The 57,671-nt window shown below is 54.3% G+C and carries 51 protein-coding genes and 1 riboswitch (1 of these 52 running past the window's edge); of the genes, 29 read left to right on the forward strand and 22 right to left on the reverse strand.

Features of this window, described 5'->3' with window-relative positions:
• A partial coding sequence (locus JIN85_RS03260) for a hypothetical protein (RefSeq protein ID WP_200267623.1) occupies nucleotides 1-342 on the forward strand: 342 nt, incomplete at its 5' end.
• A gap of 228 nt (nucleotides 343-570) precedes the next feature.
• Here the strand turns inward: JIN85_RS03260 and JIN85_RS03265 are convergent.
• The 3 genes from JIN85_RS03265 to JIN85_RS03275 all read right to left on the reverse strand — a co-directional run bounded on the left by JIN85_RS03265 (nucleotide 571) and on the right by JIN85_RS03275 (nucleotide 3,236).
• Entirely contained in the window at nucleotides 571-1,026 is a 456-nt protein-coding gene (locus JIN85_RS03265; protein WP_200267625.1) for a hypothetical protein, read from the reverse strand.
• A gap of 20 nt (nucleotides 1,027-1,046) precedes the next feature.
• On the reverse strand, nucleotides 1,047-2,321 hold the full coding sequence (locus JIN85_RS03270; protein ID WP_200267627.1) for an RHS repeat-associated core domain-containing protein: 1,275 nt from the start codon (nucleotides 2,319-2,321) through the stop codon (nucleotides 1,047-1,049).
• Between the two features lie 291 nt (nucleotides 2,322-2,612).
• Nucleotides 2,613-3,236, reverse strand: a complete 624-nt coding sequence (locus JIN85_RS03275; RefSeq protein ID WP_200267629.1) for a hypothetical protein — start codon at nucleotides 3,234-3,236, stop codon at nucleotides 2,613-2,615.
• A gap of 502 nt (nucleotides 3,237-3,738) precedes the next feature.
• Between JIN85_RS03275 and JIN85_RS03280 the strand changes: the two genes are divergently transcribed.
• From JIN85_RS03280 to JIN85_RS03295, 4 genes are read left to right on the forward strand one after another with little or no spacing between them, the layout of a single operon-like run.
• Complete coding sequence (locus JIN85_RS03280; RefSeq protein WP_200267631.1) at nucleotides 3,739-4,713, forward strand: ring-cleaving dioxygenase; 975 nt, start codon at nucleotides 3,739-3,741, stop codon at nucleotides 4,711-4,713.
• Entirely contained in the window at nucleotides 4,710-5,348 is a 639-nt protein-coding gene (locus JIN85_RS03285) for an alpha/beta hydrolase (protein WP_200267633.1), read from the forward strand. The genes JIN85_RS03280 and JIN85_RS03285 overlap by 4 nt, the downstream gene beginning before the upstream one ends.
• 13 nt (nucleotides 5,349-5,361) lie before the next feature.
• Complete coding sequence (locus JIN85_RS03290; protein ID WP_200267635.1) at nucleotides 5,362-5,754, forward strand: hypothetical protein; 393 nt, start codon at nucleotides 5,362-5,364, stop codon at nucleotides 5,752-5,754.
• A gap of 60 nt (nucleotides 5,755-5,814) precedes the next feature.
• The gene (locus JIN85_RS03295) at nucleotides 5,815-6,606 is read left to right on the forward strand and encodes a hypothetical protein (protein WP_200267637.1); all 792 of its coding nucleotides are present in this window, start codon (nucleotides 5,815-5,817) and stop codon (nucleotides 6,604-6,606) included.
• Here the strand turns inward: JIN85_RS03295 and JIN85_RS03300 are convergent.
• Nucleotides 6,550-7,191 (reverse strand): NUDIX hydrolase, encoded by a 642-nt coding sequence (locus tag JIN85_RS03300; protein ID WP_200267639.1) that lies wholly within the window; start codon nucleotides 7,189-7,191, stop codon nucleotides 6,550-6,552. The two genes, JIN85_RS03295 and JIN85_RS03300, sit on opposite strands and share 57 nt — an antisense overlap.
• A 90-nt stretch (nucleotides 7,192-7,281) precedes the next feature.
• On the opposite strand from JIN85_RS03300, the gene JIN85_RS03305 reads away from it, so the two are divergent.
• Together JIN85_RS03305 and JIN85_RS03310 are read left to right on the forward strand one after the other, a co-directional pair.
• On the forward strand, nucleotides 7,282-8,226 hold the full coding sequence (locus tag JIN85_RS03305) for a hypothetical protein (protein ID WP_200267640.1): 945 nt from the start codon (nucleotides 7,282-7,284) through the stop codon (nucleotides 8,224-8,226).
• A 62-nt stretch (nucleotides 8,227-8,288) separates the two neighbouring features.
• Nucleotides 8,289-9,764: a hypothetical protein gene (locus JIN85_RS03310; RefSeq protein ID WP_200267641.1), complete on the forward strand. Its 1,476-nt coding sequence runs from the start codon at nucleotides 8,289-8,291 to the stop codon at nucleotides 9,762-9,764.
• 21 nt (nucleotides 9,765-9,785) lie between these two features.
• Here JIN85_RS03310 and JIN85_RS03315 read toward each other — a convergent pair whose 3' ends face one another.
• From JIN85_RS03315 to JIN85_RS21220, 3 genes are all read right to left on the reverse strand, one after another.
• Entirely contained in the window at nucleotides 9,786-10,751 is a 966-nt protein-coding gene (locus JIN85_RS03315; RefSeq protein ID WP_200267642.1) for a 3-keto-disaccharide hydrolase, read from the reverse strand.
• Nucleotides 10,752-11,111: 360 nt separating this feature from the next.
• On the reverse strand, nucleotides 11,112-11,291 hold the full coding sequence (locus JIN85_RS21215) for a hypothetical protein (RefSeq protein WP_234047212.1): 180 nt from the start codon (nucleotides 11,289-11,291) through the stop codon (nucleotides 11,112-11,114).
• Nucleotides 11,292-11,344: 53 nt separating this feature from the next.
• Nucleotides 11,345-11,509: an RNA recognition motif domain-containing protein gene (locus JIN85_RS21220; protein WP_234047213.1), complete on the reverse strand. Its 165-nt coding sequence runs from the start codon at nucleotides 11,507-11,509 to the stop codon at nucleotides 11,345-11,347.
• A 252-nt stretch (nucleotides 11,510-11,761) separates the two neighbouring features.
• On the opposite strand from JIN85_RS21220, the gene JIN85_RS03325 reads away from it, so the two are divergent.
• Nucleotides 11,762-12,820 (forward strand): transporter substrate-binding domain-containing protein, encoded by a 1,059-nt coding sequence (locus tag JIN85_RS03325; protein WP_325108115.1) that lies wholly within the window; start codon nucleotides 11,762-11,764, stop codon nucleotides 12,818-12,820.
• Between the two features lie 137 nt (nucleotides 12,821-12,957).
• On the opposite strand, the gene JIN85_RS03330 is transcribed toward JIN85_RS03325, so the two are convergent.
• Nucleotides 12,958-13,461 (reverse strand): polysaccharide biosynthesis/export family protein, encoded by a 504-nt coding sequence (locus tag JIN85_RS03330; RefSeq protein ID WP_200267644.1) that lies wholly within the window; start codon nucleotides 13,459-13,461, stop codon nucleotides 12,958-12,960.
• Here JIN85_RS03330 and JIN85_RS03335 point away from each other — a divergent pair.
• Genes JIN85_RS03335 through JIN85_RS03350 form a run of 4 tightly spaced genes read left to right on the forward strand, consistent with a single transcriptional unit; the run spans nucleotide 13,460 to nucleotide 19,224 of the window.
• Nucleotides 13,460-14,956, forward strand: a complete 1,497-nt coding sequence (locus tag JIN85_RS03335; protein ID WP_200267645.1) for a CoA-acylating methylmalonate-semialdehyde dehydrogenase — start codon at nucleotides 13,460-13,462, stop codon at nucleotides 14,954-14,956. The two genes, JIN85_RS03330 and JIN85_RS03335, sit on opposite strands and share 2 nt — an antisense overlap.
• Nucleotides 14,957-14,983: 27 nt before the next feature.
• Nucleotides 14,984-16,426 (forward strand): dihydropyrimidinase, encoded by a 1,443-nt coding sequence (gene hydA / locus JIN85_RS03340; protein WP_200267646.1) that lies wholly within the window; start codon nucleotides 14,984-14,986, stop codon nucleotides 16,424-16,426.
• A 3-nt stretch (nucleotides 16,427-16,429) separates the two neighbouring features.
• Nucleotides 16,430-17,893 (forward strand): NCS1 family nucleobase:cation symporter-1, encoded by a 1,464-nt coding sequence (locus tag JIN85_RS03345; RefSeq protein ID WP_200267647.1) that lies wholly within the window; start codon nucleotides 16,430-16,432, stop codon nucleotides 17,891-17,893.
• Nucleotides 17,890-19,224, forward strand: coding sequence for an aspartate aminotransferase family protein (locus JIN85_RS03350; protein ID WP_200267649.1), 1,335 nt, complete (start codon nucleotides 17,890-17,892; stop codon nucleotides 19,222-19,224). Before JIN85_RS03345 ends, JIN85_RS03350 begins: the two co-directional genes overlap by 4 nt.
• A gap of 4 nt (nucleotides 19,225-19,228) precedes the next feature.
• On the opposite strand, the gene JIN85_RS03355 is transcribed toward JIN85_RS03350, so the two are convergent.
• The 6 genes from JIN85_RS03355 to JIN85_RS03380 form a co-directional block, all read right to left on the reverse strand.
• Nucleotides 19,229-20,341 (reverse strand): ABC transporter permease, encoded by a 1,113-nt coding sequence (locus JIN85_RS03355; RefSeq protein WP_200267651.1) that lies wholly within the window; start codon nucleotides 20,339-20,341, stop codon nucleotides 19,229-19,231.
• Nucleotides 20,338-21,465, reverse strand: coding sequence for an ABC transporter permease (locus JIN85_RS03360; RefSeq protein ID WP_200267653.1), 1,128 nt, complete (start codon nucleotides 21,463-21,465; stop codon nucleotides 20,338-20,340). The genes JIN85_RS03355 and JIN85_RS03360 overlap by 4 nt, the downstream gene beginning before the upstream one ends.
• Nucleotides 21,465-23,183, reverse strand: a complete 1,719-nt coding sequence (locus tag JIN85_RS03365; protein ID WP_200267655.1) for an ATP-binding cassette domain-containing protein — start codon at nucleotides 23,181-23,183, stop codon at nucleotides 21,465-21,467. Before JIN85_RS03365 ends, JIN85_RS03360 begins: the two co-directional genes overlap by 1 nt.
• Nucleotides 23,183-24,169 carry a secretion protein HlyD gene (gene hlyD, locus JIN85_RS03370; protein ID WP_200267657.1) on the reverse strand — a complete coding sequence of 329 codons (987 nt, stop codon included), beginning with the start codon at nucleotides 24,167-24,169 and terminating at the stop codon, nucleotides 23,183-23,185. Before hlyD ends, JIN85_RS03365 begins: the two co-directional genes overlap by 1 nt.
• Nucleotides 24,166-24,861: a CerR family C-terminal domain-containing protein gene (locus JIN85_RS03375; RefSeq protein ID WP_200267659.1), complete on the reverse strand. Its 696-nt coding sequence runs from the start codon at nucleotides 24,859-24,861 to the stop codon at nucleotides 24,166-24,168. The genes hlyD and JIN85_RS03375 overlap by 4 nt, the downstream gene beginning before the upstream one ends.
• A gap of 89 nt (nucleotides 24,862-24,950) precedes the next feature.
• A complete protein-coding gene (locus JIN85_RS03380; protein WP_200267661.1) occupies nucleotides 24,951-26,111 on the reverse strand; it encodes an FtsW/RodA/SpoVE family cell cycle protein in 1,161 nt (386 codons plus the stop codon).
• 182 nt (nucleotides 26,112-26,293) lie between these two features.
• On the opposite strand from JIN85_RS03380, the gene ruvB reads away from it, so the two are divergent.
• The 3 genes from ruvB to JIN85_RS03395 all read left to right on the forward strand — a co-directional run bounded on the left by ruvB (nucleotide 26,294) and on the right by JIN85_RS03395 (nucleotide 28,419).
• Nucleotides 26,294-27,325, forward strand: a complete 1,032-nt coding sequence (ruvB, locus tag JIN85_RS03385; protein WP_200267663.1) for a Holliday junction branch migration DNA helicase RuvB — start codon at nucleotides 26,294-26,296, stop codon at nucleotides 27,323-27,325.
• An 80-nt stretch (nucleotides 27,326-27,405) separates the two neighbouring features.
• On the forward strand, nucleotides 27,406-27,831 hold the full coding sequence (locus JIN85_RS03390) for a Fur family transcriptional regulator (RefSeq protein ID WP_200267665.1): 426 nt from the start codon (nucleotides 27,406-27,408) through the stop codon (nucleotides 27,829-27,831).
• 24 nt (nucleotides 27,832-27,855) lie between these two features.
• Nucleotides 27,856-28,419, forward strand: coding sequence for a hypothetical protein (locus tag JIN85_RS03395; protein WP_200267667.1), 564 nt, complete (start codon nucleotides 27,856-27,858; stop codon nucleotides 28,417-28,419).
• A 36-nt stretch (nucleotides 28,420-28,455) separates the two neighbouring features.
• On the opposite strand, the gene JIN85_RS03400 is transcribed toward JIN85_RS03395, so the two are convergent.
• Nucleotides 28,456-30,534 (reverse strand): hypothetical protein, encoded by a 2,079-nt coding sequence (locus tag JIN85_RS03400; RefSeq protein WP_200267669.1) that lies wholly within the window; start codon nucleotides 30,532-30,534, stop codon nucleotides 28,456-28,458.
• A gap of 299 nt (nucleotides 30,535-30,833) precedes the next feature.
• Here JIN85_RS03400 and JIN85_RS03405 point away from each other — a divergent pair, with 299 nt between their 5' ends.
• The gene (locus JIN85_RS03405) at nucleotides 30,834-31,514 is read left to right on the forward strand and encodes a L,D-transpeptidase (protein WP_200267671.1); all 681 of its coding nucleotides are present in this window, start codon (nucleotides 30,834-30,836) and stop codon (nucleotides 31,512-31,514) included.
• Nucleotides 31,515-31,592: 78 nt separating this feature from the next.
• Here the strand turns inward: JIN85_RS03405 and JIN85_RS03410 are convergent, their stop codons facing one another.
• Nucleotides 31,593-31,949, reverse strand: coding sequence for a hypothetical protein (locus JIN85_RS03410; protein ID WP_200267673.1), 357 nt, complete (start codon nucleotides 31,947-31,949; stop codon nucleotides 31,593-31,595).
• Between the two features lie 177 nt (nucleotides 31,950-32,126).
• On the opposite strand from JIN85_RS03410, the gene JIN85_RS03415 reads away from it, so the two are divergent.
• The 10 genes from JIN85_RS03415 to JIN85_RS03460 all read left to right on the forward strand — a co-directional run bounded on the left by JIN85_RS03415 (nucleotide 32,127) and on the right by JIN85_RS03460 (nucleotide 49,004).
• On the forward strand, nucleotides 32,127-32,660 hold the full coding sequence (locus tag JIN85_RS03415; protein ID WP_200267675.1) for a sigma-70 family RNA polymerase sigma factor: 534 nt from the start codon (nucleotides 32,127-32,129) through the stop codon (nucleotides 32,658-32,660).
• The gene (locus JIN85_RS03420; RefSeq protein WP_200267677.1) at nucleotides 32,657-34,198 is read left to right on the forward strand and encodes a FecR domain-containing protein; all 1,542 of its coding nucleotides are present in this window, start codon (nucleotides 32,657-32,659) and stop codon (nucleotides 34,196-34,198) included. Before JIN85_RS03415 ends, JIN85_RS03420 begins: the two co-directional genes overlap by 4 nt.
• 116 nt (nucleotides 34,199-34,314) lie before the next feature.
• Entirely contained in the window at nucleotides 34,315-35,082 is a 768-nt protein-coding gene (locus JIN85_RS03425; protein ID WP_200267679.1) for a LamG domain-containing protein, read from the forward strand.
• 42 nt (nucleotides 35,083-35,124) lie between these two features.
• Nucleotides 35,125-37,569, forward strand: coding sequence for a LamG-like jellyroll fold domain-containing protein (locus tag JIN85_RS03430; RefSeq protein ID WP_200267681.1), 2,445 nt, complete (start codon nucleotides 35,125-35,127; stop codon nucleotides 37,567-37,569).
• A 284-nt stretch (nucleotides 37,570-37,853) separates the two neighbouring features.
• Nucleotides 37,854-40,625: a bifunctional aconitate hydratase 2/2-methylisocitrate dehydratase gene (locus JIN85_RS03435; RefSeq protein ID WP_200267683.1), complete on the forward strand. Its 2,772-nt coding sequence runs from the start codon at nucleotides 37,854-37,856 to the stop codon at nucleotides 40,623-40,625.
• A gap of 110 nt (nucleotides 40,626-40,735) precedes the next feature.
• Complete coding sequence (locus JIN85_RS03440; RefSeq protein WP_200267684.1) at nucleotides 40,736-43,849, forward strand: DUF3427 domain-containing protein; 3,114 nt, start codon at nucleotides 40,736-40,738, stop codon at nucleotides 43,847-43,849.
• A gap of 298 nt (nucleotides 43,850-44,147) precedes the next feature.
• The gene (locus JIN85_RS03445) at nucleotides 44,148-44,738 is read left to right on the forward strand and encodes a hypothetical protein (RefSeq protein ID WP_200267686.1); all 591 of its coding nucleotides are present in this window, start codon (nucleotides 44,148-44,150) and stop codon (nucleotides 44,736-44,738) included.
• A 5-nt stretch (nucleotides 44,739-44,743) separates the two neighbouring features.
• Nucleotides 44,744-44,947, forward strand: a complete 204-nt coding sequence (locus JIN85_RS03450; RefSeq protein WP_200267688.1) for a hypothetical protein — start codon at nucleotides 44,744-44,746, stop codon at nucleotides 44,945-44,947.
• 184 nt (nucleotides 44,948-45,131) lie between these two features.
• Nucleotides 45,132-47,969 (forward strand): aconitate hydratase, encoded by a 2,838-nt coding sequence (acnA, locus tag JIN85_RS03455; protein WP_200267690.1) that lies wholly within the window; start codon nucleotides 45,132-45,134, stop codon nucleotides 47,967-47,969.
• A 6-nt stretch (nucleotides 47,970-47,975) separates the two neighbouring features.
• Nucleotides 47,976-49,004: an alpha/beta hydrolase gene (locus JIN85_RS03460; RefSeq protein WP_200267692.1), complete on the forward strand. Its 1,029-nt coding sequence runs from the start codon at nucleotides 47,976-47,978 to the stop codon at nucleotides 49,002-49,004.
• A gap of 90 nt (nucleotides 49,005-49,094) precedes the next feature.
• Here the strand turns inward: JIN85_RS03460 and JIN85_RS22270 are convergent, their stop codons facing one another.
• Complete coding sequence (locus JIN85_RS22270) at nucleotides 49,095-49,481, reverse strand: DUF4190 domain-containing protein (protein WP_200267694.1); 387 nt, start codon at nucleotides 49,479-49,481, stop codon at nucleotides 49,095-49,097.
• A 234-nt stretch (nucleotides 49,482-49,715) separates the two neighbouring features.
• Between JIN85_RS22270 and JIN85_RS03470 the strand changes: the two genes are divergently transcribed.
• Nucleotides 49,716-50,681 carry a PhoH family protein gene (locus JIN85_RS03470; protein ID WP_200267696.1) on the forward strand — a complete coding sequence of 322 codons (966 nt, stop codon included), beginning with the start codon at nucleotides 49,716-49,718 and terminating at the stop codon, nucleotides 50,679-50,681.
• Between the two features lie 11 nt (nucleotides 50,682-50,692).
• Here JIN85_RS03470 and JIN85_RS03475 read toward each other — a convergent pair whose 3' ends face one another.
• From JIN85_RS03475 to JIN85_RS03495, 5 genes are all read right to left on the reverse strand, one after another.
• Nucleotides 50,693-51,316 carry a hypothetical protein gene (locus tag JIN85_RS03475; protein ID WP_200267698.1) on the reverse strand — a complete coding sequence of 208 codons (624 nt, stop codon included), beginning with the start codon at nucleotides 51,314-51,316 and terminating at the stop codon, nucleotides 50,693-50,695.
• A gap of 91 nt (nucleotides 51,317-51,407) precedes the next feature.
• Nucleotides 51,408-51,752: an aspartate 1-decarboxylase gene (locus JIN85_RS03480; protein WP_200267700.1), complete on the reverse strand. Its 345-nt coding sequence runs from the start codon at nucleotides 51,750-51,752 to the stop codon at nucleotides 51,408-51,410.
• Nucleotides 51,753-51,816: 64 nt separating this feature from the next.
• Entirely contained in the window at nucleotides 51,817-52,755 is a 939-nt protein-coding gene (locus tag JIN85_RS03485) for a hypothetical protein (protein ID WP_200267702.1), read from the reverse strand.
• Nucleotide 52,756: 1 nt separating this feature from the next.
• Nucleotides 52,757-54,757, reverse strand: coding sequence for a TonB-dependent receptor (locus JIN85_RS03490; protein WP_200267705.1), 2,001 nt, complete (start codon nucleotides 54,755-54,757; stop codon nucleotides 52,757-52,759).
• Nucleotides 54,758-54,760: 3 nt separating this feature from the next.
• Complete coding sequence (locus JIN85_RS03495; RefSeq protein WP_200267707.1) at nucleotides 54,761-55,546, reverse strand: DUF4465 domain-containing protein; 786 nt, start codon at nucleotides 55,544-55,546, stop codon at nucleotides 54,761-54,763.
• 158 nt (nucleotides 55,547-55,704) lie between these two features.
• A riboswitch (cobalamin riboswitch) is annotated at nucleotides 55,705-55,851 on the reverse strand.
• 151 nt (nucleotides 55,852-56,002) lie between these two features.
• Here JIN85_RS03495 and JIN85_RS03500 point away from each other — a divergent pair.
• Both JIN85_RS03500 and zigA read left to right on the forward strand, forming a co-directional pair.
• The gene (locus tag JIN85_RS03500) at nucleotides 56,003-56,584 is read left to right on the forward strand and encodes a hypothetical protein (protein ID WP_200267709.1); all 582 of its coding nucleotides are present in this window, start codon (nucleotides 56,003-56,005) and stop codon (nucleotides 56,582-56,584) included.
• A gap of 28 nt (nucleotides 56,585-56,612) precedes the next feature.
• On the forward strand, nucleotides 56,613-57,671 hold the 5' portion of the coding sequence (gene zigA / locus JIN85_RS03505) for a zinc metallochaperone GTPase ZigA (RefSeq protein WP_200267711.1). It continues 129 nt past the right edge of the window; 1,059 of the gene's 1,188 nt are visible here — the first part of the coding sequence; its start codon is at nucleotides 56,613-56,615; its stop codon lies beyond the right edge, outside the window.

A 57,671-nucleotide genomic window follows, 5' to 3' on the forward strand; every position in this document is an offset into this window, starting at 1 on the left:
ATGGCGGAAACCAAATCCTGGGCCAGCAGCCACACCGCCAAAGAAGCCCAAGCCCTATTTCAATGCCTGTCTCACAACCTCACCCTGCTATTTGAGCAAGCCATCCAATGCGCAGAAGGAATCGGGGACGAAGTCGAAACCAAGAAAAAGCACCGCAGACAAAAAACACGCAAGAATCGCGAAGGCGAACCCTACCAGCGAGCGAATAACTTCATCAACCAAGTCTTCCAGCGGGCCACCCAGAGGACCGTTCGATTTTTGCGATGGCTCCGCAGCTGGCTCTATCAAGAAGCTCCCTGGAGCAAAGCCTTGGCCCGCCTAACCCACATCTGGACCTGCTAAAACACAAAGTTTTCTACACCGATCCATGAAAGGCCTGTCCCTCTGTCATGAAAGGCCTGTCCCTCTGTCATGGGTTCGGAGCGGAAAAAATTCGGCGGAGTTTTCCACACCGATCTCCCGTGCCATTCAGGCTTGTCCCTCTGTCATGAGGCGGCTGTCACAGCCGTTTTCAGTCCCTTCAATTTGTCTGGGATCTTGAATTGGCACCCTGACCCAGATTTCCTATTTTCACTTATCTTGAATTTGTGAAAAATCGCGGAGTTTCATCGCAGATAGACCATTTTTTTCAAATGATTCGTAATCACACCAGAATAATCTCAGACCTACTGGCTTAAAGTCACCTGAAACCGGGTGATTTGCATCCATAAAATCTTTCTTAGAGATAATAAACTTATAAGAATTCAATGATGGGCTATCTTCTCTGTTCCTTAGTAATATAATCAGAAACTTCCAGTGCATTTTCGTCCTATTATTTCTAATCGGCAGATAATTTTTTCTGCCTTCTGTATTCACGTGAATCAGATCAAAATATGATCGACTAGGGTCAGATAAGACTATGCCATCCCCAACAATGGTGCATTCACAATCTCCGTTTGGCGTTTTAGAAAATGATATTTTTGCGGCATCGGCTTCACACCCGAGACAATTAAGAATAAGCAATAGGCCTACAAAAAGTGCTTTCATAGCGGTATTGAAGAGAAAGGTTATTGATGGGAAGAAGGATTTTTACCTTCTAGGCTGAATCCAATTTGAGCAGGAGTGAAAGTTGGTGTGCATTTCTCGACATCCCAACCATCAGTGTAAAATCGAGTAAGATAGGGAGAAACATATTCCTCCCATGGTGGAGCACCACACGAGATTAAAGCTTTAAACTCGAATAATTCTGCTGAATCTACAATCTTTTCCGCATTAGCATGGGTGCCTCTGTGGTTTGCACTTAGCCGGACACCCCGACCTGGCAATCCGTGAATGACTAAGCCAAAACTGTCATATTCGTAGTCTTTGTTACCCTTTAATTTCATGGCTGCATTTTTGACATCATCTAACGTAAGTTTGTCCGACTCTTGTATGAATGCATATGATGACGTCTTCTCGTAGCCAGCCCATTTGAGAACATCCTGCTTACTTGCATGGACAATAATCATTTTAGGTTCTTTCAGAGTTTTTCCATTCTCATCAATACGCAATATGATTGTAATCCCGTTTTTTGTGATTTTTTTGAAGTCATCGTCAGACATGTCTGTGATCATCTTCTCGAACGCAGCGGCATCCGCATTTGATTGCTGGACTAGTTGCATTTCATAATCTTTTTCTACTACATCCGGCGGGTGCCCCGGGACATCACCCACTTGAATAGCTTGTATAACTAGCCCCAACTCATCCACCTCATTCACCCCATCATTCCGAACAAAGCCATACAGATTCACCCCACCGCGCTCCTCGATGGGGTCCCTGCTTGGCCACCTGCCGGTCACCGGATCGTAGTAGCGGTAACCGTAGTAGAGCAGGCCGGTTTCTTTGTCCTGATACTTGGTCGAGAAGCCGATTGGGAAATCCAGTCCTTCATGAACCGTGATGTTGCCAAATGGATCGTATTCCTGGCGGGTGACGACTTGCTCGAGGTTTTGACATTCCACCCAGCTCACGACGTTGCCATTGCCGTCATAGCAGGGCACATAAGATCCTGATGCCGTGGCCACAGCACGAAGGCCTCCAACTCCTCCAGCTCCTTGCTCAGTGCCTGAAAGGTCGAGCCCCCAGCCATAGGATGACTTTACACCAAAGACTGCGGATGTGCTTACGGTGTATTCAACGAATAGATTCCATCCATCGTAGACAAACCGCAGGTCCTCTGAGGGCGTGGTAGCCGTGGAGCTGGTGAATACCTGCTTCCGCACCCGACGTCCCATCCAATCGGAGGTGAACAGAAGTTTCCGATAGGATACTCCGGCGGATTGGGCTGCAGTACTCGTGGTCATCGAAGCGAGGCGATTATCAGCAAATCAAACGTAATTCTAACCACCATCAGAAGTCAAGTTGTCGTTTCCGTCGTAAACCGGAAAAAATCATGAATCCCTTGCCCGCCTACCCCATATCTAAAATTGCTAAACGCAAAGTTTTCCACACCGATCTCATGAGGAAGCCTTCCTAGATTTTCTATGATTGTACTCTGAGAAACTCGTAACCATTCTGTCCGCGTGAGATATCTCTATGAGCACGAGTTTGAAAATCATATCGTAAGTCGAGGAAATTCTCGAATGAGTCTTCAATTAACCATTTTTTTTAGCATCCCGCAATTCATCTGGCGTCAACAACCTCTTTGATATCAATGACACTTCATTTTTTACTTCTTGAATAACATATAAAGCCCCATATTTTGAAAGATTATCATTTTTATCAACACAACCAATCAATACAACAATTTTAATCTGAGATTGTTTTGACCAATTTCCGACGTAGCAACTTGAACCATAAACTCGATTTATAGTTGAACTATCGACATCAAAATCTTTTAGCTCAACATCCTGCACCATCCCAGCATCAGGTATAATCGAATGAATCTCAGTAAACATTCCATCTTTACCAAGTTGATACATCAAGACTCTTCCGGTTTTCAAAAATCCGTAATTAACAACAACAAATTTATCATCTTTGGACCACTTTGCTACAAAGTCCATCAATGGCGGATTACCCAATTCCGACTGCACAAATATAGTTGCAAGATTTTTCGGCTCCTTGACACTACTTATATAATACGTCAACTCGTCAGAATCTGATTTTTCACACACAATCTTAAAACGCTTATGTGGAGAATAGAATTCATCAACCGTATCAGCCAGCACTCGATCCGCTTGACATAGAATCAATAAAAAAATGAAAATCCTGATCATCATAGAATTACTTTCTCTTTTCGGTGAAAACCGCATGAACCAGTGCGTGACTCTCTATGGACACTAATTTGAGAATCAAAACAATCTTTTAAAAAGGCCTGCCCCATTTTAAATTCCAGTGCCCAATCTCTTCGAAGATCCGGCCGTTGGTCGGGGCACTTCGGAAGCCGCGACTTCGGCGTTGCTCCCGGGTGTGGTCAATCGCTTGATTGGCTCGGGTTGCAGTTTGTTCGAAGATCGAAGACTCAAAGATGAGCCGCGTTCTCCTGCATCCCGCCAGCGGCGCGAGGTATTGGGGAAGCTAGTCATTCGAAAACCACGGGAGCACGTCCGATCCTCCCGGCGATCCGGCACAGGATCAACTGCGTTGTTCAATGGGTTTCGAAAATCCCTGAAACTACGGGGGTGCGACAATCGCATTGAACTGGCCTCCCTGCGTCAAATGCATGCTCAGCCAAACAAGCAGGCATTTCCCAGATTCCGGATCTTGAGGCATGATACGCCCATGACAACGAACAACCGCCCGGTCCTTCATGGCTTGCACCACATCACCGCCGTGACTTCACGCGCCCAAGGTAATTTGGATTTCTATACCAAAACTTTGGGAATGCGTTTGGTGAAGAAAACGGTGAACCAGGACGATGTTTCGGCCTATCACTTATTCTATGCCGATGCGATCGGCAGTGCTGGGTCTGATCTCACGTTCTTCGACTGGGGACACATTCGGCCCGTCCGTCACGGCGCGGGAACGGTCCATGAAAGCGGGCTTCGCATTTTGGGAGGTGAGGCTTCTCTGAAACTTTGGATCGAGTGGTTCGACCAACAAAACGTCAGCCACGGTGATATCGAAATCGTTTCCGGTAAGCCCACGCTTGCCTTCCAGGCCCCGGAAGGTCAGCGCTTGCGCTTGATCGCAGATGAGAAATCCACCACCGACGTGCACCCTTGGCACGGCAGCCCGGTGCCTTTGAGTGCGGCGATTGTGGGTCTCGGTTCCGTGGGAATCAGCGTTGCTGACTTTGCCCAAACTGCAGCATTTCTAACGGACGTGCTCGGATTCACCCAGAACTCCGAAGACAAGGCTCTTTTCGAAACCGGCCCAGGTGGCACCGGCGCCCAACTTCGCCTGCAAGCGTCCGACTATCGCGGCAGCGATGGCGCGGGTGGAGTGCACCACGTTGCCTGGCGGGTGCGGGACGGTGCCGAGCTGACGGCTTGGCAAGACCATTTGGAAAGCCACGGCTATCGCACCTCCGGGGAAGTGGAGCGCCATTACTTCCGCTCGCTCTACTTCCGCATCCCCGGCGGCATTCTCTTTGAAATCGCAACCGATGGCCCCGGCTTTGCGGCGGACGGCGAGGACATCGATCATCTCGGCGAAACCCTCGCCCTCCCTCCATTCCTGGAACCACGCCGTGCGTTTATCGAAGCCAATATTCAACCCTTGGATTATCAACCATCACTCCCATCCAAATCATGAATGCTGAACTTTTCAAAACGGAGTTCATCCATCGCTTTGTCCCCGCCCCTCAGGGGGCCCCGGACCAGGCCAGGACGCTGGTGCTGCTGCATGGTACCGGTGGAAACGAAAACGACCTTCTTCAACTCGGGCGCTCACTTGCGCCTGATGCGAATTTGCTCAGCCCGCGAGGTCGTGTCTCCGAACACGGCATGCCGAGATTTTTCCGCCGCCTCGCGGAAGGCGTGTTCGACGAAAAGGATTTGATCGGGCGCACCCATGAATTGGCCGAGTTCATCGGTCAAGCGGCGGCGCACTACGGGATAGCTCCAGATCGCCTGACCGCTCTTGGCTTTTCCAATGGAGCCAACATCGCGGCTAGCTTGTTGCTACTTCGGCCCGAAGTTCTATCAGGTGCCATATTGTGGCGAGCCATGGTTCCTTTGGTTCCCGATCAATCGCCGGATCTAACCGAACGAAAGATCCTTCTAACAAGCGGCACGAACGATCCAATCCTGCCACTCGAAAATGCCCGCCGTTTGGCCGGTATGTTTCGGGATGCAGGAGCGCAAATCGATCATAAAATCATCCCTGCGGGCCATCAACTCACGGAATACGATATCGATTTCACCCGTGCCTGGCTCAAAAAAAACTAATCTATCAATCACGATGCAATCTTCTCCAAATCCGATCGAAACCTTGAAAATCGTCCGACAACGATTGCTGAAATTGCATCGTGAATTGATTCACTCGGAGCGGAAGGTTTACGAACAATCCGCCGGAACCATCCCCTCCAGCGCCGCCTTTTTGGATCTTCTTACCCGGGATCCCTGGTTCGAATGGTTGCGTCCCATCAGTCAGAAAATCGCAACCATCGACGACGCGCTTGCGGATCGAAAAAATCCGCTCACCGATGAAGCCGGCCAGTTTCTAATCGATCAAGTGCGGGACTTCATGATCCCGGATGGAGCTGCCAGTGGCTTCAGACAAAATCTGGACAGCGCGATCCAGCGTGACCCGGATGTTGCCCACGCTTACGCGGAACTTCGCTCGTCGCTTTAATCCATAGCAAAAGCAAAGTTCACTTGCCGAGCTGCTCCCACCCTGCGCTTGTAGTTGGCCATGGAAAAGGCCAACTACATTCCTAAAACTTGGAATCTTCCTGACGCGATCCGCATTCGTCTGGGTGAATCAATCGGCAAGCAGCGTCTGATGAATGAGCAGGGGCATCTGCTGCTTTTGCTGCACCAAGTCCCACAGGTTGAGGAAGACGAAATTCGCCAGCCAATGGTGATTTGGAGGAATCCGGAGGGAGAATGGAAAAGCGCTCCGCTGGGCGGTGGTCTCACTGGCTTGGAAGCCCACATCGCCTCCTACCGAACCGCCATTCATCTACTCGATGAAAAAGTCGAAGCTGCCAAAACTGCCCGCGAATACTTCGATGTCATGCGTGTGGTCCACCCCCTCCAGCGTGCAACCCGGAACATGGCCAACGCCATCCAGGCCACGCGCCAGGCTTTGCCGGATCACACCCGGGTCATTACCCTTCGGGACCAAGCTGCGGATCTCGACCGCGCCATAGAGCTCGTCGCGGCCGATGCCAAAGCAGGCATGGATTTCACCATGGCGGAATCTGCCAATCAACAAGCGCATGCCGCGCATGTCGCCAACGAAGAAGCCCGGCGGCTCAACAAACTCGCGGCTTTTTTTCCTGCCACTTGCCACGATTGTTGCGGTGTTCGGCATGAATCCGCCCGAGTCCGTTTATCGCAATCAGGGTTTCTGGATTGTCCTGGTCGCAGGGATGGGGCTTGGATTTCTGGTTCACCTGTTAGTGGCTTCCAAGGAAACCAAAAATCACTGATAGCGCTGCCATTTCTCTGCCATGCGCAGCATCGATGGCTCTTCGGTTAGAAGCCGGACTTCATTGATGGGGACCCATCGGAGATCATGCGATTCATCGCTGACTACATAATTCATATCCCCCACCGCGCGCATCGCGTAGCGGACATCGTAATGGAAATGCTCCGGTTCGTCCTTTCGCGCCGGGATGCGATGAATATCGATATCCAGAATTTCCGGCGCAACCGGAACGATTTCTTTCAAGCCCGATTCCTCAAATGCCTCACGCTTGGCGACTGCCAGCACGTCAGCGTCTCCATCGGCATGACCACCGAGCTGCAGCCATAGGTTGAGTTTGCGATGATGCGTCAACAAAACCTCCGTGCCCGCTTCATTCACCAGCCATGCCGAACCCGTGACATGGCCAATCGCCAGCGATCGCTCAAAGCAATTTTCATTCGAAGCAACGAAATCCGCAAAACGACGAACCGTCTCCAATTCATCCGGATATTGGTTGCGATAGATTTCGAGTGCTTGGAGTAGTGGATTGCGATGCATTTCAATTGAGGATCGAGGGTGAGTCGTCCTGCAGCCACCGTGGTCCGATCTGCCCGTGCGATCAAGAGGAAGTGCCAGCTGATGAACAAGGCGCTTCATGATTTCGCGGAATGCATCTCAAAGAATGTTCTCCGCAAAATACAGAACTTCATTTCAAATGTCTTGTCGCAACAAATTCAATGCATTAGCTTGCCCGCCGTGTCCCCCCACCCGCATCTCGCCCGAAGGGCATTTTGCTCTTCAAGCAGCATCCCTTTCATTTCAAGGTCCCTCGCCGCGATCAGCCTGGGCGTTCTTTGCCAGGGTGCATTTCTAACTGCCTGCTTGGGCGATGAAATCCAATGGGCTGACGAGCATGGCGAGGTCGGCAAGAATTTCGATGATTCCACGGTCTCCTATCAGGTCGCCACGGATCGCAATCTGGTGACATTCCAGTTCGCGCATCAAGGCGCCAGCAGTGGGATGTTTTCCATATCCCAATGGGCGGTGAGTGATTGGCCGGAAAAAGATGGAGCGGTCGCCAACGGAGAGAACGACATCGCTCTCTCGATGTGGGGTTACTACGGCGAAGATGGAGCAGGTGAGGAAACGCTGGCAACAGATGGCGATTACGACATCTATGCGCTGACCATCAGTTTCAACACCGCGGTCGAAAACCTCACCTTTGACATCAATTCGATCAACGCTTTGATCAAAGACTCCGGCTTTAACAGTCAGGATATTCTCACCATTCAAGGGACCCTGAACGGTGAATATGTCAGTCTGCCTTCGTTGACACCCCTTGATCCGGACGACCAAGCCTACGTCATTGCAGGCGATACTTTAACCGGTGATTTCAATCATGAGCTGGTTTATAACGCTCCCGATCCCGGTCAGCATGTGACTGATAGCGGCTCGGTCCATGTGACATTCGAGACTCGTGTCGACACGATTGAAGTTGTAATGAAAAATGTGGCGACACGGCCAGATGCTGAAAATTTCCAGTCGGGCTACGTCGGAGCAAATGGTGAAACCGTGCAGTATTGGGGATTCTCCGTCGGTGATCTCACTTTCACGACCATTCCAGAACCGACGGGCTGGTGGCTAGGCTGCCTGGCAGGCTGCGGATGGATGCTACGTCGCCGCCGAAGCTGAATTTCGTTGGTGGTTTCAGGAAACCGAGCCAAGTTCCCGGGGTTGTATCGAAGACATCCCCCATGATTCCGGCTAGATTTCAGGTATCCGCGTTTGTTGGTTTATTGGTTTTCCAAGGTCTGACGGCGGATAGTCGTGGCATGGCGATCCGGGCTTACGATGCCACGCGGCATGATCGCTTCACTGGCTTCCCCGGTGCTCCGGTTTGGAATGATTCAGCCTACTATGGAAGCCGTAACTATACCGGCGTCGGTTGGTGGACAGCTCGGACGACGGAACAGTTTGCTTTGGTCTCTCCGCTGCATTTCGTCGCACCAACCCATTATCTGCCATCCATTGGAGCCACGATTCGTTTTTTGAATGCAGATGGCGAAACAGTCGATCGCACGGTTGTATCCCTAACTACGGTCGGTGGCACCGATCTGACTCTCGCGACCCTCTCCAGTCCTCTCTTGGCAGCAGATGGAGTCAGTTTTTTCCCCTATCTGGAAAAACGTTCGGAAACTTCGTATCTGGGAACCGAGCTGGTCGTGTTCGGAGCAACCGCACGAGGTGGCCGTGGGGTGATTGATCGATTTGTCAATATCACTGAGAGCGAAGAACCAACCCGGACCTTGCGTTTCACCTACAATGCCCTGATTGGCGACGACGACGATGCACAACTCCAAGTGGGAGACTCGGGCAGTCCATCCTTCGCTGTGGTCGATGACAAACCGGCGCTGGTGGGCATGCATTTCGCGATCGATGACGAGACATCATTTCAATACAATTACGACACCTTCATCCCCAATTACATCGACGAGCTCAATGAGTTGATGGCAGCGGATGGTTATCAAATGACCTCCCAATCCCCTACGGCAAGCACCGTAGCATTGGCGGAAGTCACGCCAACTTCGACCCTTCGTGTGGCGAATCCTGGAAGCATCGCATTCACCATCTCAAATCCCGGCAGCAGCACAGCCTCCAACGCCCACCTTGGAATCACCTTCCCCGCCGGCACGGGCCCGTCGAGCATCGACTCTGGCGATTGGATCGCCGAAGAGACTGGACCTGATGCATGGACGTTTCGCATCGCCACCCTGGCCCCATCGACCAGCGTCACGTTTACCGCGAATTGGGAAGCTCTGCCAGTAGCTGGAAATCTAACAGCATCGGTGACTCTCACCGCCGACGGAGCAGACCCGGCTACATTGGAAATATCCCATCCCCTAGCGGCTTCATTTGCCGGGTGGCAGCTCGAAACCGGCGATTCCGATTTGCTCGACTACGCCTTTGGTAGTCAACAGCGGCCGATCCTGGCGATTGCCGATTCCAATGTAACCATTGGATTTCCGGTTAGGACCGATTCAGCGAGCCGCGGGCTGAGTTATATTCTCGAATCATCCAGCCAACTGACTTCGGATTCCTGGACTGAGCTCGATGTGGAGAACGTCATCGATAATGACTCGACTGACGGAGAGTTTCTCCAGCGGCTCATCACATTACCACTGGAGTCTCCGAAAATGTTTTACCGGGTGCGGATCGAGCTCAACGAATGATCCCACCCGGCTAGAGTGGGATTACTTCTTGATGACCCAGATATTGCGATAGCGAACCGGATTTCCGTGGTTCTGCAAATAGATCGGGCCAGGCTCAGCGCTTTCCTTGCTCATGGCACCACCGGTAACGCCAGGAAGTTCCAGATCTTTGTGAATGATGACACCGTTGTGCTTGATCGTGACCTCGGCATTGGACTTTTTCTCACCTTTGCGATCGAACTTTGCGGCTTTGAACTCCACATCGTAAGTCTGCCAAGTCAGTGGGGAAAAACACATATTCACATCCGGCTCGGAAACCTGATAGATGCCACCGCACTCATTGTCTTTGCCTTCCAGACCGAAGCTATCAAGCATTTGAACCTCGTATCGGCCCTGCAGGTAAAGGCCGCTGTTGCCACGCTCCTGGCCGCTGGCATCCGGCATATAGGGAAGGCGGAACTCGATGTGGAGAGTGAAATCATTGAACTTCTCCGTCGAAGTCGCGCCCTGGGTTAGCAGGCCGTCTTCGGTGACACTTGAACCGGTAAAATCATTTTTGCCCTCGCCGAACAAGACGATGGCACCTTCTGGTGGTTTCTCGCCCAAAGTCGGGGATTTGCGGTCAACGCGCGCCAACTCGATCTCCTTGCCATGGCGATCGCGTTTGTGGGTGAAAAATTTCACACCGTCAGCTTCACCATTCAATCCATCTCCCTTGAAAACCACAGTGGTGGCGCCTTCTTCACGGGATCCTTCGGCATGCATCACCTTGTCCTTCTTGCCATTCCAGCCGTCACCCGGCAATCCGCCTTGGTAGCCGACCGCTTCGAATTTTCCATCACCTTTGGCGATGATCTGGATGCCGGTCTTTTTCCCGTTCATTTCCCCCGAATACTCACCTTGAATGGTGAAATCCTTGTCCGTGGAAGATGGATCCGTATAGGCCTTGTGTTCAGCTGCGGACAGAGCAAGCGGAACCAGTGGGAGCAGTGAAAAAATGAATTTCATGGGTTTTTGCAAAACGTGGTTACAAGGGCGAACCTTTCACCGGATTTATCGACCCTACCGGGATTGCCTGCAAGCCCTCAATCGGTTACCGTAATTCATGCCCTGCGACGACGATGAATCCTGCTGTTCCCGCTGTGGAGCCCCGGAGGCAAGCCCGGTAGGTGATGAATTTCTCTGCGAATCCTGCTACCAGGCAGCGGGATCCTGTTGCGGGCTTTTCGGCCGCGAACAAAAATTCACTCAAGTTGGCGGTTGATTCTTCTGGACCCATCTCAGAATAAAACGAAGCCCGGAATCCATAACTGGATGCCGGGCATTTTGAGAAATGGGGAGATTTAGAGTCTAAATCGAAATAGGTTGTTACCAACCGCCGCCGCCCTTGCGGCCTCCACCATAACCGCCGCCACCACGGCGATCTCCACCATAGCCACCGCCACCTCCACGACGATCTCCGCCATAGCCTCCGCCGCCGCCACCACCACGGCGATCTCCGCCACCAAAACCACCGGAGCGTGGTTCCTTCGGCTCAGATGCGTTCACTCGGAGCGGGCGCCCGTAGTAATCGAAGCCATTCAGTGCTTCAATTGCCGAATTCAGCTTGGATTGGTCCGCAAGTGTAACAAAGCAAAGCCCTTGGACTGCCCAGTTTCGCGATCGGTGATCACTTTGATACGCTCAACAGGTCCAAAATCGGAAAACAATGCGGTGATGTCTCCTTCGGTAGCAGAGTAGGGCAGGTTGCCTACGTAGATATCCATTTAATTCAATTCTAATGACGCGCGATTCACATTCACAAATTTGGAATCCGAGGCGTCATGGATTAAAAATAGTGCGCCCTGGCAAACAAAAGCTCCAGACCAGCTTTGCTTGTCTTCTAGATTTCGCTAAGAATCAAGAAATCATTTTTTAATTATCCTGCAATCTACGGATCGGCCGCTCACTTTAAACCGCAATCCACATTAGTTTTTGGGGAAAGCCGCACTTTAGGCTAAACTGGCTGTATGCGTTTATTGAGACAACTCATAGCATCACTTATCGTCATCGGAGCACTAGCCAATCTAGCCACCGCGCAGGATACGCTGAAAATTGGCACCCGTGAGGCACCGCCATTTGCCATGAAAGATAGCCATGGAAATTGGACCGGGCTTTCGATCGATCTCTGGAAGGAAACCGCCGGACGCATGAATCTGGACTATGAATTCCAGGAAATGCCGACTCCAGAGTCGCTTGTCGACGGCGTCCGCGATGGCAAGCTTGATGCATCAATCGCAGCTATCACCGTGACGGCAGATCGCGCCCAGAAAGTGGATTTCACGCATCCTTATTTCAACTCAGGCCTGGGGATCGTCGTCCCGGCGGCTGACGGAGGAGGTTGGTTTGGCGTGGCTAAAGCATTCTTTTCTCTCAATTTCCTGAAAGTTTTGGGCGCTCTTTCACTGGTCCTGCTCGCTGCCGGAATCGGCGTGTGGCTGTTTGAAAGGAAGAAAAATCCTGAGCAATTCGGTGGCACCACCACGAATGGCCTTGGCTCGGCGTTTTGGTGGTCTGCAGTTACGATGACTACCGTAGGATATGGTGATAAATCGCCGCAAACCCTCGGCGGCCGTCTCATCGGACTGGTTTGGATGTTTACCAGCGTGATCATCATTTCCGGTTTCACCGCCCAGATCGCCTCCTCACTCACGGTGAATCGGATCAACACGCAGATCACCGGCCCGGCTGACCTGGCTCGATTTCGGATCGCCACCGTTTCCGGGTCGATCGCCGAACAATACCTCAGCACCAACCAAGTCCCCATCGTTGAAAGCAACACCATCCAAGCCGCCCTGGAAGCGGTTAAAAATGGCAAGGCCGATGCCTGTGTCTACGATTCCGCGATCCTGAATTATGAACTTCGTGGAAATCAAGATCTCACACTCCTGCCAAGCACCTTTGACCTACGCGACTACGCCATCGCCCTCCCCTTGGGTAGCCCGCTGCGCAAACAACTCAACATTACCCTGCTGGAAATTGAGCAAAGCGACCTTTGGACGGTAATTCACAATCGGTATATCGGCACCGAATCCTGATTCCAGATTTCAAAAGCAATCGAATTAGCCGCAGACTTGATCGCATCCAAGATGGTCCCCAAATGCCCAGGAGAGGCGTCACTTTCAACTCTATGAAATGACGTCTCAGCCTGGGCAAATGATCCCACCGCCAGCTATCACCGGCCGAAGATTGTTTTCTGTGGCACCTCAATGGTGTCGTCTTCCTGCACTTTGACTGACATGTTCTCATCTTTGGTGAGATCGTAGATTTTGACCTCACCATTACGGTGCACCTTGACCCGGTTCATTGCGCCAAATGGTGTCACACCCCCAGCAGCTTGAATGGCTTGATACAGGGTTAGCTTTTTACTCATCGCCACCGGTCCCGGCCGTTTCACCTGTCCACCGACCGTGACGATTTTGGATTCTTGAGCTTCGGTCGATTTTCCCGGTTTTTCCGCAGCAACGAGCGGGGATCCGGCCAACAAACAGAGGAGGATGGGTATCTTCATGACAACATGCTGCTTACCTGATTTACTTTGCAATGCAAAGTAAATTTCTGACTTTGCGCACTTTTGTGACAGGACTGATTTCAAGTCAGTGACTTGATGGAGTGGCATGGAACGCGCTTTCTTGGACCAACCCGCCCATTCCATTTTCTTTGATTTCAACCCATCCATGAGTTCAACCCCTGACAACTGCCTGATTTATCTGGATGGCAAATGGAAGGAACTCGGATATTTGCCAACGAGTCCGGTATACAATCCTTCGCGCGGATCGATTCTCGCCCATGTACCACTCTGCGGTCCGGCCGAGGTGAATCTGGTAGTCGATTCGGCTAAACGGGCGTTTCCAAACTGGCGCGATACGCCTCCAAATGAGCGGGCACAGGTGCTTTTCAGGCTGAAAATTCTGCTAGAAGACGCCTTCGAAGAACTTTGCCTCGGAATCGCAACAGAGCATGGCAAGACATTGTCCGAAGCCCGCGGCGATTTACGACGCGGCATCGAAGTGGTGGAATTTGCCTGCGGCATCCCCACTCTCCTGATGGGAGAAAGCCTGGAAAATATCGCACGAGGCATTGATTGTCATACGGATCGGCATCCGCTCGGCGTGGTTGCGGGTATTTGTCCATTTAATTTCCCGGCCTTGGTTCCGATGTGGATGTGGCCGATCGCGATCGCCTGCGGCAACACCTTTGTCCTGAAACCGAGCGAAAAGGTCCCTCTCACGATGCAACGGGTGGTTGGTTTGTTAGAAAAAGCCGGATTGCCGCCGGGCGTCATGAACATCGTCCACGGTGGGCGTGAGTGTGTGGATGCGCTGCTTGAACACCCGGATGTCGCCGCGATCAGCTTTGTCGGTTCCACCCCGGTTGCGCGGGAAATCCATCGCAAGGCGACTTCGTTCGGCAAACGGGTCCAGGCTGCCGGTGGCGCCAAAAACTTCATCGTCCTGATGCCGGATGCCGATGTGGAAAGAACCGCCGAGGCCGTGAAAGACGGAGCGTTCGGCTGCGCCGGAGAACGCTGCATGGCGGGATCTACGGCGATTGCAGTAGGTGATGCGGGTTCAAAGCTTCTTCCCGCACTGGCGGATCTGGTAAAATCCATGAAAGTCGGCCCCACCGACTCAAACGACAGACAGCCGGACATGGGAGCTGTGATTTCCGCCAGCCATCGGGATCATGTCACAGGCCTGATCCATCGCGGGGAACAAGCTGGCGCAAAAGTTTTAGCCGATGGCAGATCCCCTCTCATCGAGGAAGCTCCGGATGGTTTTTTCCTCGGTCCTACCTTGATTGATCAAGTGGAATACGGCAATCCGCTGATGGACACGGAGGTCTTTGGCCCTGTGCTCGCGGTCATGCGTGCAAGTTCGCTGGATGACGCGATCGCTTTGGCAAATCGCCAATCCTACGGCAATGGCGCTGCTATTTTCACCAACTCTGGAAAGGCTGCCCGTGAATTCCGGCGGCAGGTCAGCGCCGGCATGATCGGCATCAACGTCGCCGTTCCAGCTCCGCTCGCCTACTTCCCATTCAGCGGATGGAACGATTCATTTTTCGGCGATCTCCATATCCAGGGAAAGGAAGGAGTCGAATTTTACACCCAACGAAAAACCACAACCACCCGATGGTTCGGATACGGCGATGGTGAAATCTGGGCCAAATAATTGATCAGCGAAACTACCACGTCACCTATGCTTTTGATTCGAAACGGCGATATTGTTACCGCCACCGACCGCTTCACTGCGGATATATTGTGCGACAACGGAGTCATCTCCGCTGTCGGGATGAACCTTGAGGTCCCGGAAGGAACTCCCGTCATCGATGCTACCGGAAAACATGTGTTCCCAGGTTTCATCGATCCTCATGTGCATGTTTATCTCCCTTTCATGGGCACCGTTTCGAAAGATAACTACGCGACTGCCAGCAAAGCCGCACTGATGGGCGGCACCACGACTCTGATCGAAATGTGTTGCCCCTCCCGAACGGAGGATCCATTGGATGCGATACGTCTGTGGAAAAGCAAAGCCGATGGCATCTCATTCTGCGATTACACCTTCCACATGGGGGTGACACGATTTGATGAAACAACCGCTGATGCCCTGCGGCATATCGTCAGCATTGAGGGCATCACTTCCTTCAAGGTTTTCCTCGCTTATAAAGGCGCGTTTGGCATTGAAGACACGGAGCTTTTCCAGACCTTGTCCTTGGCGAAAGAATTGGGAGTCGTTGTCACCGCTCATTGTGAAAACGCTGACCTGGTCGCCGAAAAGCAGAAGAAACTGATCTCAGAAGGGAAACTAGGACCGGAATGGCATGAACCATCGCGCCCGGTCACGGTGGAAGCCGGCGGATGCCGCCACCTGATGACCTATGCCGAGATGACCGGTGCTCAAGTCTACGTCGTACATACGAGCTGCATCCCCGCAGTTGAAGCGATCGAGGAAGCACGCAAGCGAGGTGTCAAAGCCTGGATAGAAACCGTTTCCCCCTATCTAACACTCGATAGCAGCTATGCCGAGTTGCCGAACTTCGAAGGCGCGAAGTTTGTGATGAGCCCGCCCATTCGTTCCCAAGAGCATGGTGATTTCCTTTGGACTGCGCTCGCGGAAGGAATCATCGACACCGTGGGCACAGACCACGCGCCATTCGACTATGCGACGCAAAAGCACATGGGCCATCCGGACCCAGCGAAATGCGTCGATGCCCATTTCCAAACCACCGGAACTCCAGGAAATTTCACCCTAATCCCAAATGGCATCCCGAGTGTCGAGGAGCGGATCAAGCTGCTCTACACGGAAGGGGTGCGGCGCGGTCGGATTGATTTGCAAACTCTCGTTCGTTGCGCGAGCACCAAGCCTGCTGAAATCTTCGGCCTTTACCCGCGCAAAGGCGCGATTGTCCCGGGAAGCGATGCCGACCTGGTCATCTGGGACCCGGAATGGCGCGGAAAAATCTCTGCAGCTACCCATTCCATGGCGACCGACTATTCGGCCTTCGAAGGCAAATCGATTGTGGGTCGTGCAGACACGGTCACCGTGCGTGGCAAAATCATGGTCCAAAATGGCGAATGGGTCGGCGAAAAGGGATGGGGGGAATTTCTCCCGCGCGAACCGAAAAAATATGGAGACTGCTAACCGATGAAAAATTCCGATCAAGTCGATGAAAAACTGATCAACGAGGATCTCGCTCCGGTCCCTCAGGAACATCGAACTTGGTCGAAGTGGAACATTGCCGCCCTGTGGGTCGGGATGGCCGTTTGCATCCCGACTTATCAAATGGCCAGCAGCATGATCGGCGGTGGCATGACCTGGTGGCAGGCCTTGCTGCTCGTCTTTCTCGGCAACCTGATCGTGCTGGTCCCGATGACGCTCAATGCTCATCCGGGAACGCGATATGGAATTCCATTCCCGGTCCTGCTACGCGCCAGCTTCGGCGTTTATGGAGCAAATATCGCCGCAATCCTTCGTGGGATCGTTGCTTGCGGCTGGTTTGGCATCCAAACCTGGATCGGAGGCGCAGCCATTTATTCCACACTGGCAATGGTCACTGGCTTTGACACCACGACGGCGATTCCCTTGCCAATGATCGGGGTGAGCATCGGTCAACTGAGCTGTTTCGTGGCCTTCTGGCTGCTCAATGTGTTTTTTATCTGGAATGGGATGAAATCCATCAAATGGCTGGAAACCATCAGCGCGCCATTCCTGTTAGTGATTGGCGTCTTACTGATGATCTGGGCGGTCACGAAAGCGAATGGCTTTGGTCCCGTTTTTTCCCAACCATCCGGCTATGCATCCAATCTCGATTTCTGGAAATCCTTCGGTGCCGGACTCACCGCCATGGTCGGCTTTTGGGCGACGCTTTCTCTGAATATCCCCGACTTTTCCCGCTTCGCCAAAAGTCAGCGAGATCAAGTCATCGGCCAAGTCGCCGGTCTGCCCACCACCATGACCTTTTACTCATTCATCGGCATCGTGGTTACCAGTGCGACGGTGATTATCTACGGCAAAGCAATTTGGGATCCAGTCGAGGTCATCAGCCGCATCGGCAGCAAGACTCTGTCCTGCACGGCTCTGGTAGCTCTGGCCATCGCGACCCTTTCCACCAACATCGCGGCAAACGTGGTATCCCCTGCGAATGATTTTTCCAACCTCTCCCCGAAGCACATCAGCTTCCGCACCGGTGGAATGATCACAGCGATCATCGGAATCTTCATCATGCCATGGAAGTTGATGGCGGATCCGAGCGGCTACATTTTCGTTTGGCTAATTGGTTACAGTGCCTTGTTAGGTCCTATCGCGGGGATCATGATTGCGGACTATTTCGTGTTCCGCAAAAAGCACCTCGAAGTCGACGCGCTGTATCAATTGAACGGGATCTATCGTTTTACCAGGGGTTACAGTTTGGCAGGGATGGCCGCGTTCATCAGCGCCGTTCTTCCGAACTTGCCTGGCTTTCTTGCCGAGGTGCGGTGGATCAATCCGGATCATGTCCCAGAGTTTTTCAAACTGATTTATCCACAGGCATGGTTCACCGGCTTTACCATCGCCATGCTGGCTTATTTGCTATTTCGTAAAATATCACCCGCGCCCATCCGGTCATGATCGATCTTCCTCCATTTGACTACACCCCCATGCCTTACACCGGTCCATCACCGGAGGAAATTCTATTACTACGCAAGCAGTATGTAAATCCGGCGATATTCCATTACTACAAAAAGCCGATCACCATCGTCGAGGGGAAGGGACAATATCTTTTCGACGAAACCGGGCGCAGGTATCTGGATGGATTTGGCGGCATCGTGACCGTCAGTGTCGGACATTGTCATCCTGAGGTTCTTGCGGCGACCCAACTCCAGAACGAGACGATCCAGCATACCACCACCATTTATTTAAACCCGCAGATCGCGCTCTATGCCAAAGAGCTCGCGGCGAAAATGCCAGGGGATCTGAAAGTCTGTTATTTCGTCAACTCGGGCTCGGAAGCGAATGATTTAGCCATCCTCATGGCTCGTGCTTACACCCAGAATTATGATGTGATCGCACTGCGCAATGCCTACCATGGCGGAAGTCCGAGCGCGATGGCTCTCACATCCCATCACACCTGGAAGTTCAATGTCCCGCATTCGCATGGAGTCCATCACGCAATGATGCCGGACACCTATCGAGGCCTCTATGGATCAGCAGATCCAGATGCTGGGAAAAAATATGCGGCCGACATCGGCGAGACCGTCCGCTTCGCCACTTCAGGGAAAATTGCCGCGTTCATCGCGGAGTCGATCCAAGGAGTCGGAGGCACGGTGGTGTTTCCAGACGGCTATCTAAAGCATGCTTATGAGCAGGCACGATCATTCGGAGGGCTCTGCATTGCCGATGAAGTCCAGGCTGGCTTTGGCCGCACCGGCACTCATTTCTGGGGATTCGAAACCCAGGACGCGATCCCAGACATCGTCACCATGGCAAAAGGAATCGGCAACGGATGTCCCCTCGCCGCCGTCGTCACCACACCTGAGATCGCGCAGGCACTGGCAACCCGGATCCATTTCAACACATTCGGAGGCAATCCCGTCTCCATGGCACAGGGGCGCGCGGTACTTCGGGTGATTGAGCAAGAACATCTCCAGCAGAATTCGCTTGAGATCGGCAGTTATCTAACATCTGGCCTGCATAAGCTTTCGCAAAAACACACGATCATCGGCGATGTGCGCGGCAAGGGGCTGATGCTAGGGGTTGAGTTGGTCAAAGACCGGGATAGCAAAGCACCCGCCAGTGCCGAGTGCGCGGAGGTCTTTGAGCGTTGCAAAGAGCTTGGCCTGCTCATCGGTAAAGGCGGACTTTATGGAAACACCCTGCGCATCAAGCCACCGATGTGCATCCATCGCGCGGACGCAGATTTCATGCTCGCCGTTCTCGATGAAGTTTTTTCCAGCATCTAACCCATCATGCTGACTTCCGGCGGAACATGATGGCCGCGGTAGTCAGGGTGAAACTGCTGATAATCGCAAGCGGAACGATGACGCTGATGATTCGATCCAACGAAGCATCTTTCAAAAACACACCCTTCACAATTTCCACAAAGTGCCGGACCGGATTGGGCCACGAAAGGATCTGGAGCCAATGAGGCATGTTCTCGACTGGGGATGAAAAGCCAGACAGGAGAATCGCCGGCATCATGAAGGCGAATGCTCCCAGAAATGCCTGCTGTTGGGTTTTGCTCAGAGCCGAAATCAACAGCCCCACTCCGATTAGCGCGAGAGAGTAGAAAAACATCCCCCCATAAAGCAGCAACAAACTGCCCCGGAATGGAACCTGATAGATGAATACGGCCACAACCAGGATCATGGTTGCCTGAATAAAACTCACCATGATCGCCGGAACCGCTTTACCGATCATGATCATCTCAGGAGTGAGTGGGGAAACCATCAATTGATCAAAGGTCCCCTGTTCGCGTTCTCGGGCAACCGATAGAGCGGTGATGATCAATGCGCCAATCGTCGTGATGATTGCCACCAGATTGGGCAGGATGTAATTCACATAGTCCAGATTCGAGTTGAACCAGAATCGAGGAACCATTTCCGTGGGCAGAACACGACCGGCGGTCTTGGCACGATCTTTGGAGAACTGCTCGACGATGTTCTGGAAATACCCGAAAGCAATCTGCGAACTGTTCGATCTCCGGCCATCCAGCACGACCTGGATCGGAGAATCCTCGCCCGCCGCGAGTTTTCGCGAAAAATCCGGCGGAATCCGCACCGCCAGCAAAGCCTTTCGTTTGGCGATGACCTCTTCGACTTGGTCCTGGCTTTGAACTGATAGAAATTGAGTAAAGGCTCCCGATGACGCGCAGCGCTGCATCAGTTCGACGGCAGCGGTTCCTTGATCTTCGTTGTAGATCGCAATCGACGCGTTCTTCACCTCCAGCGTTGCCGCGAACGGAAATAGCAAACATTGCATCACAACAGGCATGAACAACAGCACGCGCCCCGAACGATCGTTGAATAACGACTGAAGTTCTTTACGGATCAATGATCCGACACGGCGAAAGAAATTCATTCCATCCTCCTTCTGGTAAGTTTAGCGGTTAACCCAATGAACAGAGCGGAAGACGCCATGAGCATGAGAATATCCGGCAGCAGCACACTCCAGAGTGAACCCGCCTGAAAGATGGTCTGCATGGAGCTTACGAAATACCGCGCAGGAATCAGATGCGTCACCCCACGAAGAAATGGCGGCATACTAGAAATTTCGTAGATAAATCCCGATAACATCATCGCCGGCAAAAACGCCGCATTCAAGGCAGCCTGCGCAGCGTTGAATTGATTGCGGGTCGCAGTTGAAATCGCCAACCCGATGCCCAGCACGCTGAACAAAAAGAAGCTCCCCACCATACTCAATGCCAGAATCCCCCCACGAAACGGGACACGCAGCCCCCAGTGCGCGACGCCGACGCAAAGCAACAATGAAACCATGCCCAGCACATAGTAAGGAATCACCTTGCTAAGCAGAAGCTCCGCCCTCGTAACAGGCGAGGCCAGCAACGCCTCCATGGTCCCACGCTCCCATTCACGCGCGACCACCAGAGATGTTAGAAGGGCGCCGATCACGGTCATGATCACGGTGATCGATCCGGGAATCAGGAAGTTCCGACTCTCCGCAGATGGGTTGAACCAATATCGTGGTTCCAGCACAATATCCCGCTGCAATTTCGTCCCATGATCATCAGCGCGCTCCAGTTGCCAAGACTGCCACACTCCACTGACCGTGGAATTGACGAACTGGGCGATGTTCGGTTCGGAACCGTCCGCCACTAGCTGGACCGGGGCAGTATCCGATGCGTTTTCAAGACGCTTGGTGAAATCCTGGGGAATGATGACAAAGCCGCGGATCTGTGAATCGACCAGGCTTTTTTCCATAAGTTCACGCGACTGAAAGCTTCTAACATCCAACCAAGCCGAATGGCGCATCGCGGAAACAAAGGCATGGGCGTCTTTGCCGGAATCCTCATTCAGGACGCCGATTCTCAAGCGCGACGAGTCCAGATTGATCCCATAGCCGAAAATCAAAAGCATGATGACGGGCAATACAAATGCGATCAGATTGCTGCTGGGATCGCGGAATATCTGCAGGGTTTCTTTCCAACAAAGCGCCTTAAGACGTCGCAACGAAATCGATTTCATCAACGGTCCTTTCCAGTCACGAGCTCTATAAATGCATCCTCCATGGTCGGGTCAGGCATCTCATCGGTCGCCACCATTTCCTTCAGTTCATCGGGGGTGCCGTTGGCGATCAGTTGTCCGCGGTAGATCAGGCCGATGCGGTCACAATACTCCGCCTCATCCATGAAGTGAGTCGTGACCATCACGGTGACTCCGCGCTCCACCAGACCATTGATGTGTGTCCAGAACTCCCGGCGCGTCACGGGATCCACTCCCGATGTGGGTTCATCAAGGAAAAGAATATCCGGTTCATGCATCACCGAACAGGCCAATGCCAAGCGTTGCTTGTAGCCCAGCGAGAGAGAATCGGTCCGGGCATTCCGGAATGGGCCGAGGTGGAAGATCTCCTCCATTTCCGAACATTTCTGCATTTGCGATTTACCATGCAGACCGTAGATGCCGGAGAAAAACTCAAGGTTCTGGCGCACGGTGATGCCTGCATACAGCGAAAATTTCTGCGCCATGTAGCCAAGACGCTGACGGGCCTTTCCGGCGCTCTTCCGCAAATCCAGACCGACAACCACCGCTTGTCCAGAGGTGGGGACCAACAGCCCGCACATCATCTTGAAGGTGGTCGATTTACCCGCGCCGTTTGGCCCTAACAAACCATAGATCTCACCGCGATGCACATCGAAGGTGACATGATCGGTTGCTGTGAAATCACCGAATTTCTTGGTCAAATCAACCGCCTGAATCACTGTGTTCCCGTCATGGGGAATCTCCCGCAAATGACGGGCTAGAATCGATTGCCCATCCGGCCCACCGCCGAGACGATCAATGAATGCGTCTTCGAATCGCGGTGCGACTTCCACCCAGCGAGCGGATTCACCGGCACCGATTTCCTCTGGCGGAAAGGGCTGGGCGTGATCGGTTAGAATCAGCCGCAAGTTGTGGCCTTGAATGGTCCCGTCACTCACTTCATCCCGCGCAAGGGCTTTTGCCAGCAATGGCCGCTTGCGGGTGTTCAGATTCTTCAAATGAAAGGAACGACCTTTCAGCGGTGCAGTCATCGCCGCTGGGGTGCCATCGAACAACAACTTGCCCTCATTCAGCACCAAGGTCGTGCCGCACATTTCCGCTTCGTCCAGGTATGCCGTACTCCACACCACGGCGATCCCTTGGTTCACCAAATCCTCCACCATCTTCCAGAGCTCTTTGCGGGAAATGGGGTCCACCCCGACGCCCGGCTCATCTAACAACAACAGCTTCGGCTTGCCTAACAGGGCACACGCGAGGCCGAGTTTTTGTTTCATCCCGCCCGAGAGTTTTCCGGCAAATCGGGTGGTGAACCTCTTCAAGTCGGTAAACTGCAGCAATCGCTCGAATGTTTCATCACGTTCAGCCCCAACCACATTGCGTAAATCCGCATGCAGGTTGAGATTCTCGATCACCGTCAGATCCTCATACAATCCGAACTTTTGCGGCATGTAGCCGATATCACTGCGGACCGTGGCAACATCTTTTACCGGATCGACTCCCAGCGTTTCGACCTCGCCCGCATCAGCAGCGAGCAGCCCTGCGATGATCCGGAGGAGCGTGGTTTTTCCCGCACCATCCGGCCCCGCCAATCCAGTGATCACGCCGGTCCGGATTTCTCCGGTCACTCCATCCAGCGCGGGATTTTTCATTCCTTCGAATGACTTCCCCACATTGCGGAAACTGACAACGATGTCTGACATCAGTTGTGGGATGGATCGAGTGAAACCGTGACCGGCATCCCTTGGCGAAGGGTCCCATCGGAATCTGAAACCACCACCCGCAAGCGATACACCAAGGAGGTTCGAAGGTCCGGCGTTTCCACCGATTTCGGGGTGAATTCGGCTCGTGGCGAAACGAAACCCACACGACCGTGAAACACATGGTCCGGCTGACTATCCGATTTAAGCAAAACCGCTGTCCCCGGCGAGACCTGCCCAAGCTCTGACTCCGTCACGTATGCACGCACCCAGACTGGATCTTCCAACGAAATGGAAAGCACTGTGGTTCCTGCCTGCACGATCGCCCCGGGTTCGAGGGCACGGGTAAGCAAGATGCCGTCGGCTGGTGCATGAAGTTCCACGTCATCCAATCGGGTTTGCGCGATATCCAGTGCTGCTTTGGCTTGGGCAACCTGTGCCTTGGCCGCTTCGATTTCTTCGACGCGATATCCGCTTTCGAGTTGTTTCAGATTTTCCTTCGACACCCGGAGCTTTTCGGTTGCGACGTCGAAATTCGTCTGGGCATCATCGAGTGCTTGTTGCGACACCCCACCGCCTGAAACGAGTTCCTTTTGCCGGACCAAATTTCGATTTGCTCCTTCGAGTGACGCTTCACTCTCCGCCATCGTGGCACGAGCTTGCTCGATTTCTTCAGTGCGGTAACCCGCTTGCTTCAATTGCAGTTCCGCCTCGGCACTTTGAAGAGACGCTTTGGCTTGCGCCAACTCATGTTGATAGGGAACGGCGTCCAAGGTGGCGAGCAGCTCGCCTTTCTTCACGGGATCCCCTTCATCCTTGATGACTTCCTGCACGCGACCCGCCACCCGAAAGCCGAGATCGACCCCGCGGATATCGACGTTCCCGTAAAGTTTCAGCGGCTCATGAGCGGCCTCGTATTTGCTGTAAAAATGCCAGCCAACTGCACCGGCGGCGACTAACAGAATCAGTGGAATGATGATCTTTTTCACTGCGCTTTTCCTTTCGCTTGAAGTCCCTTGCAGATGAGTTCGATGTGCTCGTCCACCACGGCGGAAATCATCTCACCATGCTTGCGTTCGAGTTTTTCGAGACCCAGGCGCCGCAAAATCGTTGCGCGCGCGACGTTGAAAGCCATCACCTGGCCAAAGAGTGCATGCGTGCGGATCACGGCTTCCGTCGATTCCGCCTCCAGACCTGTCGCCATTGCCAGAAGCTGGGTAAAAGTCCGGTGTAGCGGATTTAATCCGTTTTCATACAAATGGTTAAAGACCGTGCTCGGCTTGGCTTGCTCACGCATGATCACATTCCGCAGTTTGCCGATTTCTGCCCGCTCAATGTTCTCCATCAGAAGCGTAGTCAGCATGCGTTGCAGCAATTTACAGGCTGCATCGGGATCATCCTTCCCACTTTGCAGCAGAACGGTGGCTTCCTCATTGATTCCTCCGAAAGCTTTCCAAATGTAACCCAGAATGCCATCCAGCACCTCTTCATACAGCTTCTCCTTGTTGCCGAAATAGTAGGAGATTGCCGCCACATTTTGCCCGGCAGCGCTCGCAATATCCCGGACGGAAGCGCCATCGTAGCCCTTTTCCCCGATTTTCTCCAACGCTGCGAGCAGCAGTTTATGCCGCGCTTGCTCACCTTTCGTCGGAGCCGGATCAAACAGAAAATTTGCGTTCACGACCGAATCTTATACGACCGATTAAGAAAAACAAACAAATGTGTAATTTTTTATCAAAAAAAGTCCGATTTGTGAAAATTCGCCGTCATTTAAGCTGTTTCCGCAGAGCCGGAAGGAAGTCGTTCATTGCGGTGAATCCAGATGCTTTGGACGAGTCCCAGCATGAACATGCAGATCACAATGAAGGTGCCCGAATAGCTCACCAGAGGCATCGGAATCCCGGTAATGGGCATCAGCAGGACGCACATTCCTATACTCTCAAACAAGTGGGCAAAAAACATCGCCACCACCAAAGAGGCGATCAAGCGCCCGCTGACATCCCGGCTGTAGAAAGCAACGAATAACCCCTGGACCAGCAGCAGGAGAAACGCGCTCAGCAGCAAAAGGCTGCCGCGAAATCCCTGCTCCTCCGCAATCACGCCGAAAATGTAGTCGTTGTGAGCGGTATCTTTGGGAATGTAGCCGTTGTCCATCAAGGTTCCGGCAGATTTCCAGCCACTTCCTTTCCAGCCCGACTTCCCAACCGCCATGGAGACGTAATATGGGCCGTAGGCATCCCCCTTGGTATTCACGTCCTGCCCTTGGAGCATTCTCAACCAGGTATCAATCCGAGCCGGTCCCCGTTCGGACACCATTGGCAAAATGATGAAATACAGGATGGGGATAAATCCCGCACCGATCAGCGTCATGAACGATAAATAGCGGAATGGAGCACCACCGACCAACAAGGCGACGACGGCAACCGGCAGCCAAACCAAGGCCGAACCCATATCCTCCATCTTCACCACCAGGAAAAACGGAATCATTGAGATCACTCCAATGACGCCGATCCGGACCATCGGTGCGTTGAAAAACCGATGCAGCTTTGGCAAATCCTGCACCAGCCAGGCGATCAAGAGAATCCCCGAAGTGATTCCCAGATATGCAGGCTGAAACTGGAATCCGAACAGATCAATCCGGTGAACGTTCTCCTTCTGCACCATCGCCATGAACAGCAAACCCAGACTGATCAGATAAGCAGGCAGTCCCAACCAGCGGACCCAGCGGTAATCCACCAAGGCGGTCACGAAATAAACGACGCTGCCAAAAAGGATCCAATATTTTTGCATCTCCGCATAATAGGCACCGGCAGAGCCGTATTTGGCCAATTGCGCCGGATTCATCAGATTAATGTTCCGGGCCGCGCTCTCGATCATGAAGACGCCGAAGATGAGGAGCCCGTACATCACCAGCACGAGCACCCAGTTCATGCCTAGAATTTTCTTGAGAAACGGTGTCATAAATCGGCCTGAAGGCGACCATACGTTCCCAAGCCGTTGTGGCAAGCAAGGGCTCGACCCAACATCGCGAAATCAACGCTGACCCGGCAATTGATTCAATTTGGCACTTCTCTCAGCCCCGGCTGTGGGTTCAAATCCAAGTTGCCCGCCGAATGTCCGAAAACTTCTACCAGCAAACCACCAACGCTCCCGCCACCTCGTTCGATGTCTCGCTCAGGCCACCTGCCTTTTCCGAGTTCATCGGTCAGGAAAAGGTCAAGGAACGGTTGCTCCTGATGTTGGAAGCCGCGAAGCACCGCGGAGATGTGCTGGACCACGTCCTCCTTTCCGGACCGCCGGGTCTTGGCAAAACGACACTGGCCAATCTCATCGCAAGAGCGGCAGGAACCCAACTGCACACAACCTCCGGCCCCCAAATCGAAAAGGCGGGCGACCTGGCGGGTATTTTGACCAACATTCAAAAGGGCGACATTCTTTTCATCGACGAAATCCACCGATTGCACCCTGCCATCGAAGAATACCTCTACCCGGCCATGGAGGATTATCGATTGGATATCATCATCGATTCCGGGCCATCCGCGCGGTCGATCCAGATCAATCTGCCGCGATTCACTCTGGTTGGAGCAACCACCCGGTCCGGCATGTTGACCGCTCCATTGAGATCGCGCTTTGGACTGATCAATCGACTGGATTATTACACCCGCGAGGAGCTCGCACTCATCATCGAACGCTCGGCAGGACTGCTCGAAATACCCGTCGATCGGCCAGGCGCGCTCGAAGTCGCATCCCGCTCACGCGGCACCCCACGGGTCGCCAACGCCCTGCTGCGCTGGGTCCGCGACTATGCCCAGGTCCGCGGCGGCGGCGAAATCAACGGCTCTACCGCCGATGCCGCGCTCGCGATGATCGATATCGATTCCGAAGGGCTCGATGAGATGGATAAACGTCTGCTTGAGGCTCTCATTTACAAATTCAACGGGGGCCCGGTCGGTTTGAACTCGCTTGCCGTTGCCGTAGGAGAAGATGCGGCCACGATCGAAGAAGTCCACGAGCCGTTCCTCATCATGCAAGGATTTCTCCAGCGCACCCCGCGCGGCAGAACGGCGATGGGTGCTGCCTATCGAAAAATCGGTGCTCCGGTCCCGCCTTCCAGACCGGATGATTCGCAAGCGAGTCTCTTCTGACCGATTCCGCCTGAAATTCCCATTTCCTAACTGCCGATTCCGACCTTACCATTGCTCGACCACCCGAACCACCCATTGCCATGAATGCCATCGTCAAGGAAACCGTAGATCGTTGTCGCGATGCCGGATTGCGCCGCACCAAGGCACTTGAAGAGCTCATCAGCACCTTGCTGGAGTCCGGCCGCCCGATGACCCTGGCGGAGCTCGCAAGCTCGGACCGCCTCGCCGAACAATGCGATAAGGCCACGGTTTTCCGTTTGCTTCAGCGGTTGATTGAGCACGGCATGGTCCGCCGTCTGGGCCTGCACGAGCGGGCTGCGTATTTCACCTTACTTTTGCCAGGCCGCCATAATGATTACCTGATTTGCACCAGTTGCGGTAGCATTGAAGCCATCAAAGCTCCCTGCCCGGTGCATGAGTTGGAGGATGAAATCCGCGAAAAGACCGGCTTCCGCAACTTGTATCACGAACTTGAGTTTTTCGGTCTCTGCCCCGCCTGCCCCTGAACGGTTATTCCCCGCATTCCCCCAATGTTGTGCCCCTACTGTCAAAATCGACTTCGTGCCGGGGCGCCTGAATGCCCGTCGTGCCGCCTGACCTTTCCGCGCACCAGTTCACTCCTCGGCGCGACGCCGCGGCTGAACCCAATCGTCGCGGATACCGTCTTTGTCCTGCGGCCCGCCGAAATCACCAAGATTCGGAAACGGGTCGCCCAGCTTTACTGGAGATTTCCGCAGCTCACGTTGCAAGTCATTCTGCTCGAATGCCCTCCGCCTCATCCACTGCGGCTGCATGCATTTTGGCTGTTCAATGCCGGTGCCTTTGCGAGCGAATCCAAACGCGGCCGAAACAATCACGCGATTCTGCTGACCATCGATCCCTCCCGCGCAGAAGCCGCCATCATGCCGGGCTACGGCCTGGAAGAATTGCTGCGGCCTGAAGACCTCGGCCATTTGCTTTCCACGGCGGGCCTGGAATGGGAAGAAAAACGTTGGGCAGCGGGGATTCTGCAGGTGCTGGATGGGCTCGATCAATTGCTCGAAATCTGTGCCATCCCGGACGGCGGACATTCGCCCGCCGCCGCCGATTTTTAACCAGCCTATCGCCTCAACGGAGGCTGGCCCGTCCCATCAATCGGTTTCGCTGGCCTGAAGTCGGAGGAATCCGCCACCGGTATCTGCTGGCACTTTGATCTCGTAACGAGTCGTTTCCGAATCTTCGTCGATTTGGGTAATGTAAGCGCCAGGGACGTCCGTCCAGGTTGTCAAATCGTAGCTGATTTGGGGCGTCAGGGAGACACCGGTCAGTTCATTGCGAACCTGGAATTCCAGAACGACATAGGTTTCTCCCGATTCAGTGACTACCGATGGCTTCATCTCATCCGAGCCATCATCGTCGGCGCCAAGATTCATCGCATATCGCACCAGATTGGGCAGTCCATCCGGGAATGGAGTCGCTGTTGGCAATGCATCATCGCCCGTGAGGCCGAGTTCGGCCGTCCAATCCTCGAAATCCGTGGTCGTTCCTGAGTCCTCACCCTCAAGGATCGTCGAATAGCCGTCATAATAACTCAGATAAGGCACCGGCACCCAGCCTTCGTGGTTGGCCGGCACCACGGGAATCAACTGCCCCACATTGGAACTGGTGCTGGTGACAAAAATTCTGCCGTTGTTCAACAAGATCGCATAAACCCGATCACTGCTGCAGACGTTTTGCAATTCCCAGTCACTGTCGCTGTAGAGCGAATAGGGATCCGTATCGTCACTGGAATTGAAGAGACGTCCACCTGAAAGTTGGAGCGTCAAACTCTCACCATTACTCGCCGACACTCCATACGAACCACCGCCTTGTGAAACGAGGGTGAAAGACTCGGGTTCATCGGAGCTGTCCGACAAGATGCCACCAGTCTCTCCCTCAATTTCGATCCCGATATCGGTGACTTTGTTAAATGTTCCTACCCAGTCACTGCTCGACGCAGTTGGGAATCCTGTCCGGCTCGCCACCACGCTGGTGAAATCCGCCCAATAGTGGCGGGAATCGCTTTCATACGATGTTGAACTATCAGAAATCAGAATCGTGTCATCGTCCACAATCTTGAGTTCAAGCCGCTCGTATTCGGTCGAACCATCGCCTTCTGAAGTGGCTTCTTCACTGATCCATGAACCGCCACTGGAAACGAGATCGATGCTGCCGGATTCACTGCCGTTATTGTAGGACAAGGTGTAGACCAGACCCGGCAATTTCTCCACCAAACTGGCAGTTCCGCTGATGGTATCGGTCTCAATCGGACCGTCTTCCGATTCGACGTTGAATTCATAACCCTTGAATTGCCAGCCGCTCACCCCTTCAGCAGGAAATTGCTCGGAACTCGGAGCGATTGCCCGCACCTTGATCAGGGTCGTCGATCCGTAGACGGCAGCTTGCAGTGCGTCATCAATGGTATCATCCACATCCACAGCGGCATATCCGCCAAGTTCGATCCAAAACGTATCGCCGGCCTGCAAAGTTCCAGCTGGGATTTGGTAAGTAAGCGCCGCCGTCGATGGATCGTCCGAATACAAACGCTGCACGCCCATATCGTCCTCATCGAGAATTTGGATCGATAACTGATCATCCAGGTGTGAGCCGAAACTGGCGTAGGGCGTCAAAGAAATGCTCAGCGCCTTCGATGGATCAATCACGTAAGCACCATTCGCCCAAGCGCCTCCCGTCAGAGTGGCGGTCAGAGGCTCAGGATAATCATCCCCAGACAAATTCAACGAAACGGTAACACCAGAAGCGCTGATCGAGTAGGTCCCGCTTGGAAAGTAGGAATCGATTTCGCCTTGAGTCTGCGCTCCCCAGCCATCTCCATCCACGCCGAAAATCCAGCTTTGCTCATCTTCATCGAACGAGAAAACCCCGTCGTTGAAGGAATATGACTGAGCTGAAGGAAATGTGGAAGACGCGGGTAAAGTCAGCACTGGGGCATCCAGGCCATCGAGGTCCTCGCCCTCAATCTCGGCCCAAAATCCGAAGGCTCCGCCGTCATTAGGATCATCCTCCACCGACTGCATCAGGGAGTATTCCGTATCATTCGTTTGCTGATAACGGATCGATTTTTCAACAATGACCGACTCAACGCCAGCCACGAGATGGAGGGAAGTTCCAAGCACCATCGCCACACTGAGCATCCCAGCGGGGAGGAATGGGGAAGAATCCAGTTTCATTGTCTTCAAAATGTCAGGGGATCAACACGTCTTCGGAAGGAGTCCGGAAGTCTTAAAAAAGCTGTGTTTTTTCAACAGCGTTTTTAAGGACACACACCTTGATGTGAAGCAAAAACACCCTTGCTGCATTCATCTAAAATCAAGCTCCCAGACTATCAATGAGTTCAGAGAGCAAGTATACAAATGGTGGAATTTCAGCCACCAACCTAACAATCACTCTTTCCTCCACCTGAAAGATGACAATCCACCACTTGATTTCCAACGCCTTTCCCCGATACTGCACTCGACTTCGAATTGCTATGAATCGCTCAAAAATCCTAGCCTTGGCCGCAGCTGTATGCACTGCCGCCGGCCTCTCCTCCTGTTCCATCACTCAGCCGGCAGGCTCCAATCTGGCCGCCTATCAAGCGTACGACCGCCCTGCCACGCTGCCAACCAATCCGAACAATGTCCGGGTGAAAGTCTCACTCAGCAAGCAACGCACCTACGTGATGGAAGGCTCCAAGATTCTCCTGGTGATGCCTGTTTCCGTAGGAGCTCCATCCAGCCCAACACCTACCGGCAATTTCACGATTTACAATAAGGTCGAGAAAAAGCGCGCGAACAGCCACGGCTACGCTTACAGCGGCAAACAGGTAAAGCAGACCTTGCTCTCCAACAAACCGAGCGGTTGGTCCTTCAAGGGCACCCCGATGCCATACTGGAGCGAGTTCAAAACCAATTACGGATTCCACACCGGCTGGGTCAAAAACCACCCCTGCACCCACGGTTGCATCCGCATGCATGAAAACGTGGCTCCAAAATTCTTCCGCCTGATCAAGGAGGGAACACCGGTCAACATCGCTTACACCCAGCCTGAAGATGCAACCGTCGGCAACATCCCACTTCCTCCGGACGCAGGCCCATTGCCAGATTACGATGGCTCAATGTATATCACGGACGGCTACTTCAACCATCACAAGAAGCCGACTTTCAATTGATTCCGTCAGCGACCTGATCGCCTGACTTTTGCAAAACGCCCGTGCCAGCAAGGCCCGGGCGTTTTCTGTTTTGATCGCTCAAAGCGCTTTCACACCGATCACATAGTCGAGCACTGCCTGCTCATCGGACGATGCCAATCCTGCGTGCCGAATCATTTTCGGCATCGCATCTTCCCAATCCAGAATATCCACCTCTTTCGGCAGCATGTATTCGTGGCACTCGCCACATTTCAGCATGTAGACCTCGTGTCCGCGTTGCAGACGCGACAGCGGCTTGCCACTTTTGGCGGCCATTTCCGCGCTCGGATTCGGAACCTCAGAAATGCCACCCACCTCCGGATCATTGCCAGCAGGGATATCGCCAGAAATGGAACCGCTTCCGGAACCTGCGCAGGCACTCAACAATGCCAGCGCCGGGATTGCCAAAATCTTCAAAGACCAATTTCGCATACCTGAACTATTCATATTCCTAAAATTCACTCAACCTCGGAAATCCCCCTCTTTTGGCACCGTAACCGATCCCGCCCATCAGGCGAAATCGCTTCGTTCGCCCAAATCAATCTGCTAACCAAATCCATTTTCCGGTATGCGCTAGAAAGCAGAACCAATCGAATGGACGTTGATTCCGATATCCCCTTCATCAAGCTTCTGACGGATCACCAACCGGTGATTTGCTCATTTGTCATTTCGTTGCTCCCTGGTGCGCCTGGCGTGGACGATGTGATTCAGGAGACCAACGTGGTTCTATGGAAAAAACGCGACCAATTCGAATTGGGAACGAATTTCCGGGCATGGGCGCTAACGATCGCCCGGTTTCAGGTGATGGCCCATTTACGCGATCTGCGGCAGCGGCGCTGGGTGACACTGGATGAAGATGTCGCGCAACTGTTAGCCGAGGAGTTGATCGACCAACCCGATCCGGAATTCACCGAACGTCGTTTCGCAGCGCTATCGAATTGCTTGCTGAAGCTGCGCCCGGAGGACCGGGATCTGCTGATGCAGCGATATTGGCGCAGGATCGGCTTACAGGATTTCGCAACCAGCCGCCAACGCTCGCTGAGTGGGCTCAAAGTTCAACTTTTCCGGCTAAGGGCCGCGTTGAAGCGTTGTGTCGAAAATCAAATGAGCAGCGATCCCACTTCATGAAATCCGGGAAAATCAACTCGCGACGGCTTGAGCAGGCGCTCCAGGATCTGGACGACGGCGCATTAAGCCAAAGCGACCAGCAATGGTTGATGGATCAAATGCGAGATCATCCCGAAGCGCGCCGCGCCTATCGCGAGCACATGACGCTTTCGGCCGGGCTTCATCATCTCGCACATCAATTGGCGCCGAGCGAGCTGGCATTGCCTGAAACACCATCCAGATGGCAAAGCATCCAGTGGAAAAAGACCGCCGCGATCGCTGCATCCATCGCCTTGTTGGCAACCGGCATCATCTTTTATCCAAAGACCCAGCCCCACGTATCGGTTCACCCCGGAGCCGATACAGCCTGGAAATATTCCAGTGGCGGGATTGGAAAAGATGGGAACTTCCTGCCCGGCACCCGGGTCAGCCTGGATCATGGCTCGCTGGAAGTCACCATGCCGAGCGGGACTCGGGTGCTGCTGGAAGGGCCTGCCGAACTGGAATATCACAACCCCTTGCTTGTCACTCTGGCGAGTGGCCGCGGCTGGTTCGAGGTTGCGCACGAGGACACCGGCTTTGAGGTTCACACCGAGAGACTGCGAATCACCGATGTGGGAACGCGCTTCGGAGTTTCCTCCTCGATTGGTCGGGACCGGGTGCAAGTTGATTCCGGCACCGTGCTGCTGCAATCCAACTTTGATGGCATTCCCGCGATGGAGTTGAAGTCCGGGCAAGCCGCAGTGGCGGATCTGGTTGGAAGACCGAGCAGAACCCCGGTGGACCCGGCTTTGTTCTTAAACAAGCTACCGGACAAAATGGTCTCGATCCATTGGAGCTTCGATCAAATGGCCGGGAACAGTTTCTCCGCCAATGCCGTTGGCATGAAGGCCGAACCGATTCGGCTGGCCGGCTTTAACGCGCCACCGAACCAGGCGCGCTTGATCCCCGGAGCATTCGGCCAGGCATTGGATCTCACAGCTGGCGATGCCTATGGCATCAGCAACTATCCGGGCATTTCCGGCAACGGCCCTAGAACTGTCGCCTTATGGATCAAAGGCTTCCCCATCGACCGTCGCTACTCCGAAATGGGAGTTCGCTACACGCCATCAGTCGTCATGTGGGGAGATCCAAATATCCCCGGTGCCAGTTGGACCTTTCGCGCCCACTGCGTCACCGGCGTGATCGGAACCCAATGGGGAAATAATGGTTGGCAAACCTCGGGTGATTTCCATGAAACGCCGGTTCTCGATGGGAAATGGCACCACATCGCCAGCGTTTACACAGGCAATGTTGATGAACATGGAGCGGTCGAAATCCGCCACTACATTGATGGTAAAAAAGTCCACTTCATGCACTCTGAAGTAGGCAACAGCGTGAACACTTGGGGAGGCGGTAAAGATTCCGCCAAGCTTCGGATTGCTTACGATGGAATGTTCCCTTCCGGACCCGAAAATGTGCCTGTCGCCGTGGACGAACTTTACATTGTTCGCGACGCTCTCAGTGACAAACAGGTCGAAACGCTTTATCGCGAGAATCGAATTCCCACGGAAAATTGAGGTCGGCGGATTTTTTTCAAAAATCCCGCTAACGTTTTCAAATTGGAGGTATTCCCTAATGCCGGTGCACCTTGCAGCGGCATTGAGACAAAAATCCAACAACCATCCATTCCTCCATGAAGTCCATCGCCATTGGTGTCGCCGCAGCAGCCTTGCTCGCTCTCCCCTCCCATGCAGCCGTTTACGCCCACTATAGCTTTGATACCGACTATACCGACGATTCCGGCAATGGCCGTGACGCCACCTTGGTTGATACCGGGACAATTGGAGACAGTGGCATCACCACTACCGCTGGCGATTACGTTTTCGGCGGCGGCGCGATGAATTTCAGTGCAGAACGCGACTACCTCGACGTCGCCATGGCCACCTTTTCATCGGGTTCAGCTTATACCATTTCCTTCTGGGCTCAAAAAACCGAGGGAGACACTGGCGGAGCTGCCGACTGGGACATGGTGATTGGCGACCGTGGCAACACGAATTTCTTCATCGGTCTCAATGACACCACGGGTGCTGGCTTCCGCTGGCGGAGTTCATCAAGCGCTGCGGAACGCCAGGCGGAATTCACCGTTGCGAAGGACTATGACTGGCATCTCTACACCCTGGTAGCTTCGGGAACCACCATCACACTCTACGTCGATGGTGTCTTGGTAGGATCTGATTCGGGCAATTCCACCGGATTCCAATACAACACCATCGGTGAAGCCTACCCGTCCACCAATGATTTCGATTTCCACGGCCAAATCGATGAATTGTGGGTTTTCGATGAAGCTCTGGATGAAACCGCAGTTTCGAACCTCTACAACTACAATTCGGTGATTCCAGAGCCTTCGTGCCTGCTCCTCGGAGCTGCCGGTCTGGTTCTGACGGCCCGTCGCCGCCGCTAAGCGGATTCATCCGTCCACCCAAAAACTTTCGCCTCAAAACCCGTGAAATTCCTCAGATTCGGCCTTTTGGCCGGTTTCTTCCTCCCTGCGTGCGCTAGTGCCGGGGTCCTCGCGCATTATTCCTTCGACAGCGACTTCTCGGACAGCTCCGGAAACAGTCAAAATGCGACCTTGGTTGATGCCGATACCAGCGGCAACAGCGGCATCATCACTTCAGCAGGCGATTTCGCTTTTGGCGGCGGCGCCATGGATTTCAGTTCGGATCGCGACTACCTGGATGTTCCCACCACTTCATTTGCTTCGGGAAGCTCCTACACGATCGCCTTTTGGGCTCGCAAAACCGCGGGAGACACGGGTAACCCGGCGCAATGGGACATGGTCATCGGCGACCGGGAAAATGCCAATTACTTCATTGCACTGAACGACACCACGGGGGCCGGCCTCCGCTGGCGCGGCATTTCTAGCGCCACCAACCAGCAGGCGGATTTCACCCTGACCAAGGACTATGCATGGCACCACTACGCGGTGGTCGCCGCCGGAACCACGGTTTCCCTCTATCTCGATGGCGCTCTCATCAGCACCGAAACCGGTAAAGACACTGCGTTTCATTACAACACCATCGGTGAAGCCTATCTCGCCACGAACAACTTCGATTTCCACGGCCAAATCGATGAAATGTGGGTCCTGGATGAAGCTCTGGATGCCGCCTCGGTCAACACGCTCTATACCTCCAACACGGTGGAGGACGATGGTGCCTTCCAAGGATTCCAGTATCATTTTGATGGCGATTTCACTGACAGCGGCATCTCTGCCAACGATGGAACTCCGGGTGGTGCTGCTGCGATCACGACCGATTCCGCAGCCATCGCCGCCGGCTCCGGAGCTCTATCTCTCGACGGCGCGGATGATTCCAAAGTAAGCCTCGCCACTCCCGGCTCATACGACTCTACCCACCCTTGGACGGCCACTTGGTGGGCACGCCGCACGGTGCTAGGCGCCGATCAGGGAATGGTGATGGGCAAAGCCGGAAATTCGGGCGATTTCATCTGGCTTAATGATAAATTCACCGGCCTGCGTTTCCGCTCCTCAAATTCCACCAACTTTGACTTCGATACCCCGATCGATTCCGAGCTGCGCCACTACGCGCTGGTCGCCGATGGTGCGGGAAATCTAAATCTCTATCTGGATGGTCAGCTGACCCAGACCTTGACCGGAAATACGTCGTTCGCCGTCGATACCATCGGCGCGGGCTATCCCACCTCTTCGCTGCACTACAACTTCAACGGCACGCTCGACGAAGTTCGGCTATCACCGGTTGCACTCGGCGCCGAGCAGATCGAGGCGATTTACGAGGAAGAAAAACCTGAAGAAACTTCGCCTGAAATTTCCCGCCTGATCATCGTCCTTCAGGGCGGACAATCGAACTCAGATGGCCGGGCCACCATCACTGGCCTGCCTGCGGAGCTGCAAGCTGCCCAGTCCGATGTGGATTTCTACTACCGCGTCGAAGGAGGAACTGCCAAACTGACCACCCTGCGGCCGGGATTGAGCGAATCATCGCAATTCGGACCTGAGATCACCTTGGGTCGACACATGGCGAATCTCTACGCCAACGAAACCGGCACCCGGGTCGCCATCATCAAATACGCCAACGGCGGCACCAACCTGAATGTCCAATGGAAGGCCGGAGGCACCGCCACCACCAGTGGAGACGGCACGGAATACGTAGCTTTCCAGGAAACCGTGACCTCGGGATTGGCAGCACTCGCCGCGAAGTACCCCAACGCGACCTTGGAACTGGAATCCATGGTCTGGATGCAGGGTGAAAGTGATGCCGTTTCCGGCTGGGCCGATCTCTATCAGGCAAATCTAACGGCTTTCATCGCCGACGTGCGCCTGACCTACGGCTCGAATCTCCCATTTGTCATCGGCCGACTCTCCAGCAAGCAAACCAGCCTCACATCGAGCTATCTGAAAACGGTTCAAGCGGCCCAGGATGCCGTGGCGGCCGCTGATCCGCTGACTTCGATTTTCAATACGGACTCGTTTGAACTGAACAGCGACAATCTCCACTTCAGCGCCAACGGGCAACAGGACATGGGCAGCGCCTTCGCCGCGAAAACCGCCTACTACGGCTGGGTGGTCGACACGTTCAGCAACGAGGACATCCAGGCCGGACTGGCCGAACCCGACGCGGATCGGGATGGCGATGGACAATCGAATGAAATGGAATTTCTCGGGGCGAGTGACCCCTATTCTTCAACCTCGCAGTTCAATGCCACCTTTCTGAAAGACGGGCCGGATTCCGGGATCATCAGTCACCCATCGTCTGCCTACCGGCTCTATACCGTCGAAAAACTTCTGGAGGACGGAAGCGGCTGGGAAGAAATCCTGACCTCAACCCCCGGCACTGGAGAGATGATGAACCAGACGCTGGAGGCGACCGGGTCGCGCGGAATTTATCGTGTCACGGTGGCTCTGCCTTGACCCAACTGGCTGGAATCTAGTCAGCTGCCTGAAGTTTCGCCCCCAGCCATGGCGTTGGGTGCGAAATTTCCCATTTTATGGGGAAAACTTGGTTTTTCAGATACTGTTCACCTAGTGGGAACAGATTTTGACAATCGCGCGGACATCCCTAAGCTCCGCGCGGAACCGGAGAAAACCGCAATCCACCGTCAAACTCCCACAACCTTGCGCTCCATGAGCGACAACCGCCTCTCACCGGGCGCGGCTGGATTTCTCCGTGAATTTCGATCGATCGATTTAAGAAAATGAACCTGTATCTGGACTACTTGGCAGAAATTGAGGAACGCAAAACCGTTGGCTTGCATCCCAAACCCATTGATAGCGGCGAACTAACGGCTGAGATCATCACTCAGATCAAGGATCCCTCCAACGAGCACCGGAATGAATCGCTCAACTTCCTGATTTACAACACCCTGCCTGGCACCACCAGTGCCGCCGGTGAAAAGGCGCGCTTCCTTGAAGAAATCATTCTGGGCAAAGCGGACGTGCCGGAAATTTCCACCCCCTTCGCCTTCGAGCTGCTCTCCCACATGAAGGGCGGAGCCTCCATCCAGACGCTTCTCAACCTTGCTCTCGGTGACGACGCCGACATCGCGAGCCAGGCCGCCTCCGTTCTCAAGACTCAGGTTTTCCTCTACGACGCCGACACCGCCCGACTCGAAGCCGCCTACAAGAGCGGTAACCCCGTCGCGAAGGAAATCCTCGAAAGCTACGCCGCCGCCGAGTTCTTCACCAAACTCCCCGAGGTCCCGGAAGAAGTCCAGGTCGTCACCTACATCGCCGCCGAAGGCGACATTTCGACCGATCTCCTTTCGCCTGGAAACCAGGCCCACTCCCGTTCCGACCGCGAACTGCACGGAAAGTGCATGATCAACGCCGAAGGTCAGGAAACGATCAAGGCCCTGCAAAAGCTCCACCCTGAAAAAAGCGTCATGATGATTGCCGAAAAGGGCACCATGGGCGTGGGCTCTTCCCGCATGTCCGGCGTCAACAACGTCGCCCTCTGGACCGGCCGGCAAGCCAGCCCTTACGTGCCTTTCGTCAACATTTTCCCGATCGTCGCAGGCACCAACGGCATTTCCCCGATCTTCCTCACCACCGTCAGCGTCACCGGCGGCATCGGCCTCGACCTGAAAAACTGGGTCAAGAAAACCGACGCCGAAGGCAAGGTGGTCAAAGACGACAATGGCGATCCCGTCCTTGAACAAGCGTATTCGGTCGAAACCGGCACGGTCCTCACCATCAACACCAAGGAGAAAAAACTCTACGGCGATGGCAAGGTGCTGGCTGACATTTCCTCCGCCTTCACCCCGCAGAAGCTGGAATTCATCAGAGCCGGCGGCTCCTACGCCATCGTTTTCGGCAAAAAACTTCAGACTTTCGCCGCCCAAACGCTCGGCATCGAGGCGCCTGCCGTGTTCGCGCCCTCAAAGGAAATTTCCCACGAAGGACAAGGCCTCACCGCCGTTGAGAAAATCTTCAACCGCAACGCCGTCGGCACCACACCCAGCCTGACCCTGCACGCCGGTTCCGACGTTCGGGTCAAAGTCAACATCGTCGGCTCCCAGGATACCACCGGCTTGATGACCTCGCAGGAGCTCGAAGCGATGGCCGCGACCATCATTTCGCCGACCGTCGACGCCGCCTATCAATCCGGCTGTCACACAGCCTCGGTTTGGGACAAGAAGGCCCAGGCCAATATCCCCAAGCTGATGTCCTTCATGCAAGGCTTTGGCCTCATCACCGCCCGCGATCCGAAGGACGGCTATCATGCGATGACCGACGTGATTCACAAGGTGCTTAACGACCTCACCGTGGACGATTGGGACATCATCATCGGTGGCGATTCCCACACCCGGATGTCGAAGGGTGTCGCCTTCGGTGCGGACTCCGGCACGGTGGCCCTTGCCCTCGCGACCGGCGAAGCAACCATGCCGATTCCACAATCGGTCAAGGTGACCTTCAAAGGCACCATGAAGCCCTACATGGACTTCCGCGATGTCGTCCATGCCACCCAGGCGCAAATGCTGAAGAAGTTTGGCGAGAACGTCTTCCAGGGCCGGATCATCGAGGTCCACATCGGCACGCTTCCTGCCGACCAGGCTTTCACCTTCACCGACTGGACCGCCGAGATGAAGGCAAAGGCTTCCATTTGCATTTCCCAGCCGGAAACCCTCATCGAGTCCCTTGAAATTGCGAAAGCGCGCATTCAGATCATGATCGACAAGGGCATGGACAACGAGGGCAAGGTCCTCCAAGGCCTCATCGACAAGGCGAACAAGCGCATTGCCGAAATCCGCTCTGGCGAAAAACCGCCGCTCGCCCCGGATGCCAACGCGAAATACCACGCCGAGTTCACCGTCGACCTCGACATCATCGACGAACCGATGATCGCCGATCCCGACGTCAACAACGAGGATGTCTCCAAGCGTTATACCCACGACGTCATCCGCAGCCTCTCCTACTACGGAGGCAGTAAATCCGTCGACCTCGGCTTCGTCGGCTCGTGCATGGTCCACAAGGGCGATCTCAAGATCGTCTCGAAAATGCTCAAGAATCTTGAAGAAGCACAGGGCAAGGTCGAGTTCAACGCGCCGCTCGTCGTCGCAGCACCGACTTACAACATCATCGACGAACTCAAGGAAGAGGGCGATTGGGACATCCTCCAGAAATACTCCGGCTTCGAGTTCGACGATAACGCCCCGAAAAACACCGCCCGCACCGAGTATCAGAACATGATGTATCTCGAGCGTCCCGGTTGTAACCTCTGCATGGGCAACCAGGAGAAGGCCGAAAAAGGCGACACCGTCATGGCCACCTCGACCCGCCTCTTCCAAGGCCGCGTCGTGGAGGATGCCGACCGCAAAAAAGGCGAATCCCTGCTTTCCTCGACGCCCGTCGTCGTCCTCTCCGCCATTCTCGGCCGCACGCCGAGCCTCGAAGAGTATAAAACCGCCGTCGAGGGCATCGACCTCACCACCTTCGCCCCACCGGTGAAGGAACTGGTGGCTCTCTAACACATCACCCTACTGCAAAAACCGCCCCCTGTTCACAGGCGGCGGTTTTTTATTTCCCTCCTCCCCCCGACCTTGCGCTCTTTCAGACCTGCCAGATAATCTCGCAATACATGGGAGAATTAGAAACAGGCATATATGATCACTTGATCAGTGAGAAGCTACGGCTAGCGATCGACTCACTGGATTCATCGTCACAACGTGCCATTTTTGAAAAACTCGAGGAGTCGCTCGCCACAGATTACCTCACCCGATTCCTCCGCGCTCGAATCAACCAGGCACTCACCATCGTAAAGCATGAGCAACGCCTCGATCTCGCCAATCGCCTGCTCAATTCCCTGTCCGAATTCGACCATGACCTGCGCTTTCTAAGCGTAGAAAAAATCGAATCCATCACCGAAATCCTCAATGAAATTTCTCCATTAGGCCGAGCGCGACTCCTTCAGCCCACCACCTCCCCAACCAGTCCCAGCCTATTCACGGGCACCGGCACAAGCCCGCAACTGGGCCGTGAGATCGAGTTGGAACTCGAAAGCGCCGATCGGGTGGACATGCTCGTTTCCTTTATCAAATCTGCCGGACTCAAATTGCTTCTTCCTGCGCTCGAAAGCTTCACCTCACGCGGCGGGAAGCTCCGTGTTATCACCACAACCTATCTCGGCGCCTCTGACCCAATCGCCATCCGCCGAATCAGCGAATTGCCAAACACTGAGGTCAAGATCAACTACGACACCAGGCACTCCCGCCTCCACGCAAAAGCCTACTTCATCCATCGCGATACCGGCCTGTCCTGCGCCTTCATCGGCTCCGCCAACCTCTCCCACGCTGCGATGACCAGTGGTCTCGAATGGACTGTAAAACTTCCCGCCACAGAGCTTCCTGATCTTTTCCGCCGCTGCGAGGCTGAGTTCAGCTCTTATTGGGAAAACCCATCTTTTGTCGAATTCACCGAAGGAAGTTTCGATAAACTTGTCGCCGCCACCAAACACGAAAAGGGCGTATACACCGATCAGACCACCGTCCTAACTGTTTTCCGCATCCAGCCTTTTGACTATCAGAATGCCATCTTGGAAAACCTCGCCCTTGCAAGAAGCTCCCGCTCCCACTTCCGCAACTTGGTAATCGCCGCGACCGGAACCGGAAAAACCATGATCGCCGCTTTCGACTACAAGCGGCTCGCCACCCAGGGGCCTAAAAAATTGCTCTTCCTTGCCCATCGAAAGGAAATCCTCGAACAAGCGCGCAACACCTTCCGCCAGGTTCTCCAGGATGGAAATTTCGGGGAGTTCCTTTTCGACAACCACCACCCGGAACATCACGACCACCTCTTCTGCACTATCGCAAGTTTCCATTCCCGCAATCTCCTCGGAAGTTTCGGCGCGGATCACTGGGATGCCGTCATTCTCGACGAAGCTCACCACGGAGTTGCCGCTACCTACCGCCCCATCCTCGAAGAACTCAGACCACAAGTTCTGCTCGGTCTTACGGCTACACCCGAGCGCGCTGACGGCACCACTATTGCTGACGATTTCGACACTCCCGTCGCCGGAGAAATCCGACTCCCCGATGCTCTTGAACAAAAACTTCTCTGCCCATTCCACTACTACGCAATCAGTGATCACACCACCGACCTTTCCGCCGTGGAGTGGAAACGGGGAAAATACGAATTCACGGAAATTGAGAACCTCATCAGCAGCAACAAGCTGCGTGCTCAGCTTGTAATCGACAAAGTTATCGAACACTTGCCCGATCCTTGCAACTTGGGGGACTTCGAACGCACCCGAGTCAAAGGGCTCGGCTTTTGTGTCTCCAAATCTCATGCCGCCTTCATGGCCAGCACTTTCGCGAAGGCGGGCATCCCCGCCATCGCGATCGATTCCGATACCCCTTCCGAAGAACGTCGTGTTGCCCGCCAACGTCTTAGCAAAGGCGAGATCAATTTCATCTTCACCGTCGATCTTTTCAACGAAGGCGTAGACATCCCTGCCACAAACTGCCTGCTCTTCCTCCGCCCCACCGAGAGCCACGTCCTCTACCTTCAGCAATTCGGACGCGGCTTGCGCCATGCAGATGGAAAAGACCAGGTCATCGTGCTCGATTTCATACCTCGCTCACGCCGGGAGTTCCGCTTTGACCTCCGTTTTACCTCGCTTCTCCCGGGAAAACGAAAAGATATCATCAGCGAAGTAGAAAACGGCTTCCCCCACCTCCCCTCCGGCTGCCACATACATCTGGAAAGGCAAGCCCGAGAAGAAATCCTCCGAAACATCAAAGAAACGTATCGCAATCCGGAATTCCGCATCAAGGAAGCGCTCTTGAATTGGTTGGGCGGCACGCCCCCCAAGTTCCATGAGTTCATCCAACACAGCGGTGAATCTGCCGTCGATCTTCTCCTCAGACATTCATGGACAGAATGGAAACGGATATCTGAATTCGTCGCAAATACCACTCTTAGTGAACCAGTACCACATCTACGTTCATTGGCTCAACTCAGCGAAGTCCGATGCCCCAATTACCTTGATGCGATCTCCACCTTTCTCACTGAATCGAATTTCCCGGAGAAACATCCTCTCGCCGCTTCCGCACACTATCTCTTCTGGAGCCATTCCCCGAAATCGCTCGGCTTTGATAGCTACGCGCAAAGCTTTGCAGCGATTCGCAAGAGCGCTTCCTTCGTCGCCGACGCACTGGAAATCATTGATTACGCACGACTCTTCGCATCCGCCCCCATCCCGCTCAACTTGCCATTCATCTGCCCACTAACGCTCCATGGCACTTACGGGATGCGCGAAGTCTCTGCCGCCTTCGGAAAAGCAAACCTGGAGACCTCCGGCCCTACCGGCACCGGGGTCATTTCCATCAAACAAACCAAACTCTACCTCCACTTCATTACCTTTGAAAAATCTGAAAAACATTTCTCAGAAAGCACGATGTATCGCGACTACCCGATTTCTCAAACTCGACTCCACTGGGAGAGCCAATCAAACACCTCGCAAGAAACCCCCACCGGCCAGAACTACATTCATCATCAGCAGCGCGGCTACACCATACTCTTCTTTGCCCGCGTCCGCCGCAGCAACGGCAAGCTCACCAGCAACTTCACCTTCCTCGGCGACGGGAAATTTCTCACAGCGAAAGGCGATCGCCCCATAGCGATCGAATGGCAGCTTTCCCACTCAATGCCCGCTGACTTCTATCACGAAGCAAAATTGGCTTCAGGGCTATAAAGCGGACGAAGATCACGGCATAAAGCCGAAGTGAGTCTTCCATGTTCTCCTGTGCATCCTCGGCGTTTGGACACGAATCTTCTGAAGCTGACTTCGAGGAAGTTCACAATTCACACATGCGAGGATTTGGATAAAATCTTCGGAATCAAGGCATCCGACAAGGATGGCATCTGGGATTTGATTAAGACGAAGGTTCAAGAGTCGGGTTCCAAAGGTCTAAGCGCTCGTCGGTCGGCTGACCCGGTGATTCTCAGCTTGCGGAGTCTGCTGAAAACTTCATCCTAGCCTCCACTCCCCCATGAACCAAGCCTTCCAATACCAGCGGCTCGTCCTCGGCTACCACGGCTGCGACAAGGCCGTGGCCGACAGAGTCTTGATGGGTGACGACACCTTAAAGAAAAGCGAGAAGAGCTACGACTGGCTTGGCAGCGGCATCTACTTCTGGGAGCACGGACCGGAGCGCGCCTTTGAGTGGGCTGAAGAGCAAATGAAGCGGGCTAAAAAAATAAAGACCCCGGCGGTTCTGGGGGCTGTGATCCATCTGGGCAACTGCTTCGATATGATGGACATACATTCCACCCGCGTACTTGCTGAAGCATTCCCGCGATTTAAACGCACCTATGCAGAAATCGGAGAAGTCCTCCCCGAGAACACTCCAATAGGAATGGGCGATTCCGACCTACTGCTTAGGCGCCTGGACTGCTCGATGATCAACTGGCTAACAGAAGAATTTGACGCTGACCCGCATTTTCCAAGATACGATTCCGTGCGCGGTGTATTCCAAGAAGCGGATCCCGCATTCGAGGGATCTTCCATTCGCAAGAAATCCCATATTCAACTCGCAATCCGTAATCCGGCTTGCATCATCGGTTACTTCCGGCCACTTTGATTGCCGTGAGCAAAACCACATCCGTCCCTTATTCCTTCTTGGGCACCTCTCCGGTAGAGGCTGCTTGGGAGCGTTTTAAAAAACGCCTGGATACCATGACCAAGGAAGAGAAGCTTCAGACATTCGTCGATGCCGGTATTCTCACTAAAAAAGGCAATCCAACAAAGCCCTACAAAGGCGTCTTCGTAAAAGCGAAGGCAACCAAGTAGACTGGAAGACTCGCAAATCGAGTCGTCCCCTCAAATATAAAATTTGGCGCACTCAGGCGTCTTGGCAGTCTCAAGCTCAACCAGCATAAGTCTTCCACTTCTCACTCGGCACTGGAGTGCAGCGACCCACTTTCCCCAACAAGCTTCTGGCAGGCCCCCGCCCCCCATGCTATAGGTCAGGCCAATGGACACTCTCAGAACCTTCACCACTGGCTCCGGCGCCGAAGGCAAATTCCACTCCCTCCCCGCTCTCGCCGAACAAGGATTTCCCAATCTCTCGAAACTCCCGGTTTCCATCCGGATCGTGCTGGAATCGGTTCTGCGCTGTGTCGACGGTCGCAAGGTGACGGAAGAGGATGTGAAAAATCTCGCCAACTACGATGCGAAAAACCCCGGCGATTATGAAATCCCGTTCACCGTCGCCCGGATCGTGCTGCAGGACTTCACCGGTGTGCCTTTGTTGGTTGACGTGGCAGCCATGCGCGACGCTGCTGTCGCTCGCGGAGCCGACGCTTCAAAAATCGAGCCACTCGTCCCGGTCGACCTCGTCGTTGACCACTCGGTTCAGGTTGATTTCGCCGGTTCCCAAATGGCTCTGGATCGCAACATGGCGATCGAGTTCATCCGCAACCGCGAGCGCTACGAGTTTCTGAAATGGGGCCAACAGGCCTTCGATACATTTTCCGTCGTGCCTCCGGGCATCGGCATCGTTCACCAGGTGAACCTGGAATATCTTGCCAAAGGCGTGCTTTCCAAAGACGGCGTTTACTATCCGGATACCCTCGTCGGCACCGACTCCCACACCACTATGATCAACGGCCTCGGCGTCGTCGGCTGGGGCGTGGGCGGCATCGAAGCCGAAGCGGGCATGCTCGGCCAACCGGTGACATTCCTCGTGCCTGAAGTCGTTGGCGTTTACCTCCACGGCTCATTGGCGGAAGGCGTCACCGCGACGGACCTCACCCTGCGCGTGACCCAAATGCTCCGCAAACACGGCGTGGTTGGAAAATTCGTCGAATTCTTCGGTCCGGGCGCGACTGCGCTTTCCCTTCCTGACCGTGCGACCATCGCCAACATGGCTCCAGAATACGGCGCCACCATGGGCTTTTTCCCGGTCGACGAGGAAACGATCAACTACCTGCGCGGCACCGGTCGTTCCGAGGAACTCTGCACGACGGTTGAAAATTATTACAAGGCTCAGGGTCTGTTCGGCATCCCGGATAAGGGAGATTGCGAATACAAGGACCTGCTCGATCTCGATCTCGCGACCATCGTTCCTGCAGTTGCCGGTCCCAAACGCCCGCAGGACCGGATCGACGTGCCAGCCCTCGCCGACACCTTCAACTCCCTCTTCACCGCAAGCACCGCAGACGGTGGCTTCGGCCTCTCCGCTGAAAAGCGCGACATCACCGTGCCCGTGGAAATGCCGGAACCTGCAGGCTACGCCGTCGGTTCCCTTCTCGAAAACGTCGACCATGGCGCAGAACGCGATAAGAACGAGATGACCACCAACCGGCCAACGCCGGACACCGTTCTCGCAAAGGAAGCGTTTGAGCCGATCAGCACCAGCTTGCGCCACGGATCGGTTCTGATCGCCGCAATCACCTCCTGCACCAACACCTCGAATCCGAGCGTGATGCTTGCCGCAGGTTTGGTTGCGAAAAAGGCGAACGAACTCGGCCTGACCGTTGCTCCGTTCGTCAAAACCTCGCTCGGACCTGGCTCCCGCGTCGTTACCGACTACCTGGAAGCTACCGGCTTACAAACCGAACTCGACAAACTCGGCTTTGAAACCGTCGGCTACGGCTGCACCACCTGCATCGGCAACTCCGGCCCGCTTCACCCGGCGATCGAAGGTGCGATCAAGGAAGGCGATCTCGTTTGCGCCTCCGTCCTTTCCGGCAACCGCAACTTCGAGGCCCGCGTTCACGGCTCGATCAAAGCCAACTTCCTGATGAGCCCGCCGCTCGTCGTCGCTTACGCCTTGGCAGGCCGCGTCGATCTCGACCTGACCACCGAGCCGCTGGGTAACGACAAGGATGGCAATCCGGTTTTCCTCAAGGACCTGTGGCCAAGCCAAGCGGAAATCAAGGCCCAACTCGAAACCGCGCTCAAGCCTGCCGTTTACCAAAAACTCTACGGCAACGTCGATACCGCGAACCCGAAATGGGGCGAAATCCACGGCACCACCGGCGACACCTACACCTGGGACGAGAAATCGACCTACGTGCAATCACCTCCGTTCTTTGAAACCAAAATCGGCGAAAGCACCGACATCCTCGGCGCCCGCGCACTCGGGATCTTCGGCGATTCCGTCACCACCGACCACATCTCACCAGCAGGTGCGATCAAGCCAACTTCTCCTGCAGGCAAGTATTTGCTGGAGCACGGAGTCGATCGCGCATCGTTCAACTCCTACGGCGCACGCCGTGGTAATGACCGCGTGATGACCCGCGGCACCTTCGCCAACGTGCGCATTAAAAACCTGATGTGCCCCGGTGTTGAAGGCGGCTACACCCAATTCTACGGCACTTCCGAAGTGGCAGCTCCGGATACCGAAATCGCAGCCGCCGCAGGTGCCAAGCCGACCTTCATCTACGACGCTTCGATGGCCTATCAAGCGGAAGGAACCTCGCTCATCATTATCGGTGGCGAAGACTACGGCATGGGAAGTAGCCGTGACTGGGCAGCCAAGGGCACCCGCCTGCTCGGAGTTTCCGCCGTAATCACGAAGTCATTCGAGCGGATCCACCGCTCCAACCTCATCGGCATGGGCGTGCTTCCATTGAACTTCGTCGACAAAACCGACTACGATAAGCTCAAGGGCCTAACCGATGCCACCTTCGACATCACCGGCATTGCTGGTGAATTGAAGCCGATGCAGTCTGCCACACTCGTCGTCAAATCCGCGGGCGAGACTTTCGAGATTCCGCTCAAAGTTCGTCTCGATACCCCGGCCGAGGTCGATTACTACAACGCAGGTGGCATCCTGCCATACGTGCTCGATCAGATCCTCGCTTAATAAAAAATGCCTTTATCCCCCTCCTCGCCCGCCATGTCCTTCGCAAAACGACATTGGCGGGCGATTCTTTTTGTGGCGATCGCAACGATAGGCGTGGCAAGTCTCGGCAGCTTTTATGCCTTGGCATCGCAGCTGGCGCACCCACCGAGGCGTGCACTGCAACCCTACCATCAGGAATTCCTCCATCATCCGGATCAGCATGGGCTCCGCATCGACTCATTCACCGCGAGCGACGGCACGCCGGTATTGGTATGCTCACCCGATCCCGATCACCCGCCCGGAAAACGTGGGAAAGCGTTGCGCGCGCAGTTCGCAGCAGAAGGCGTCGAGATTCCCGCAGCAGGAAAATGCGTGGGGAACCTGGTATTGCTGCACGGTCGGAAAGGACGAAAGGAAGACTTTCTCCCCATCGCCGAGAGGCTTTGTGCCGTCGGATTTCGCTGCATTCTTCCGGATCTCCCAGGCCACGGCGACAATCCTACCAAGGATGTTACCTTCGGCATCCAGGAAGCCGCGATTCCGCAGCTCGTGTTGGCAGAATCCGCGGAACGCTATCAATTCGATGAGGAACCTGTCGGTCTACTCGGCATGTCCATGGGTGGCTCGGTAGCGGTTCACGCCGCCGTTCTACACGATGCTCCCTGGCGGACCTTGGTGATCATTTCCAGCTTCGATGCGCTCGCGCCGACGGTGGAGAAGCAGGTCGCCCATCGTCTCGGCAATTCCATCGGCAAACTTTGTCTGCAAGGCGTCGCCCCAATTTACGAATTCCAAACTGGAGTTCCACTGGACTCGATCCAGCCAGCCGCCCTGGCTGCCAATCTTCATCTCCCAACACTCATCGCTCACGGCGCCGCCGACAACGTCATCCCCATCGACTCCGGAAGGCGGCTGTTTGACAGCTTACCGGAATCGCCGGAAAAGACTTGGATCGAAATTCCAGACGCAGGACACGATAACGTGCTAATCACCGACTTTCCCATCTATCACGCCATTGCCCGCTGGATGCTCAACCGCGTCCCGTTCAAGCAATAATAGCGAGATCTCAGTTCCGATGATTCTGTTCGATCAAACGGCGAATGGTTTTCGAGTCGCGCCGATTCGTCATCACATAAAACAACCGAATCAATAAGGCAAAGCTGAGAGAACCCACAACGATTCCTCCGGGAATCCAGGGGCTATCCTGACATAGCTGATAAAATCCATGCAACAGCCTACCCAATCGATGATTCTCAGTGCTGGACCATATTTCCCCACCTTGTGTGTTATGCACCATCTCAAAGGAGGTGGGTCCAACAGCCATTTCACCAAGCAAATCGCCAGAACGGCAAAGCCTACGACGATTCCACTTTGGGCAAGTGCTCCACCGCTACACTTGCCCTTTTGGGCCTGAGATTTCGCCACGAAACCACACACCACACCCAAAATGGCATACGGCGCTGATGCCAGTGCTCCCAGGCACGAGAACGCCAACGCAGCGATCGCCAATGGTGAAATTTCCTTTTGAGCCATTCCCAAATCCAACAAAATCCCGATCGAAACACAACTCAAAACCTTAAAACTCACTAATAATCAGATTCCTTGAAATCGTAGAAAGTATCGCCACGCTCAAGATTTTGCTTTGACGCGGAAAGTGAGCAGCGTTGGCAAAAGTCGGCCCAGCGAGACTTCGGAAAGATATGTCCCCCACAGGTTGCAACTCTGAACATTGACCAATTATCACTCCCGGAATAGATGGAAGGAAAGATGATAGGAACCGATCAAGAAGAAATCCGCTTGGAATACGATACCCCACAGTTTCTTCATGCGCTATTCGCGGATGATTTCAGAAACCTTGGCTATCTTGAGACCCAACTTGGCGTGCGCGCGGTGACACGTGAGGGATGGATTACCTTTTCCGGCTCCCCTGAAGGGCTTCAACGCACGAAAAATGTTTTTACGGATCTGGAAACGACCCTGCGTAGCGGTCGCCAGATCGATCAACGCGACTTCCGCCATGCCGTCGACTCCGCGGCTCAAGGATCGGATGTCGGACTGGCCCAACTCGCAGGCGTGCGCCTGGTGGGCTCGCGTGGCCGCAAGCCGGTGATTCCACGAACCCCGAATCAGTTGGAGTATGTCCGCGCGATCGAGACGAATGATGTGATTTTCGGACTTGGCCCTGCTGGCACCGGGAAAACCTATCTGGCAATGGCGATGGCGTTGACCATGTTGAAGCGGAAAACGATTTTACGCATCATCTTAACCCGTCCTGCAGTCGAGGCGGGTGAGGCGCTCGGTTTCCTCCCGGGTGATCTGAAGGAAAAAGTCGCTCCTTATCTGCGGCCACTTTACGATGCCATCCACGATATGTTGGACCCTGAAGAGGCCCAGCGCTACATGGAGGATGGCACCATCGAAATCGCGCCCTTGGCGTTCATGCGGGGCCGCACCCTCTCCCGCTCCTTTGTGATTCTCGACGAGGCGCAAAATACCACCCGCGAGCAGATGTTCATGACCTTGACTCGCCTGGGTGAAGAATCGCGCATGGTGGTGACAGGCGACAGTTCACAGGTCGACTTGAAACCTGGTGTCCGCTCCGGCTTGTCCGAAGCGGTTCACGCGCTGCAAGGCATTGAAGGCATTGCCTTTCAGAATTTCAGGAAGACCGATATCGTCCGCCACCCGGTGGTCGGGCGGATTGTTGAAGCTTACGAACGATACCGGGAATAACCTGAAGCCGCTTATTCGCCTTCTTTTGGCTCATCATCGATTCCAGGTGGCAATGGCACAGGCTCACTCGTGGTGGTGGGCGGAGTGGTTACTGCCGGTGGAGTCGCTGGTGCAGCTGGAGTTTCGGGATCGATGATCGTCGGAATCGCACCATCTGGAGGCAAATTCGATTCATCGAAAGCCGGCACATTGGCATTTGGGTCTACCGCGCCATTCGGTGGTGGGTAGACTTGATAGATTCCCGGATTATCCAAAGTTTGGTTCGGGTCAGGCAGGGCATTTGGATCAGTGACCATGACGGCAGGCACGTAGCCAACCTCACCGCTATCCAGTTCCGCCTTGATGTAGCTGGCATCGCTCGACACCACTTTCATGCGGGTGCCCTTGGTCAGGAGTTTGTCGGCCTCAGCATTCCCGTCCGGTCTTGATTTGAAGAAGACCGTGTTGTCCATGGCAGCATTGACGAATTGCCCAGCTTTGAATGACGACGTCGGTGCCGTAGTCGTATTCTGCGAAAAATTGCCCCCAGGAGGTGCCAACGGATCAAAACCGCTGCTGTTGATGGGCGCATTCAGGGAATCACATGCGCTCAGGCAAAGCGCGGCGGAAGCGGACAAGACCGGGAAAAGCTTCATAACTTAGAGGCACGATGACACGCCCGGGAAGACCGGTCAACGCCATTCAACATTCCATTGCCTGCCAGCCACTGCCAGCAGGCTGTGGAATTCAGGACTGGCGGATGATGTTGTTCTTCTCGTCCAACAGGATTCGTTTCGGCAAAATCGGCGTTTCGGAAAGTCCGAATGCCATGATGGCAACCCGTTCACCTTTCTTGATGCGATGCGCGGCACCACCGTTGATGATGATATCGCCGGTTCCTGCAGGACCTTCCTGAACGTAGGTTTCCAGGCGATTTCCGGAGGTGATCGAGGCGACGAGCACCTTCTCACCCGCCCAAAGTCCGGCGGCATTCATCAAATCCGCAGGAATTTCGATACTGCCCTCATATTCGATGTCCGCCGAGGTGATCATCGCGCGGTGCATCTTGGACTTCAACAGTTGGTGCAACATGCGCGGAGCGAACTCACGGTCCGCCGTCTCCGTCAAGCGGCAAGAATCAAAATCCTCCGGACTTTCACTCCTCCAGCCGCACCACCCGCCAAAAACGCTTCAATGCGCCATCGCGCGGAACCAACATCGTTGTCAAACCGCTCGCCGTTTCCCCATTCACGGTCGCGACAGCAATCCACTCATCCCCTGCCGTCCCCAAATCATCGGATCTCTCAATCCGATACGAACTCCCCGGATTGCTCTCCCATTTCAATGAAAAGTCCGCCCCCGCCAGCTCTGCTTGGCTGATTCGGAACTCGCCATCATTTTGATGAATCACCCCGATCGCCTCCAAATCAAAGCCACCGGAACCGGTCGTTGGAGTTGGATCGTAAATCGGGCGGCCATCCGAATCGGTCGTGCCTCCGTCACCGATGATGTCCACGATGCGAACGAAGCGGATGTGATTTTTGTCCAGAACCTCGCTGTCCGGCAGCTTGCTCAAGTCGAAGGGGGTGCCAAAACCCAGTCGATATTTTCCGGCAAATCCATCAATCTCCGTGGGATCGATTCCGGTGATGCTGAATGGGCCAACGGCACTTGCGGTGAGCGAGGCGGTTGGAAATCGAACAAAGTCCACCCCATTGCTGGAAACCTCGACAAAGCCCAACTCCAGGAAGTTATTGCTGAAGCCGTTTTCGAAAACCGCGAAATCCGCGCCATCGCCATCACAGATCGGATTTGGAAAATACAGAGTGATCGAGCCACCATTTCCCAAACAAACGATGTCATAGGCATCTCCTGTTGCAGCGCCCCAAGCCTTCTCCGGCGTCTTCCAGGTGCTATCCACATCGGTCCCGTATTGCGGCTGCCAGTTACCGCACGCCCAAGCGACAAACCGCGAATCACTGAGACTGATCGCCTCGGTCCCCTCCACTCCTGCTGCCGGCGCGTAAGGACCTGCCGCCGCTGCTGACGTAGCGAGTAAACCGAACAAGCCGATGATTTTCAGAAATTGCTTCATGTTAGAAATCTTTCCGCAACCCGATGAGAAACTGCCGTCCAGCACCAGGATACCACTGACCGCTGTATTTGATGGTGGCATAGTGTTCATCAAAAACATTGTTGATCCGCGCGTAAATCGAAAGCCCGGGCCGGGGCGTGAAATTCAGCAGGGCATTGACCAACTGATAGCCGGGCAACTTTTCCTGGGTATTCGAAAAATCATTCCCTTCATACGCAGACCCCACCCACTGGTATTCGGATTGAAATCGGAGTTTCTCGTGAAGCTGCCAGGATAAGGTTCCGCTCAATTCGTGATGGGGCACCAGGTAGACATCCTTTCCGGCATATTCGCCATCGGTATATTCCGCCTGGAGCCAGGTATAACGAAGGTCCGCATCCCAAATTCGCCCGTGATACCCGGTGCTTGCTTCGATCCCGTATCGTCGCGTGTCGGCCAGGTTCACGTTGAGGTTCTGCAAATAATCATAGGCAATCTCACCCTGCATCCACTGCGCAAAACCATTCAATCGCCAGGTCCATTCCCCCGGTGAGTATTCCACTCCCAATTCAAGATTGTGTCCTTTTTCCGCTGTTAGATTCGCATTGAAAGGCACGCTCAGCGGATAGCCTTGGTAGGATGCGATCTCATCCGTGGATGGCAGCCGGTAAAACCGATCGTATCGGAGCCAAGCGGATACATCCTCGCGCGCATCCCATCGCAGGCCGATCTGGAAAGCCGCGTTTTGCTCCTGGCTTTGCTGTGAAAAATTCAACTCCGGATCATCCGGATAGCGATCATTCACTGCTTTCGCATCCACCTTTGAATGCTCCCATCTGGCTCCCGTGCTCAAGTGCCAATCGTCCGCCCATTTCCAATCCACTGATGAAAACACACCAATGATCGCCCGATCCAACTTTGCTGACCCGATACGGTTCTGCCGTGAGATTTCTGCAAATTGATCCAGATCCAAGGAATCGTAGCGCATGCTCAATCCAGCCGCGGATTCCCAATTTCCATTTCGATGACTCACCTGAGGTACGAGAGTCACCGTATTCATCAGATTGTCCGTGTGAGATCCCGGGCCGAAATTCCACGACAAGTCTCGATGTGTCCACGCAAGTGGGACTTCAAAGTCCGCCCCGCCGAATCCGCCTAATTTCAGTGTTCCATCAAATCGACGAGTGGTCTCCTCGGAAAAATACTGATCGCCGTAGCCACTTTGCTCGTAAATCGACTGCCGCGGATCATTCCGATAAGCCTCCTCACCCAAGGGGCCAGGAAACTCGGTGTATTCATCCGTCCAGGCGAAACCTGCTGTTAGATTCGCGCTGGGTGTCAGATCCTTATCCCAACGGATCGAAGCCGAATCCAATTCACTCGCCGAGTGATCCCTCCAACCAGCGGTATCGTTGCGTTCCAGATTCAACGAAAGCCCATTGCCGTCGATCCGCTTGGAATAGCCAGCACGCGATAAAAAGGCATCGTCACTTCCGCCCGCGGATTCCAGATAACCTGCCGCTTCTGCGCCCGCGCGCTTGGTGACGAGATTGATCACGCCTCCCACCGCATTGTCGCCGAATTTCGCAGTCTGGGCACCGCGCAGGATTTCCACCCGATCCAATTGGGAAATGGGAATTTCCAACAACGACGATGCCGCCATGTCGGCGCGGTTGAGCGGTCTGCCATTGACGAGAACCAATACCCTGGACGCCGAGTTTTCCCCAAATCCACGCAAGTGAATCTCGCCGCCTGATAAGTTTCCCGTCGATGACGTGATCCGCACACCGCCACGTGCGACCAGTAGATCCGCGACCGATCTGGAGCCTGACTGTTCGATTTCCGATCGATGGATGACCGTAGCGCTGCCAGCGAAATCCGGCGGCAATACCGAATCCCTAACAGCCTCCACCACCAGATCCGGCAGTTGCTCGGTTTCCTCCGCCATCGCAATCGCGAAGAAAAATCCCAACAACCCGATGATCCGGCCGATTTGGAAACGCCCATCCATCGCCTGGATCAAGGATCAATGCCGCCGACGGCGCAAGATCAGCCCCAAACTGGATAGACTGATCAAGAACGCAGATGGCTCAGGAACGGTAGCCAGGTTATCAATGGCAAAATAGGCAGGTGTGTTCATTCCAAATTCGCCGACATCCGATGATGTTAGACTGAATTGCAATTCATCCACCGTGCCGAGCTCGCTCAGATCGACCTCCGTCCAGTCGTCGATGATGTAATCGAGCGAGTTGTCATCGAATCGATAGTCAGCCAAATAAAACTCAACCGAAGACACCGCCACCCCTTCCAAATATCCGGTGATGGTCAGCAGGAAATAATCCGCGTCATCTCCGCTCGCTCCGCCGAATTGCTTGGCAAACAAATCGCCATTTGCCATCGAAAGATAGGCATAGGTGGTGTTGGTCACCCAGACGGACTGACCGGTCATATCGATCGCCGAAGCATAAGTCACCGTTGGCAAGGTTGAGTAACCGACATAGCCAACTCCATAGCTGGAAGAACCGTCTGCTCCCCCACCCGCATAGGCGCTGGTATCATTGGTGTAGTCCGCGGTGGTGGTGTCCGTTTGGTTTGAGTAGGCGAAACCATCCCAGGTGCCCCACTCCGCGGTGTAAGAATTCGAGAAACCTGCGCCTTCTGAACTAAATCCGCCCATGCCGTCCTCACCGACATACGCAGTTTCCGGGCTGGCAAGCAGGCCCTCAAAAGTGACAACGGCCGCCTTCGACTGCGACGTACAAATTCCCCACACGACTACGGCCGCGTAGCCCCACATTGCTTTTGATATCATTGGTATTCTCTTCGTATTGTTAGCCGAGAGAGAACGGAAACCCCAGCGGATGCATGATCCGTTGCGGCTTCGCTCTCGCCACCTTTCTTGCGCGGAAAGGCCTTCACAGTGCCGAATCCTCGGATTGAGCGACACCCGGACGAGCGATGCGGGGCGAAGTATTCGGGCTCCCGATTCTGGATTTGCGGAAATTTCCGCTCCTCCGCCGCTCTCCCGCCTTCACCTCCACTCACGCGGAAATTGGCATCTGGGAGACCGTTCATCGGATACCGCAGCGCGACTGCTCCGGGCTCTCACCGGATTCCATGCACCCCGTATCAGGTCATCGATGGCAGCGCAGCAGACACACCCCCAACTGACAAGCCGAATGAAGACCCGAGAATAAAATCGCATACGCATTATGATTTCTTTTGCAATTTATTTGCGTTTCGTGATTTCAGCTCTTTAATCCAATTCGTGCCACCCATCAACCGATCACCATTGATCCGAACCGGACTTCTCCGCGATTTCACCGCAGCACTTCGCCAGCAAATGTATTTCTGGGGACACGATGTCATGCACCCGGACGGCAATTTACTGGTGAAAAGAGGCATGGTGAAAACGGCTTCAGCCGGTTTGAAAGGCACGAGTTGTTATGCAATCGATTGGCAAGACGGCCGAATTCACCTTCACGGATCTTGCGCCGGTTGGCATTCCATGGCGGGGACCAGTTTTCTTTACATCCGACCGCTGGCCCGTTGTTTCCACTGGCATGGTGAACAACCCGTGATCCCCGGCGAGTGGACCACTGATCTGTTAGATTCTCCAGATCCGGAGTCTCTTTACCAATCGTCACTCCCATTTCTGGAATGGTGGCTGGATTACGAGCGCTGGATCTCCAGCCAATACCCACCCAGTTACCGTGAGGATTGCCACCGGAAGCTGAAAAGCGTGCCGAAAACCCGCCCCTGGCTCCCACCTGCCGCCGCTCTTCAGTGGCTTGATCTCTTTCTAACAGCCCCGTGCCAACTCGATCGTGCACGACGTTTCTCCCGTTAACATCCTTCGACCATTTGCCCCATTTATCATGTCCAAGAAACTACCAGTCACCATCCTATCCGGCTTTCTCGGTTCCGGCAAAACGACCTTGCTCAATCACATTCTGAAAAACCGCGAGGGCAAACGCGTTGCGGTCATCGTCAATGACATGAGCGAGGTCAACATTGATGCGGATCTGGTCAGAAATGGCGATGCCTCGCTTTCCCACACCGAGGAAAAGCTGGTGGAAATGTCCAACGGCTGCATTTGCTGCACCCTGCGCGAAGACTTGCTGCAAGAAGTCGGCAAACTCGCAAAATCCGGGCGTTTCGACCACCTGCTCATCGAATCCACCGGTATCAGCGAGCCCATGCCAGTCGCGGAAACCTTCACCTTCACCGATGAAGAGGGCAACTCACTCAGCGACATCGCGCAAATTGATACGATGGTCACCGTAGTTGATGCCTTCAACTTCATCCGCGACTACACCAGCGTGGAAAATTTGCAGGACCGTGGCGAATCACTCGGGGAGACTGACACGCGTACGATTGTGCATTTGCTGAATGATCAAATCGAGTTCGCGGACGTGATTCTGCTCAACAAACTCGATCTCGTGGACGAGGAGGATCGACACAAGATCCACGGGATGATTCGCGCCTTGAATCCCGGAGCGAAAATCTACGATACCGTCAATAGCCAGATTGATCTCAAGCACGTGATGGGCACGGGGTTATTTGATATCCATCAGGCTGAATCACACCCAGGCTGGCTGGATTCACTCATCGAGCACACACCTGAAACCGAGGAATATGGGATATCGAATTTTGTCTATGAAAGCCGGATTCCATTTCACCCGGAGCGTCTCTATCAACTATTCTCCAAGGAATGGCCGGGCGTGATCCGATCGAAAGGGATTTTCTGGTTAGCAACCCGGCTCAAACTCGCCGGGTTCTGGTCACAGGCGGGTGCCATCGCACGCCACGAATGCGCGGGACATTTCTGGGCTGCCGTGCCCCGTTTTCAATGGCCTGCAAACCGTGATCACATTGAGCGAGTCTGGGAAGAACCCAATGGCGATTGCCGCCAGGAAATCGTTCTCATCGGCACC

This window comes from Luteolibacter pohnpeiensis (genome assembly GCF_016595435.1).
In the GTDB taxonomy this organism is placed as follows: Bacteria; Verrucomicrobiota; Verrucomicrobiia; order Verrucomicrobiales; family Akkermansiaceae; genus Luteolibacter; species Luteolibacter pohnpeiensis.

Coding starts and splice junctions, on each gene's coding strand:
- JIN85_RS03405 (WP_200267671.1), top strand. CDS start 30,834: ATGAATCGCTCAAAAATCCTAGCCTTGGCCGCAGCTGTATGCACTGCC.
- JIN85_RS03445 (WP_200267686.1), top strand. CDS start 44,148: ATGAACCAAGCCTTCCAATACCAGCGGCTCGTCCTCGGCTACCACGGC.
- JIN85_RS03335 (WP_200267645.1), top strand. CDS start 13,460: ATGAGTTCAACCCCTGACAACTGCCTGATTTATCTGGATGGCAAATGG.
- JIN85_RS03360 (WP_200267653.1), bottom strand. CDS start 21,465: ATGAAATCGATTTCGTTGCGACGTCTTAAGGCGCTTTGTTGGAAAGAA.
- JIN85_RS03425 (WP_200267679.1), top strand. CDS start 34,315: ATGAAGTCCATCGCCATTGGTGTCGCCGCAGCAGCCTTGCTCGCTCTC.
- JIN85_RS03440 (WP_200267684.1), top strand. CDS start 40,736: ATGGGAGAATTAGAAACAGGCATATATGATCACTTGATCAGTGAGAAG.
- JIN85_RS03300 (WP_200267639.1), bottom strand. CDS start 7,191: ATGAAGCGCCTTGTTCATCAGCTGGCACTTCCTCTTGATCGCACGGGC.
- JIN85_RS03365 (WP_200267655.1), bottom strand. CDS start 23,183: ATGTCAGACATCGTTGTCAGTTTCCGCAATGTGGGGAAGTCATTCGAA.
- acnA (WP_200267690.1), top strand. CDS start 45,132: ATGGACACTCTCAGAACCTTCACCACTGGCTCCGGCGCCGAAGGCAAA.
- JIN85_RS03420 (WP_200267677.1), top strand. CDS start 32,657: ATGAAATCCGGGAAAATCAACTCGCGACGGCTTGAGCAGGCGCTCCAG.
- JIN85_RS03270 (WP_200267627.1), bottom strand. CDS start 2,321: ATGACCACGAGTACTGCAGCCCAATCCGCCGGAGTATCCTATCGGAAA.
- JIN85_RS03380 (WP_200267661.1), bottom strand. CDS start 26,111: ATGAACTGGGTGCTCGTGCTGGTGATGTACGGGCTCCTCATCTTCGGC.
- JIN85_RS03435 (WP_200267683.1), top strand. CDS start 37,854: ATGAACCTGTATCTGGACTACTTGGCAGAAATTGAGGAACGCAAAACC.
- JIN85_RS03460 (WP_200267692.1), top strand. CDS start 47,976: ATGCCTTTATCCCCCTCCTCGCCCGCCATGTCCTTCGCAAAACGACAT.
- ruvB (WP_200267663.1), top strand. CDS start 26,294: ATGTCCGAAAACTTCTACCAGCAAACCACCAACGCTCCCGCCACCTCG.
- JIN85_RS03495 (WP_200267707.1), bottom strand. CDS start 55,546: ATGATATCAAAAGCAATGTGGGGCTACGCGGCCGTAGTCGTGTGGGGA.
- JIN85_RS03275 (WP_200267629.1), bottom strand. CDS start 3,236: ATGATGATCAGGATTTTCATTTTTTTATTGATTCTATGTCAAGCGGAT.
- JIN85_RS03470 (WP_200267696.1), top strand. CDS start 49,716: ATGATAGGAACCGATCAAGAAGAAATCCGCTTGGAATACGATACCCCA.
- JIN85_RS03330 (WP_200267644.1), bottom strand. CDS start 13,461: ATGGATGGGTTGAAATCAAAGAAAATGGAATGGGCGGGTTGGTCCAAG.
- JIN85_RS03265 (WP_200267625.1), bottom strand. CDS start 1,026: ATGAAAGCACTTTTTGTAGGCCTATTGCTTATTCTTAATTGTCTCGGG.
- JIN85_RS03485 (WP_200267702.1), bottom strand. CDS start 52,755: ATGAAGCAATTTCTGAAAATCATCGGCTTGTTCGGTTTACTCGCTACG.
- JIN85_RS03345 (WP_200267647.1), top strand. CDS start 16,430: ATGAAAAATTCCGATCAAGTCGATGAAAAACTGATCAACGAGGATCTC.
- JIN85_RS03350 (WP_200267649.1), top strand. CDS start 17,890: ATGATCGATCTTCCTCCATTTGACTACACCCCCATGCCTTACACCGGT.
- JIN85_RS03310 (WP_200267641.1), top strand. CDS start 8,289: ATGATTCCGGCTAGATTTCAGGTATCCGCGTTTGTTGGTTTATTGGTT.
- JIN85_RS03480 (WP_200267700.1), bottom strand. CDS start 51,752: ATGTTGCACCAACTGTTGAAGTCCAAGATGCACCGCGCGATGATCACC.
- hydA (WP_200267646.1), top strand. CDS start 14,984: ATGCTTTTGATTCGAAACGGCGATATTGTTACCGCCACCGACCGCTTC.
- JIN85_RS03415 (WP_200267675.1), top strand. CDS start 32,127: ATGGACGTTGATTCCGATATCCCCTTCATCAAGCTTCTGACGGATCAC.
- JIN85_RS22270 (WP_200267694.1), bottom strand. CDS start 49,481: ATGGCTCAAAAGGAAATTTCACCATTGGCGATCGCTGCGTTGGCGTTC.
- JIN85_RS03295 (WP_200267637.1), top strand. CDS start 5,815: ATGGAAAAGGCCAACTACATTCCTAAAACTTGGAATCTTCCTGACGCG.
- JIN85_RS03475 (WP_200267698.1), bottom strand. CDS start 51,316: ATGAAGCTTTTCCCGGTCTTGTCCGCTTCCGCCGCGCTTTGCCTGAGC.
- JIN85_RS03285 (WP_200267633.1), top strand. CDS start 4,710: ATGAATGCTGAACTTTTCAAAACGGAGTTCATCCATCGCTTTGTCCCC.
- JIN85_RS21220 (WP_234047213.1), bottom strand. CDS start 11,509: ATGGATATCTACGTAGGCAACCTGCCCTACTCTGCTACCGAAGGAGAC.
- JIN85_RS03315 (WP_200267642.1), bottom strand. CDS start 10,751: ATGAAATTCATTTTTTCACTGCTCCCACTGGTTCCGCTTGCTCTGTCC.
- JIN85_RS03390 (WP_200267665.1), top strand. CDS start 27,406: ATGAATGCCATCGTCAAGGAAACCGTAGATCGTTGTCGCGATGCCGGA.
- JIN85_RS03280 (WP_200267631.1), top strand. CDS start 3,739: ATGACAACGAACAACCGCCCGGTCCTTCATGGCTTGCACCACATCACC.
- JIN85_RS03400 (WP_200267669.1), bottom strand. CDS start 30,534: ATGAAACTGGATTCTTCCCCATTCCTCCCCGCTGGGATGCTCAGTGTG.
- JIN85_RS03395 (WP_200267667.1), top strand. CDS start 27,856: ATGTTGTGCCCCTACTGTCAAAATCGACTTCGTGCCGGGGCGCCTGAA.
- JIN85_RS03355 (WP_200267651.1), bottom strand. CDS start 20,341: ATGAATTTCTTTCGCCGTGTCGGATCATTGATCCGTAAAGAACTTCAG.
- JIN85_RS03290 (WP_200267635.1), top strand. CDS start 5,362: ATGCAATCTTCTCCAAATCCGATCGAAACCTTGAAAATCGTCCGACAA.